The 57075-nt window shown below is 68.2% G+C and carries 58 protein-coding genes and 1 pseudogene (1 of these 59 only partly in view); 12 read left to right on the forward strand and 47 right to left on the reverse strand.

Annotation, left to right across the window (positions count from 1 at the left end):
* Nucleotides 1–83: 83 nt before the first annotated feature.
* Nucleotides 84–215, reverse strand: coding sequence for a hypothetical protein (locus EBN03_RS35550; RefSeq protein WP_267899295.1), 132 nt, complete (start codon nucleotides 213–215; stop codon nucleotides 84–86).
* Nucleotides 216–323: 108 nt separating this feature from the next.
* Nucleotides 324–857: an anthrone oxygenase family protein gene (locus tag EBN03_RS16855; RefSeq protein WP_233608430.1), complete on the reverse strand. Its 534-nt coding sequence runs from the start codon at nucleotides 855–857 to the stop codon at nucleotides 324–326.
* Between the two features lie 50 nt (nucleotides 858–907).
* Between EBN03_RS16855 and EBN03_RS16860 the strand changes: the two genes are divergently transcribed.
* Nucleotides 908–1909: a LysR family transcriptional regulator gene (locus EBN03_RS16860; protein WP_199742811.1), complete on the forward strand. Its 1002-nt coding sequence runs from the start codon at nucleotides 908–910 to the stop codon at nucleotides 1907–1909.
* A gap of 43 nt (nucleotides 1910–1952) precedes the next feature.
* Here the strand turns inward: EBN03_RS16860 and EBN03_RS16865 are convergent, their stop codons facing one another.
* From EBN03_RS16865 to infA, 9 genes are all read right to left on the reverse strand, one after another.
* Nucleotides 1953–2792, reverse strand: coding sequence for an LLM class F420-dependent oxidoreductase (locus EBN03_RS16865; protein WP_122189101.1), 840 nt, complete (start codon nucleotides 2790–2792; stop codon nucleotides 1953–1955).
* 644 nt (nucleotides 2793–3436) lie between these two features.
* A complete protein-coding gene (truA, locus tag EBN03_RS16870) occupies nucleotides 3437–4252 on the reverse strand; it encodes a tRNA pseudouridine(38-40) synthase TruA (protein WP_122188978.1) in 816 nt (271 codons plus the stop codon).
* 75 nt (nucleotides 4253–4327) lie between these two features.
* On the reverse strand, nucleotides 4328–4819 hold the full coding sequence (rplQ, locus tag EBN03_RS16875) for a 50S ribosomal protein L17 (RefSeq protein WP_122188979.1): 492 nt from the start codon (nucleotides 4817–4819) through the stop codon (nucleotides 4328–4330).
* 46 nt (nucleotides 4820–4865) lie between these two features.
* A complete protein-coding gene (locus EBN03_RS16880) occupies nucleotides 4866–5924 on the reverse strand; it encodes a DNA-directed RNA polymerase subunit alpha (RefSeq protein WP_122188980.1) in 1059 nt (352 codons plus the stop codon).
* 120 nt (nucleotides 5925–6044) lie between these two features.
* Nucleotides 6045–6650 (reverse strand): 30S ribosomal protein S4, encoded by a 606-nt coding sequence (rpsD, locus tag EBN03_RS16885; RefSeq protein WP_122188981.1) that lies wholly within the window; start codon nucleotides 6648–6650, stop codon nucleotides 6045–6047.
* Nucleotides 6651–6672: 22 nt separating this feature from the next.
* Nucleotides 6673–7086, reverse strand: coding sequence for a 30S ribosomal protein S11 (gene rpsK / locus EBN03_RS16890; protein ID WP_122188982.1), 414 nt, complete (start codon nucleotides 7084–7086; stop codon nucleotides 6673–6675).
* A 9-nt stretch (nucleotides 7087–7095) separates the two neighbouring features.
* Entirely contained in the window at nucleotides 7096–7467 is a 372-nt protein-coding gene (gene rpsM / locus EBN03_RS16895) for a 30S ribosomal protein S13 (RefSeq protein WP_122188983.1), read from the reverse strand.
* 189 nt (nucleotides 7468–7656) lie between these two features.
* Nucleotides 7657–7770, reverse strand: coding sequence for a 50S ribosomal protein L36 (rpmJ, locus tag EBN03_RS16900; protein ID WP_040818798.1), 114 nt, complete (start codon nucleotides 7768–7770; stop codon nucleotides 7657–7659).
* Between the two features lie 97 nt (nucleotides 7771–7867).
* The gene (infA, locus tag EBN03_RS16905; protein ID WP_040804562.1) at nucleotides 7868–8089 is read right to left on the reverse strand and encodes a translation initiation factor IF-1; all 222 of its coding nucleotides are present in this window, start codon (nucleotides 8087–8089) and stop codon (nucleotides 7868–7870) included.
* 2958 nt (nucleotides 8090–11047) lie between these two features.
* Between infA and EBN03_RS16915 the strand changes: the two are divergent.
* Nucleotides 11048–12124: pseudogene (locus tag EBN03_RS16915) on the forward strand (MinD/ParA family ATP-binding protein); the annotation flags it as partial.
* Nucleotides 12125–12462: 338 nt separating this feature from the next.
* Here the strand turns inward: EBN03_RS16915 and EBN03_RS16920 are convergent.
* From EBN03_RS16920 to EBN03_RS16930, 3 genes are all read right to left on the reverse strand, one after another.
* The gene (locus tag EBN03_RS16920) at nucleotides 12463–14994 is read right to left on the reverse strand and encodes a polynucleotide kinase-phosphatase (protein ID WP_122188984.1); all 2532 of its coding nucleotides are present in this window, start codon (nucleotides 14992–14994) and stop codon (nucleotides 12463–12465) included.
* A complete protein-coding gene (locus EBN03_RS16925) occupies nucleotides 14991–16490 on the reverse strand; it encodes a 3' terminal RNA ribose 2'-O-methyltransferase Hen1 (RefSeq protein WP_122188985.1) in 1500 nt (499 codons plus the stop codon). Before EBN03_RS16925 ends, EBN03_RS16920 begins: the two co-directional genes overlap by 4 nt.
* 75 nt (nucleotides 16491–16565) lie before the next feature.
* The gene (locus tag EBN03_RS16930; protein ID WP_122188986.1) at nucleotides 16566–17144 is read right to left on the reverse strand and encodes a DUF4254 domain-containing protein; all 579 of its coding nucleotides are present in this window, start codon (nucleotides 17142–17144) and stop codon (nucleotides 16566–16568) included.
* Between the two features lie 102 nt (nucleotides 17145–17246).
* Here EBN03_RS16930 and EBN03_RS16935 point away from each other — a divergent pair, with 102 nt between their 5' ends.
* The 5 genes from EBN03_RS16935 to EBN03_RS16955 all read left to right on the forward strand — a co-directional run bounded on the left by EBN03_RS16935 (nucleotide 17247) and on the right by EBN03_RS16955 (nucleotide 20827).
* Nucleotides 17247–18086 (forward strand): GntR family transcriptional regulator, encoded by an 840-nt coding sequence (locus EBN03_RS16935; protein WP_122188987.1) that lies wholly within the window; start codon nucleotides 17247–17249, stop codon nucleotides 18084–18086.
* Complete coding sequence (locus tag EBN03_RS16940) at nucleotides 18083–18667, forward strand: GNAT family N-acetyltransferase (RefSeq protein WP_122188988.1); 585 nt, start codon at nucleotides 18083–18085, stop codon at nucleotides 18665–18667. Before EBN03_RS16935 ends, EBN03_RS16940 begins: the two co-directional genes overlap by 4 nt.
* A 78-nt stretch (nucleotides 18668–18745) precedes the next feature.
* Nucleotides 18746–19210 carry a D-aminoacyl-tRNA deacylase gene (gene dtd / locus EBN03_RS16945; protein ID WP_122188989.1) on the forward strand — a complete coding sequence of 155 codons (465 nt, stop codon included), beginning with the start codon at nucleotides 18746–18748 and terminating at the stop codon, nucleotides 19208–19210.
* Nucleotides 19211–19498: 288 nt separating this feature from the next.
* The gene (locus EBN03_RS16950; RefSeq protein WP_147471615.1) at nucleotides 19499–20008 is read left to right on the forward strand and encodes a hypothetical protein; all 510 of its coding nucleotides are present in this window, start codon (nucleotides 19499–19501) and stop codon (nucleotides 20006–20008) included.
* A 54-nt stretch (nucleotides 20009–20062) separates the two neighbouring features.
* Entirely contained in the window at nucleotides 20063–20827 is a 765-nt protein-coding gene (locus tag EBN03_RS16955; RefSeq protein ID WP_122188991.1) for a PIG-L deacetylase family protein, read from the forward strand.
* Here EBN03_RS16955 and EBN03_RS16960 read toward each other — a convergent pair.
* The 12 genes from EBN03_RS16960 to dapA all read right to left on the reverse strand — a co-directional run bounded on the left by EBN03_RS16960 (nucleotide 20808) and on the right by dapA (nucleotide 35550).
* Nucleotides 20808–22322 carry a DHA2 family efflux MFS transporter permease subunit gene (locus tag EBN03_RS16960; RefSeq protein ID WP_122188992.1) on the reverse strand — a complete coding sequence of 505 codons (1515 nt, stop codon included), beginning with the start codon at nucleotides 22320–22322 and terminating at the stop codon, nucleotides 20808–20810. The genes EBN03_RS16955 and EBN03_RS16960 overlap by 20 nt on opposite strands.
* Complete coding sequence (solA, locus tag EBN03_RS16965) at nucleotides 22303–23496, reverse strand: N-methyl-L-tryptophan oxidase (protein ID WP_158675653.1); 1194 nt, start codon at nucleotides 23494–23496, stop codon at nucleotides 22303–22305. The genes EBN03_RS16960 and solA overlap by 20 nt, the downstream gene beginning before the upstream one ends.
* A 2-nt stretch (nucleotides 23497–23498) precedes the next feature.
* Complete coding sequence (locus EBN03_RS16970; RefSeq protein ID WP_147471616.1) at nucleotides 23499–24371, reverse strand: methyltransferase; 873 nt, start codon at nucleotides 24369–24371, stop codon at nucleotides 23499–23501.
* Nucleotides 24364–25236, reverse strand: a complete 873-nt coding sequence (locus EBN03_RS16975) for a pyrroline-5-carboxylate reductase family protein (RefSeq protein WP_122188995.1) — start codon at nucleotides 25234–25236, stop codon at nucleotides 24364–24366. The genes EBN03_RS16970 and EBN03_RS16975 overlap by 8 nt, the downstream gene beginning before the upstream one ends.
* The gene (locus EBN03_RS16980) at nucleotides 25223–26161 is read right to left on the reverse strand and encodes a TauD/TfdA dioxygenase family protein (protein ID WP_122188996.1); all 939 of its coding nucleotides are present in this window, start codon (nucleotides 26159–26161) and stop codon (nucleotides 25223–25225) included. Before EBN03_RS16980 ends, EBN03_RS16975 begins: the two co-directional genes overlap by 14 nt.
* Before the next feature lie 627 nt (nucleotides 26162–26788).
* Nucleotides 26789–27979, reverse strand: a complete 1191-nt coding sequence (locus EBN03_RS16985; protein WP_407671164.1) for an NAD(P)-dependent malic enzyme — start codon at nucleotides 27977–27979, stop codon at nucleotides 26789–26791.
* A 58-nt stretch (nucleotides 27980–28037) separates the two neighbouring features.
* On the reverse strand, nucleotides 28038–29276 hold the full coding sequence (locus EBN03_RS16990; protein ID WP_199742812.1) for an O-succinylhomoserine sulfhydrylase: 1239 nt from the start codon (nucleotides 29274–29276) through the stop codon (nucleotides 28038–28040).
* 34 nt (nucleotides 29277–29310) lie between these two features.
* Nucleotides 29311–30483, reverse strand: a complete 1173-nt coding sequence (locus EBN03_RS16995; RefSeq protein ID WP_122188998.1) for a pyridoxal phosphate-dependent aminotransferase — start codon at nucleotides 30481–30483, stop codon at nucleotides 29311–29313.
* A gap of 36 nt (nucleotides 30484–30519) precedes the next feature.
* A complete protein-coding gene (locus EBN03_RS17000; protein ID WP_122188999.1) occupies nucleotides 30520–32115 on the reverse strand; it encodes a thiamine pyrophosphate-dependent enzyme in 1596 nt (531 codons plus the stop codon).
* Nucleotides 32116–32170: 55 nt separating this feature from the next.
* On the reverse strand, nucleotides 32171–33220 hold the full coding sequence (locus EBN03_RS17005) for an SDR family oxidoreductase (RefSeq protein ID WP_122189000.1): 1050 nt from the start codon (nucleotides 33218–33220) through the stop codon (nucleotides 32171–32173).
* A 1-nt stretch (nucleotide 33221) separates the two neighbouring features.
* On the reverse strand, nucleotides 33222–34604 hold the full coding sequence (locus EBN03_RS17010; protein WP_147471617.1) for a phenylacetate--CoA ligase family protein: 1383 nt from the start codon (nucleotides 34602–34604) through the stop codon (nucleotides 33222–33224).
* A 37-nt stretch (nucleotides 34605–34641) separates the two neighbouring features.
* The gene (gene dapA / locus EBN03_RS17015) at nucleotides 34642–35550 is read right to left on the reverse strand and encodes a 4-hydroxy-tetrahydrodipicolinate synthase (RefSeq protein WP_122189002.1); all 909 of its coding nucleotides are present in this window, start codon (nucleotides 35548–35550) and stop codon (nucleotides 34642–34644) included.
* Nucleotides 35551–35623: 73 nt separating this feature from the next.
* Between dapA and EBN03_RS17020 the strand changes: the two genes are divergently transcribed.
* Nucleotides 35624–36571: a LysR family transcriptional regulator gene (locus EBN03_RS17020; protein ID WP_122189003.1), complete on the forward strand. Its 948-nt coding sequence runs from the start codon at nucleotides 35624–35626 to the stop codon at nucleotides 36569–36571.
* A gap of 36 nt (nucleotides 36572–36607) precedes the next feature.
* Here the strand turns inward: EBN03_RS17020 and EBN03_RS17025 are convergent, their stop codons facing one another.
* From EBN03_RS17025 to EBN03_RS17090, 14 genes are all read right to left on the reverse strand, one after another.
* Nucleotides 36608–37372, reverse strand: a complete 765-nt coding sequence (locus EBN03_RS17025; RefSeq protein ID WP_147471618.1) for a helix-turn-helix domain-containing protein — start codon at nucleotides 37370–37372, stop codon at nucleotides 36608–36610.
* Nucleotides 37373–37425: 53 nt separating this feature from the next.
* Entirely contained in the window at nucleotides 37426–38628 is a 1203-nt protein-coding gene (locus tag EBN03_RS17030; RefSeq protein ID WP_122189005.1) for a M20 family metallopeptidase, read from the reverse strand.
* On the reverse strand, nucleotides 38615–39298 hold the full coding sequence (locus tag EBN03_RS17035) for a cytidylyltransferase domain-containing protein (RefSeq protein ID WP_158675654.1): 684 nt from the start codon (nucleotides 39296–39298) through the stop codon (nucleotides 38615–38617). Before EBN03_RS17035 ends, EBN03_RS17030 begins: the two co-directional genes overlap by 14 nt.
* Before the next feature lie 130 nt (nucleotides 39299–39428).
* Complete coding sequence (locus tag EBN03_RS17040; protein WP_199742814.1) at nucleotides 39429–40250, reverse strand: alpha/beta hydrolase family protein; 822 nt, start codon at nucleotides 40248–40250, stop codon at nucleotides 39429–39431.
* 177 nt (nucleotides 40251–40427) lie between these two features.
* Entirely contained in the window at nucleotides 40428–41228 is an 801-nt protein-coding gene (gene map / locus EBN03_RS17045; RefSeq protein ID WP_122189008.1) for a type I methionyl aminopeptidase, read from the reverse strand.
* 3 nt (nucleotides 41229–41231) lie between these two features.
* Nucleotides 41232–41777: an adenylate kinase gene (locus EBN03_RS17050; protein WP_122189009.1), complete on the reverse strand. Its 546-nt coding sequence runs from the start codon at nucleotides 41775–41777 to the stop codon at nucleotides 41232–41234.
* Entirely contained in the window at nucleotides 41774–43096 is a 1323-nt protein-coding gene (secY, locus tag EBN03_RS17055) for a preprotein translocase subunit SecY (RefSeq protein ID WP_122189010.1), read from the reverse strand. Before secY ends, EBN03_RS17050 begins: the two co-directional genes overlap by 4 nt.
* Nucleotides 43097–43239: 143 nt before the next feature.
* Nucleotides 43240–43689, reverse strand: coding sequence for a 50S ribosomal protein L15 (rplO, locus tag EBN03_RS17060; RefSeq protein ID WP_122189011.1), 450 nt, complete (start codon nucleotides 43687–43689; stop codon nucleotides 43240–43242).
* Complete coding sequence (gene rpmD, locus EBN03_RS17065) at nucleotides 43686–43871, reverse strand: 50S ribosomal protein L30 (RefSeq protein ID WP_199742816.1); 186 nt, start codon at nucleotides 43869–43871, stop codon at nucleotides 43686–43688. Before rpmD ends, rplO begins: the two co-directional genes overlap by 4 nt.
* A 1-nt stretch (nucleotide 43872) precedes the next feature.
* Entirely contained in the window at nucleotides 43873–44520 is a 648-nt protein-coding gene (gene rpsE / locus EBN03_RS17070) for a 30S ribosomal protein S5 (protein WP_122189013.1), read from the reverse strand.
* 37 nt (nucleotides 44521–44557) lie between these two features.
* The gene (gene rplR / locus EBN03_RS17075) at nucleotides 44558–44974 is read right to left on the reverse strand and encodes a 50S ribosomal protein L18 (protein ID WP_122189014.1); all 417 of its coding nucleotides are present in this window, start codon (nucleotides 44972–44974) and stop codon (nucleotides 44558–44560) included.
* 3 nt (nucleotides 44975–44977) lie between these two features.
* Nucleotides 44978–45517, reverse strand: coding sequence for a 50S ribosomal protein L6 (gene rplF, locus EBN03_RS17080; RefSeq protein WP_122189015.1), 540 nt, complete (start codon nucleotides 45515–45517; stop codon nucleotides 44978–44980).
* Nucleotides 45518–45531: 14 nt separating this feature from the next.
* The gene (rpsH, locus tag EBN03_RS17085) at nucleotides 45532–45930 is read right to left on the reverse strand and encodes a 30S ribosomal protein S8 (RefSeq protein ID WP_122189016.1); all 399 of its coding nucleotides are present in this window, start codon (nucleotides 45928–45930) and stop codon (nucleotides 45532–45534) included.
* 165 nt (nucleotides 45931–46095) lie between these two features.
* Complete coding sequence (locus EBN03_RS17090) at nucleotides 46096–47151, reverse strand: LpqN/LpqT family lipoprotein (protein WP_122189017.1); 1056 nt, start codon at nucleotides 47149–47151, stop codon at nucleotides 46096–46098.
* Between the two features lie 472 nt (nucleotides 47152–47623).
* On the opposite strand from EBN03_RS17090, the gene EBN03_RS17095 reads away from it, so the two are divergent.
* Entirely contained in the window at nucleotides 47624–47983 is a 360-nt protein-coding gene (locus EBN03_RS17095) for a hypothetical protein (protein WP_122189018.1), read from the forward strand.
* 140 nt (nucleotides 47984–48123) lie between these two features.
* Here the strand turns inward: EBN03_RS17095 and EBN03_RS17100 are convergent, their stop codons facing one another.
* From EBN03_RS17100 to rplN, 5 genes are all read right to left on the reverse strand, one after another.
* Nucleotides 48124–48924, reverse strand: a complete 801-nt coding sequence (locus EBN03_RS17100) for a nuclear transport factor 2 family protein (RefSeq protein WP_122189019.1) — start codon at nucleotides 48922–48924, stop codon at nucleotides 48124–48126.
* Between the two features lie 199 nt (nucleotides 48925–49123).
* Complete coding sequence (locus EBN03_RS17105; protein ID WP_029923637.1) at nucleotides 49124–49309, reverse strand: type Z 30S ribosomal protein S14; 186 nt, start codon at nucleotides 49307–49309, stop codon at nucleotides 49124–49126.
* Nucleotides 49310–49313: 4 nt separating this feature from the next.
* Entirely contained in the window at nucleotides 49314–49877 is a 564-nt protein-coding gene (gene rplE / locus EBN03_RS17110; RefSeq protein ID WP_122189020.1) for a 50S ribosomal protein L5, read from the reverse strand.
* Nucleotides 49878–49879: 2 nt separating this feature from the next.
* The gene (gene rplX / locus EBN03_RS17115) at nucleotides 49880–50194 is read right to left on the reverse strand and encodes a 50S ribosomal protein L24 (RefSeq protein ID WP_122189021.1); all 315 of its coding nucleotides are present in this window, start codon (nucleotides 50192–50194) and stop codon (nucleotides 49880–49882) included.
* 2 nt (nucleotides 50195–50196) lie between these two features.
* Nucleotides 50197–50565 carry a 50S ribosomal protein L14 gene (rplN, locus tag EBN03_RS17120; RefSeq protein ID WP_122189022.1) on the reverse strand — a complete coding sequence of 123 codons (369 nt, stop codon included), beginning with the start codon at nucleotides 50563–50565 and terminating at the stop codon, nucleotides 50197–50199.
* A gap of 347 nt (nucleotides 50566–50912) precedes the next feature.
* On the opposite strand from rplN, the gene EBN03_RS17125 reads away from it, so the two are divergent.
* Entirely contained in the window at nucleotides 50913–52943 is a 2031-nt protein-coding gene (locus EBN03_RS17125) for a M13 family metallopeptidase (protein WP_122189023.1), read from the forward strand.
* 10 nt (nucleotides 52944–52953) lie between these two features.
* Here EBN03_RS17125 and EBN03_RS17130 read toward each other — a convergent pair whose 3' ends face one another.
* Nucleotides 52954–53697: a DUF4190 domain-containing protein gene (locus EBN03_RS17130; protein ID WP_122189024.1), complete on the reverse strand. Its 744-nt coding sequence runs from the start codon at nucleotides 53695–53697 to the stop codon at nucleotides 52954–52956.
* A 136-nt stretch (nucleotides 53698–53833) separates the two neighbouring features.
* On the opposite strand from EBN03_RS17130, the gene EBN03_RS17135 reads away from it, so the two are divergent.
* On the forward strand, nucleotides 53834–54781 hold the full coding sequence (locus EBN03_RS17135) for an RluA family pseudouridine synthase (RefSeq protein ID WP_122189025.1): 948 nt from the start codon (nucleotides 53834–53836) through the stop codon (nucleotides 54779–54781).
* 212 nt (nucleotides 54782–54993) lie between these two features.
* On the forward strand, nucleotides 54994–56979 hold the full coding sequence (locus EBN03_RS17140; RefSeq protein WP_147471619.1) for a hypothetical protein: 1986 nt from the start codon (nucleotides 54994–54996) through the stop codon (nucleotides 56977–56979).
* Between the two features lie 3 nt (nucleotides 56980–56982).
* Here the strand turns inward: EBN03_RS17140 and EBN03_RS17145 are convergent, their stop codons facing one another.
* Nucleotides 56983–57075, reverse strand: partial view of a DUF6585 family protein gene (locus EBN03_RS17145; protein ID WP_233608432.1) — the 3' end only. Its footprint extends 720 nt past the window's final position; the window shows 93 of its 813 coding nt (coding positions 721–813); the start codon falls outside the window, past its right edge — the gene reads right to left on this strand; its stop codon occupies nucleotides 56983–56985.

The raw sequence follows: 57075 nt of genomic DNA on the forward strand, positions 1-57075 counted from the left end.
CCGGGGGCCCCCCCTCCTACACCCCGGGGGGGCCGCCCCCCGGGCGGGGCCCCCCCCGCCGTATCCGCACTGGGGTGCCGTGATCAGGACTCCCAGGAACCGGTCGGGATGCCGGAACCGCCCGCCGCGAGAACGACGAGGCCGTTGGGAACGACCGACGCCAGAGCGAGCGGGAAGGGAAGGTTGGCCATGATCCCGGCAGACAGCGTGTCCATGCAGATTCCTTTGATTAGTGCTGATCGAGCTCGAGCAAGCGTACCGTCGAGGAACCGAAACACAATCCCTTCGGTTCGAAACCGAACCGAATTCTCAGCCTGCGCGGCTCACTTCGACGGGCGGGCGTACAACAGCGCCGCACCGAAAGCCACCAGCGAACCGGTCGCGACCACCGCGCGCGCGATATTCCAGGCCACCCACGAGTTCTCGAACGCGGCCCGCGCGGCGGCCGGGTCCTGGCCCGGATCAGCGGCGAGCTGGTCGTTGAGCGGCACATTGGCGGCGACCGTGATCATGAACATGACCAGGTAGGCGGCGAACCCCGCCAGCGCCCACCAGCGCGCGGCCGGATCCGGTGCCCGCCAGGTGGTGATCACCGCGGCCAGTCCCACACCCACGCCACCCATGAACAGCGTCATGAACAGCGGATTCACGATCACCACATTGATATTGCGCATCACCTCGACGTACACCGCGTCGTTGCTGCGGGCCAGCGCGGGCATTACCGCGTAGGCGAACGCGGCGAACAGACCTGCCATCAAGCCGGCGGTCAGTGTCGCGGCGAGCAGCGAGAACGTGCGCAGCGCCGGCAGGAATCCGGGACTCGCGGCGGCACCGATCTGCTCGGCATTGTGCATCATTGCCACACCTCTCTCCTATGGACATATGTCCGAATTCGAGCATCGATAGGGTGCGAGCGAAGAACAAGCACAATTCCGGCAACGATCCTGTTGCCGCGCTCAACGATCGGAGGCCGGTGGAACGCTACGAGATGGAGGCCTTCCTCGCGGTCGCCGACGAACTGCACTTCGGCCGGGCCGCCGCCACGCTGCACATGTCGGCCGGGCGGGTCAGCCAGACGATCAAGGCATTGGAGCGGCGCTTCGGCGCGGCACTGTTCGAACGGACGAGTCGCCAGGTGGCGCTGACCCCGATCGGCCGGCAGTTGGCGGCGGATCTGCAGCCGGCTTTGCGGCAGATCCGTGGCGCCACCGACCGCGCGATCGCCGCCGGCCGCGGTTTCGCGGGCACCTTGCGGATCGGGTTCGTGGGCGCGGCGTCCGGAGCGCTGATCACCGCTGCGGCAGAGGCCTTCTCCGACGAGCACCCGGAGACGGTGGTGACGATCCGGGAGGTGCAGATCGCCGACGGTGTGGACAGCTGGCGCAGCGAGGCGGTCGACATGGCCCTGGTCGGGCGGCCGGTGACGGAGCCGGACCTGGTGACCGGCCGCACCCTGATCAGCGAACCCCGCCTGCTCGCCGTGCCGTCCGGTCATCCACTGGCACAGCGGGACTCGTTGTCGGTGGAGGATCTGACCGATATCCCGCTGCTCCGCCTCCCCACGTCGGTACCCGAATCCATCCGCGCCGAACGGACTCCGTCGCGCACACCCGCGGGCCGGGTGGTGTCACACGGCCCGATCGCCCACACCTTCCAGGAGATCCTGACCCTGATCGCCGCGGGCGCCGGCGGTTTCGTGGTCGGCGGCCAAGCGGTCCGCTACTACCGCCGGCCCGACGTGCGCTTCGTGCCGTTCCACGACGCGCCACCGGTGGAATGGGGTTTCGTGTGGCGAGCCTCGCGCGAGACCGCCCGCGTCCGGGCCTTCGAAGAGGTCGCGCTGCGGATCGCGACTACTCGAGAACCGGCGCCCCAGCCGACCCGCCTGGACACCCCTCCGCTCGGATGACAATGGTTGCGCGGCAGGCCATCCCGATGCCGCTGCGCAGCTCTCAGGCGTGCGTCCGGGCCGCCAGCGCGGGCGCCAGGGCGCGCAGTGCGGCGATCGGATCAGCGTCGGCGACCTGGACGGCGACCTCGTTCGCGCCCGCTGCGAGGTGCTCGTACAGGGCGTCGGCGACCTGATCCGCATCACCGTGCCGGACCAGGCGGTCGATGGCGGCATCGGTGCCGGGGAACGCCAGTTCCTCGTCGGTGAACCCGAGCCGGCGCAGACTGGCCGTGTAATTGGTGAGCTGTAGATAGAACTCGACGCGCGGCCGGGCGGTCCGGCGGGCACGCACCGGATCGGTGTCCAGGACGATCTTCTGTTCCGGAATGAGCAGGGCGTCGGGGCCGAGGATCGCGCGGGCCTGCCGAGTGTGTTCCGGGGTGGTCAGATACGGCAGTGCGCCGGCCGTCCGCTCCCCCGCCAGCCGCAGTACGCGCGGTCCGAGCGCGGCCAGCGCGCGGCGTTCCCGCGGAACACCGGCCTCGTCGAGCTCGTCGAGGTATTCGACCAGGGCGTCGTAGGGTTTGCGATAGGTGCTGGTGTGTTCCCGGTGGCCCGCACCGACTCCCAGCAGGAACCGGCCCGGGAACCGGGCCTCGAGTGCGTGGTACGACTCGGCGACCCGCTTCGCGGGGGAGGCCCAGATATTGACCACACTGGTCCCCACCCGCAGCGTTTCGGTGGCCGCGAGCAGTTCCGCCACGGTCGGCAGTTCGGCGGGCGGCGAACCACCCAGCCACACCGAGCCGTATCCGAGCGTCTCCAGGTCGCGCGCTTGTGCCGGTCCGAAAGCGGCCCAGCCGGTCCACAATCCGAACTTACCGAGATCGGTATCTGTCATACCGGTACCGAACCACACCGTCCGACGGGCTATTCCGCCCGGCCGGATCGCCGTCAGCGAAACCGTTCGGTCACGAACGGTCCCGCTGCGACGGAATCAGTTTGCGACGGAATCAGTTGCTGCCGAGCGTCTGTCCGTCCGGCAGGGTGTTCTCGAGCCCGACGAGCCCGATACCGACGGCCGAACCGCCGGCCAGCAGCGCCGCGGCGGCCAGTCCGAGAATTACGTCCATGACAATCTCCTCACCTGGGCGGGCCGATACGCCCGCCGAACATCGGGCAAAGTACCAGAGTCAGGCAAATTTCTCGGTGTACGCGAATCCCCCCTTCGCCGGCCGACCGTGAGCGCGGGCGGCGATCCCGGCCGGGCGCGCTGGGCAAGCAGCGCACCCGGCCGGGCGGTCCGTCAGTGGTGGGGGTTGATGACCGCGGCGCTGAAGGAGATGACCGTCTGCATCAGAGCGAACGGCGCCTGGGCCAGCTGCAGGGCGGCGGTGGCGGACTGGGTAGAGGGCACGGGAAACTCCTGGTAGATCTTGGGTACAGAGGTCCCCACTGTAGCGTCAACGGCAGGTCCGCGAGCCCCAAAATGAAAACCAACGTTTCACATTTTGGCCGGTCCGGATTGCCGCCCGCACGCCCCCGTCAGCCGCCACAGCAACCGTCGGGCGACGGCACCGTGCGCATCTCCCGGGTCTGCGCGTTCCGCAGCGCCAGCTCCGCGTCCGGCGGATAGTCCACCGACATCAGCGACAGCCCGTGCGCCGGCGCCACGGTGATCTCACTGGACCGGCTGCGCTGATCCAGCAGCCCGCCCATCCAGTCCGGCGTCCGGCGCCCCTCACCCACCGCCAGCGCCGCCCCGACCAGACTGCGCACCATCGACCAGCAGAACGCGTCCGCGCTGACATGTGCGATCAGCAGCTCCCCGCGCCGCTCCCAGTCGTAGCGCTGCAACTCCCGAACCGTCGTCGCACCCTCGCGCCGCCGGCAGAACGCCGCGAAGTCGTGCAGCCCCAACAGCTTTCGCGACCCGGCCCGCATCGCCTCGATATCCACCGCCCGGCACGGCACCACGTGCCGCGCCTGCAACGGCTCCGCCCCGTACCGGGACGTGGTCAATGTGTACTCGTAGTGCCGCCGGATCGCCGAGAAGCGCGCGTCGAACTCGCTCGGGGCAACGCGAATCTCCTTGACCCGCACATCCTTCGGCAGGAACCGGGCCAGCCGGTGCACCAGCTTGTCGCAGTCGATCTCGGCCGCGGTATCGAAGTGCGCGACCTGTCCCCCAGCGTGCACCCCCGCGTCGGTACGCCCCGCCACGGTCAACTGCACAGGCTCGCGCAGCATCCGGCTCAGCGCGTCCTCCAGTTCCCCCTGCACGGTCCGCAGCCCGGGCTGGCGCGCCCACCCGATGAAATCGGTTCCGTCGTAAGCAATCTCGAGCCGCAGCCGCATCATCGATTCCTCTCGGGAGAACGACCGGAGGCCACCTTCGAAACGAAGGTGGCCTCCGGAGGCGATCACTGTGCCGAATTACTCGGCGGCGTCCTCGACGACCTCGTCGGCCGGCGCCTCGGCGGCGGTCTCCTCGGCAGCCTTGTCCGCCTCGGCGGCCTTGGCCTGAGCGGCGGCAACCCGGCGAGCGCGGTCGGCCTCGTTGGTCGCGGTCTTCTCGCGAACCAGCTCGATGACCGCCATCGGCGCGTTGTCACCCTTGCGGGGCAGGGTCTTGACGATGCGGGTGTACCCACCCTCACGGCCCTCGAACGAGGGACCGATCTCCGCGAACAGGGCGTGCACGACGTCCTTGTTGCGGATCACCTTCATCACCTCGCGACGGTCGGCCAGCGTGCCGGCCTTGCCCTTGGTGATGAGCTTCTCGGCGTAGGGACGCAGCGCCTTGGCCTTGGCCTCGGTGGTCGTGATCCGACCGTGCTCGAAGAGCGCCGTCGCCAGGTTGGCGTAGATCGCCTTCTGGTGCGACGCCGACCCGCCGAAGCGGGCACCCTTCTTGGGCTTGGGCATTGGTTTTCTCCTTTAAGGAAGGCTCCAGGGGCGGCGCCCCCGAGGCCTAAAGCTGTTCGGTCTCGGCGTAGTCCTGCTCGCCGTGTTCGGTGTCGCTGAAAGCGCCGCTGTCGCTCCAGGTGCCGGTGGCGGAGTCGTAACCGACCACGCTCGACGGATCGAAGGAGGCCGGCGAGTCCTTGAGCGAGAGGCCCAGCGAGTGCAGCTTGACCTTGACCTCGTCGATGGACTTCTGGCCGAAGTTCCGGATGTCCAGCAGATCCGACTCGGTGCGGGCGACCAGCTCGCCGACGGTGTGCACGCCTTCACGCTTGAGGCAGTTGTACGACCGCACGGTGAGGTCCAGGTCCTCGATCGGCAGCGCGAACGAGGCGATGTGGTCCGCCTCGGCCGGGCTGGGCCCGATCTCGATACCCTCAGCCTCCACGTTCAGCTCGCGCGCCAGGCCGAACAGCTCGACCAGGGTCTTACCGGCCGACGCCAGCGCATCCCGCGGGGAGATCGAGTTCTTGGTCTCGACGTCCAGGATGAGCCGGTCGAAGTCGGTGCGCTGCTCGACACGGGTGGCCTCGACCTTGTAGGTCACCTTCAGCACCGGGGAGTAGATGGAATCCACCGGGATCCGGCCGATCTCCGCACCCGAGGCCTTGTTCTGCACCGCCGGGACGTAACCACGACCGCGCTCGACCACGAGCTCGATCTCCAGCTTGCCCTTGTCGTTCAGGGTCGCGATGTGCATGTCCGGGTTGTGGACCGCGACACCGGCCGGAGGCACGATGTCGCCCGCGATCACGGCGCCGGGGCCGTTCTTGCGCATGTACATGGTGACCGGCTCGTCCTCTTCCGAGGACACGACCAGGCCCTTGAGGTTCAGGATGATGTCGGTGACATCTTCCTTCACGCCCGGGACCGTGGTGAACTCGTGCAGCACACCGTCGATGCGGATGCTGGTAACCGCGGCCCCCGGGATCGAGGACAGCAGGGTACGACGCAGCGAGTTACCCAGGGTGTAACCGAAACCCGGCTCGAGCGGCTCGATGGTGAACTTCGAGCGGTTCTCGGCCAGAACCTCTTCGGTCAGCGTGGGACGCTGGGAAATCAGCATTGAGGATCTCCTCCTTCAGGGGCACCCACTATTTGATGCCCGATTGGAATTCCCTTGTCGCACTGAGCGACTCGGGGACAGCGGCCCCGGGCGGGCAACACCCGCCCGGGATCGCAAGCATTACTTCGAGTAGTACTCGACGATCAGCTGCTCGTTCAGCGGCACATCGATCTGCGCACGCTCGGGGAGCTGGTGCACCAGGATGCGGAGCCGGTTCGGGACGACCTGCAGCCAGCCCACGTTCGGGCGGTCACCGATGGTCTCGCGCGCCACCTGGAACGGCAGCGTCGGCAGCGACTTCTCCTTGACATCGATGATGTCGTACTGGGAAACCTGGAAGCTGGGGACGTTCACCTTCTGGTTGTTCACCAGGAAGTGGCCGTGGGTGACCAGCTGGCGGGCCTGACGACGAGTCCGCGCGAGGCCCGCGCGGTACACGACGTTGTCCAGCCGCGACTCGAGCAGACGCAGCAGGTTGTCGCCGGTCTTGCCCTTCTGCCGGTGGGCTTCCTTGTAGTACTTCGCGAACTGACGCTCGAGAATGCCGTAGGTGAAGCGGGCCTTCTGCTTCTCCTGCAGCTGGAGCAGGTACTCGCTCTCCTTGACCCGCGCGCGGCCGTGCTGGCCCGGCGGGTAGGGGCGACGCTCGAACGCCTGGTCTCCGCCGACGAGGTCGACGCGCAGACGACGCGACTTGCGGGTGATGGGTCCGGTATAACGGGCCATTTTCTAAACCTTTCCTTCCCGCTTAGACGCGACGCCGCTTGGGCGGACGGCAACCGTTGTGCGGCTGCGGGGTGACGTCGGAGATCGTGCCAACCTCCAGGCCGGCGGCCTGGAGCGAACGGATCGCGGTCTCACGGCCCGAACCCGGGCCCTTCACGAACACGTCGACCTTCTTGACGCCGTGCTCCTGCGCCTTGCGGGCAGCGTTCTCGGCAGCGAGCTGCGCGGCGAACGGGGTGGACTTACGCGAGCCCTTGAAACCGACGTGGCCCGACGACGCCCAGGAGATGACGTTGCCCGACGGGTCGGTGATGGACACGATCGTGTTGTTGAACGTGCTCTTGATGTGCGCGTGGCCGTGCGGAACGTTCTTCTTGTCCCGGCGACGCGACTTCTGGGTCTTCTTCGGGCCAGACGCCCGAGTCTTCGGAGGCATTGGTTATCCCTACTTCTTCTTGCCGGCGACGGTCTTCTTCGGACCCTTGCGCGTACGCGCATTGGTCTTGGTCCGCTGGCCGCGCACCGGCAGGTGGCGACGGTGGCGGATACCCTGGTAGCAGCCGATCTCGATCTTGCGGCGGATGTCGGCCTGCACCTCGCGGCGCAGGTCACCCTCGACCTTCATGTCCGACTGTTCGATGTAGTCGCGCAACCGGGTGACGTCGTCGTCGGAGAGGTCCTTCGACCGCAGGTCCGGGCTGACGCCGGTCGCGGCGAGGATCTCGGCGGCGCGAGTGCGCCCGATCCCGAAGATGTAGGTCAATGCGATCTCCATGCGCTTTTCGCGCGGGAGGTCGACGCCCATCAGACGTGCCATGTGTGGCTTCCTTCATTGTGCGGAGGTCTGCTCCCTGTCCGTCCTCGCGAATGAGGCCCCGGCCTCCGTACCGGGGGTGAGCTGTACATCCGCCCCCTGAGGGGCTCGCCGGTGTACAGCTGGCGCTGGGAGGTCTTCTTTGTTCAGCCAGTCCGAACTGCGTTCGTGCTTGGCCGGTGCTGCTGGGAATTAACCCTGACGCTGCTTGTGACGCAGGTTGTCGCAGATCACCATGACCCGACCGTTGCGGCGGATCACCTTGCACTTCTCGCAGATCTTCTTGACGCTCGGGTTGACCTTCACGTCGATCCTTTGTGTCGTCAGTGCTCACAGGGCGTGAACACAACTTTTCCCCGGCCGGTGTCGACCGGGGAAGATCAGGGGGTGATCGCCGGAGCGATCACTTGTAGCGGTAGACGATCCGACCGCGGGTCAAGTCGTACGGAGAGAGCTCCACGACCACCCGGTCCTCGGGCAGGATACGGATGTAGTGCTGCCGCATCTTGCCGCTGATGTGCGCGAGCACCTTGTGACCGTTTTCCAGCTCGATTCGGAACATCGCGTTGGGCAACGGCTCGATGACCCGGCCCTCGACCTCGATGGCCCCTTCCTTCTTCGCCATATCCTCCGCGATCCCGTAAAGGCTGAAACCCGACTGGTTGCAGCTCGTCGTGCACGTTCGCCGACCCGGTGACACACTGCCTACGAGGACGCATGCGGACATGAACCGACCGCGGGTAGGTGCACCGCCGACCAAGTTTACCGGCCGCCCTCGGAATGGCCAAATACACCCCACCGAGCGGTCGGCGCGCGGGTCCGGCCGGTTGTCCACAGTCGTGCACAGGGGCGCGGGTCGCGCCCGGCCGGCACCGCACTGACAGGTCGACGGTGAGGGCGCTCACGTAAACTGCGGAAGGTCCGCGACATTGTTGTACAGAGGTGGGGATTGCTGTGAGGCTCGGCCGTGAGTAACGACGACGGTCTCCCGATGCTGCCACCCTGGCTGGCCGACGAAGAGGTTACCGGCGTGGGCTACGTGGCCAGCCCGGTACAGAACCTGCCGCACAAGGACCTCATTCCCGACAGCCCCAAGCGCGGCCTGTTCGGCCGTAAGAACAAGAAGGACCGGGCGCCCGCGGACAACAACGCCGCCGTCGCACCCCCGCGCTCGGCCCCCGAGCCGCCCGCCCGCTCCGAATGGGACCCGCAGCCGGAACCGCAGTGGGGTGCCGCACCCCAGCCGATGTCGGGCTACGCCGGACCGGCGGACATTTCGTCACCTGACAGTCAGCACGCCGCTCCGGCAACCGGCGGCTGGGCCTCCCCACCCACTCAGGCCCCAGGACCGCAGCCCGAGCAGCCAGCGCCGTTCCGAACTCCCGCACCGGCCGAGCAGCCTGCGCCGTTCCAGACCCCCGCACCGGCCGAGCAGCCAGCGCCATTCCAGACCCCCACACAGGCCGAGCAGCCAGCGCCATTCCAGACCCCCACACCGGCCGAGCAGCCAGCGCCATTCCAGACCCCCACACCGGCCGAGCAGCCAGCGCCATTCCAGACCCCCACACAGGCCGAGCAGCCGGCGCCGTTCCAAGCCCCCGCACAGGCGACCGGACAGCCCGCCCCTTGGCAGGCCGCTACACAAGCGACCGGACAGCCCGCCTCTTGGCAGGCCACCACCCAAGCGACCGGACAGCCCGCCTCTTGGCAGGCCACCACCCAAGCGACCGAACAGCCCGCCCCCTGGCAGTCGCCCGTGCAGCAGGCTGACCGCCCGACACCTTTCCAATCCTCCGCGCCGTCCGAGCGGCCCGATTCGTCCGCCCCGGGCCCGGACTTCGCACCGTCGCAGACCGCCCAACCGGCCGTCCCCGCACAACAGGCACCCGATCGGCTGCCGCCCAGCCCGGCCACGCAGACGCCGCGGCCACACACCGGCCCGCACGCCTCGGTTGCGGCCCCGACATCCACCGGATTCGACGCCCACCAAGGCCACCCGGCGCCGTTCGCGGCGCAACCGCTCGACCAAGCACCAGCCACCCAGACGCCGCCCCACCCGGCCGCACCGACGTCCACCGGAATCGATTCCGCTCCCGTCGCGCGACCCATCCCGACCGCACCCGACCGGCTGCCGCCGACCCCCACCGACCAGGCGCCCCCGGCCCAGCCGGCGCGCATCGCACCGGACCGGCTGCCACCGACGCCTGCTACCGGCCCCGCGACCGGCGACGTCCCGGCGGCCGAATTCGGCACCGCCGCACAAACACCCACGTCGCAGCCGCCGCAGGCCGTCCCCGACCGGCTGCCGCCGACCCCGGCGACCGGTCCGGCCCCACAGGTCCAGTCCGGTTCGCACCCGACCGGAGGGAACCAGGCGTCCGAAACCGACTCCACCGCAGCCGCTTTCACCGCCGGGCCAGCACAAGACGGCACACCCGACCGGTTGCCTCCGGTCGATCCGTTCGCGGGGCGGTCGCCGAGTACCGGCGGGCCGCTGACCAGCACCCCGGTCCCGCAGACACCTCCGGCTCAGACCGCCGCACCGAGCACGGCAACCGGACCCGATTCCACTGCAGCACCTTTGGCACAGCGGTCGCCGAGTACCGCCGGACCGCTGACCGGCACCCCGGTCGCGCAGACACCTCCGGCTCAGACCGCCGCACCGAGCACGGCAACCGGACCCGATTCCACTGCAGCACCTTTCGCGCCCTCATCTCCGCCCGATGGGCTGCTTCCGGCCAATCCTTTCGCGGGGCGGTCGCCGAGTACCGGCGGGCCGCTGACCGGCACCCCGGTCCCGCAGACACCCCCGGCACAGACCGCCGCACCGAGCACGGCAACCGGACCCGATTCCGCTGCAGCATCTTTCGCGTCCCCGCCGGGGTTCGCGCCCGATAGGCTGCCGCCGGTGGCTGATCCCGCCGCGGGACAGCAGCCGAGCGCCGGTGGAATCCCCGTGACCACGGGGGCGGCTACCCAGCCACCACCGGCGCACTCCGGCGCACACGCGGTGGTACCGAAACCGGTGACCGGATCCGATTCCGCTGCTTCGCGTTTCACATCTCCACCGCCGACCGAGGCATCCGGCGGGCGGGTGCACGGCGCCGGTTCGGGAGGTTCCAGCGGTGCGTCGGCGACCGGAATCGGTTCCGCCGCAGCAGCTTCCGGCGGCCTCGCCGCACGATCTCCGGTCGAGACCGCTGGGGACGATCTCGCGCAGACCACTCGGATCAGCTGGACACCGGAGCCCGTGCGGGCGCAGCACCCGGCGCCGCGGACCGGGTCGGGTCCGGTGGTCGGGCCGGCGCCGAGCCCGGCGGTTCGGATGTCGACCGATGCCGCTGGGCCGCAGGTGGCCGAGCACGACCGCGGGCTGATCGAAGGGCTGCCGGGCGGTGCGGGTATGCCGGGCGGGCCGGCTCCGCTGCGGCCCGCGGCCACGGGCGCGGACCGCGGTCGGTTCGCGGCGGGCGGCGTCCAGCCGGTCGGCGGCGTGCAGTACGGACCGGGTTTCGGGCCGGGATCGACTGCGCCGCAGTCTGATTCGCAGGCCGGTGACCGGTTCGGGGCGGGGCGTTCCGGAGGCGGTTACGCCCCAGACTCCGCGCCTGCGCCGAATTCACCTGCGCCGCAGTCGAATCCGCAAGCCCCGGCCGATCGGGGTGCACCGCGGGGCGGACAGTGGGTGCAGGGCCCGGACGGGCGGCAGGCGTTCGTGCCCGGGCCGCCGCAGCAGCCCTCGCTGGACGACATTCCGGTCCGGCGGGCCGCCAAGCCCGTCGGGTCGGGCTGGCGCAAGGCCGTGCACCACGCCTCCGGCGGCACCGTCAATCTCGGCATGTCCGCGGAGGAACGGCGCCTGCAGGAGCTGGTGGCGCGGATCCGGCAGCCGGTGCGCGGCGACTACCGGATCGCGGTGCTGTCGCTCAAGGGTGGCGTCGGCAAGACCACCACCACCATGGGCCTGGGTTCCACGTTCGCCTCCATCCGTGGCGACCGGGTGATCGCGGTCGACGCGAACCCCGACTTCGGCACCCTGTCCCAGCGGGTGCCGCTACAGACCCGGTCCACGGTGCGAGACCTGTTGCTGGACCAGCACATCAACGCATACTCCGATGTCCGCCGGCATACCTCGCAGGCCACGAGCCGGCTGGAAGTGCTGGCCAGTGAACGGGATCCGGCCGCCTCGGAGTCGTTCAGCGCCGACGAGTACCGCGAGGTGGCCCGGACGCTGCAGAAGTTCTACAACATCATCCTCACCGATTGCGGTACCGGACTGATGCATTCGGCGATGTCGGGTGTGCTGGACCTGTCCCATTCGCTGGTCGCGATCTCGTCCTCGGCCATCGACGGCGCCCGCAGCGCCGCCGCGACTCTGGACTGGCTCTCACTGCACGGCCACGACCACCTGGTGCGCAACGCGGTCGTGGTGATCAATCTGCCGCGCCCCGGCTCCCCGAATGTGGCCCTGCAGAGCCTGCGTGAGTACTTCCTGTCCCGCTGCCGCGCGGTCCATGTCATCCCCTACGACGCCCACCTTTCCGAGGGCGCCGAGATCGATCTGGCGCGCTTGGCCAAACCCACCAAGCGCGCCTTCGTGGAGCTGGCCGCCACGGTGGCCGACGACTTCGGCCGCGACATCCACTACGGCATGCGCTGATTCGGTCGGCCCGCTGCGCCCCAGCCCACCGACCGGCGCAGCGGGGCCCCGGCTGACGGCCTTATCCGGCTGACGTCCCGATCGCGCAGCCGCAGGTCTCTCCGGCGTCGAGACGGAGCGCGAACGGCGCGCCGGGCAGATCACCGAATTCGACTACACCCTCACGCTGCAGCCGGAGCTGCCGGAAAAGCTGACCGCACTGGCGAATTGGGCGAAGGGTCAGGGCTCGATCGACAAGGAGGACACCGCACTGCCCGACTACCGCGCCTCGATCGACGAAACCTTCCTGCCGCGCAGCTGACGAGCACGAGCTGCGGCAGGTCGGTCGGCGATCGTTCTCACAGGCGAGGGTCGGTGGGTTCGGACTCCAGGGCGAGGACCGCGAACACGAGTTCGTGGATGCGCCACAGGGGTTCGCCCGCCGCCACCGCGTCGAGGGCGGCCAGACCCAGGCCGTGCTCACGCAACGCGAGGGTACGTTTGCGGTGCAGGCCGCGGTCGCGCAGGCGCTCCAGGTGTTCGGGCGCGGTGTAGTCCGGGCCGTAGATGATCCGGAGGTATTCGCGCCCACGGCATTTGATGCCGGGCTGGACGAGTTTGCCTGCGGCACGGTGCGACAGGCCCGCGTACGGCTTGATCACCATGCCCTCGCCACCGGCCGCGGTCAACTCGGCCCACCAGTCGGTGGCCGCGGCTTCCGCCGCCGGATCGGCGAGATCGACGATCCGGCGGCCGGTGTGGCGGAACGTGACCGGGTCGGCATCCACCAGCCGATCACAGGCCGCGAGGTGCCAGCCGTGGTCGCGGGCGGCGTGGGTGGCGCCCTCGGAGGCCAGGACCATGAAAGGCGCGAGCTGCAGCCCGTCGAGACCTGTTGTCGGCCAGCAGTACCGGCGGTAGGCGGTGACGAAGTCGGCGGCCTGCGCGGTCCGCGCCGCGGTCCGCGAGCGAAGCTCACCCACCACGTCGGTGTCCAGACCACGCGCGAGCGCGGCGTCGAGTGCCGCGACCGCCGCGGGCAGCGCGGCACCCGCGGCCGCACCCACCGCCGCGTACTGCGACCGGATCAGCCCGGCCGCCTTCGCCGACCAGGGCAGCAACTCACAGTCGAGCAGCAGCCAATCGCCCGACAGCTCGTCGAACAGCGGCGCGGCCGCGACCCGGACCCGCGCGAGCAGCGCCTCGGTCAGCGCCGGGTCGGTGAAGAAGGACCGCCCGGTGCGGGTGTAGATCGCACCGGACACACCGGGTACGCCGAAGCGTGCCGCGGCGGCCGCCTCGTCCCGGCAGACCAGCACCACCGCACGCGAACCCATGTGCTTCTCCTCGCACACCACCGTGTCGACACCCGCCGCGCGGTAGTCGGCGAACGCCTCGGTGGGGTATTCGAGGTAGCCGTCGCGGGCCGACGTGGACGGCGGCGACATCGTCGGCGGCAGCCACAACAGCAGCCGCGGGTCGATCGCGAATCGGCTCATCACTTCCAGTGCGGCAGCGGCGTTCTCGGCTTCGACGAGTACCGTGCCGTAGCCGGTGCGCAGGTGCCGGCGGCCGGTGACCTCCCCGAGGTCGAGTGTCTCGTCGTCACGCACGGGTTCCGGCTCGGCGAGTGGTTTCACCGGCTGGTAGTGCATCCGTTCGGCCGGCACCGAGACGCAGGTCTTCTCCGGGTAGCGCAGTGCGGTCAGCTCACCACCGAAGACCGCGCCGGTGTCGAGGCAGACGGTGTTGTTGACCCACTCGACCTTGGCGGTGGGCACGTGCCCGTACACGACCATCGCGTCCCCGCGGTAGTCGCGCGCCCACGGGTAGCGCACCGGCAGCCCGAATTCATCTGTCTCCCCGGTCGATTCGCCGTACAGACAGAAGTCGCGAACCCGGCCGGAGGCGCGCCCGTGGTACTGCTCCTTCAGTCCGGCGTGTGCGACGACCAGACGGCCGCCGTCCAAGCGCAGGTGGCTGACCAGCTTGTCGATCCATTCTGCGGCGGCCGCGACGAACTCGGGGGTCTCGTGCTCCAGCTGCGCCAGGGTCTCGGCGAGCCCGTGCGACACGGTGACCTTGCGGCCCCGCAGCTTTCGCAGCAGCTTCTGTTCGTGATTGCCGGGCACACACAGCGCGTTACCGCTCGCCGTCATCCCCATCACCAGGCGCAGCACGCCCGGCGAGTCGGGTCCGCGGTCGACGAGGTCGCCCACGAAGACCGCCTGCCGCCCCTCCGGGTGCGTGGCGTCGACGGGCCGGCCCGCGTCGTCGCGGACCAGCCGCCAGCCGAGTTCGGTGAGCAGCGTCTCCAATTCGGCGCGGCAGCCGTGCACGTCGCCGACGATGTCGAACGGCCCGGTGAGTTCACGCCGGTCGTTCCAGGCTCGTTCGTAGCTGATGGTGACGTCCGCGGTATCGGTGAGGATGTGCACCTTCCGGAAGCCCTCGCGGCCCAGGTCGCGCAGCGACCGGCGCAGGTCCTGACTCTGCCGCTGCAGCACCCGGCGCGGGTAGTCGCGGTCGGGGCGGGCCTGAGTCCGTTCCCAGGCAACCGATTCCGGTGTATCGATGACGATGGCGACCGGCAGCACGTCGTGAGCGCGCGCCAGCTTCACCAACTCGGCGCGGGCGTGCTTCTGCACGTTGGTGGCATCCACCACGACCCGGCGCCCGGCGCGCAGCCGCAGTCCGGCGACGTGGTGCAGGGCGTCGAAGGCATCCGCGGTTGCGGACTGGTCGTTCTCGTCGTCGGATACCAAGCCGCGGAAGAAGTCCGAGGACAGCACCTCGGTGGGCCGGAAGTGCTCGCGCGCGAACGTGGACTTGCCGGAGCCGGAGATGCCCACCAGCGCAACGAGAGACAGCTCAGGGATGTCGAGGTTCATTCTGCGCCTTCATAGTCGGGCCCCGAGGCGGTAGCGGAGCGTCGGACCGGCGCAGGCGCCGAGTTCACGGCGTCTTCGCGTTCGGGCCCGGGGGCGGCGTGGGCCTTGCGGAAGAAGGCGAGTTGGGTGGGTGCGCCGAGCTCGGGGTCAAGGTCGCCGACCGGGCGGAGTTCCACGGTGTAGCCGAACTTTTCGCCGACTCGCGCGGCCCACGCGGCGAATTCCGCTCGGGTCCACTCGAATCGGTGGTCGTCGTGCCGGTGTCCGTCGAGAGTTCCGTAGCGCACGTTGTATTCGACGTTCGGGGTGGTCACGATTACCGCGCCGGGTGCGGCGTGACCGAACACGGCTCGTTCCAGGGCCGGTAGCCGCGGCTCGTCGAGATGTTCGATCACCTCCATGAGTACCGCCGCGTCGTAGCCGCGCAGGCGGTCGTCGTGGTAGGTCAGCGCGGACTGGACGAGTGAGACGCGGGCGCGCTGCCGGTCGGGTAGGCGCCCGAACTTCAAGCGCCGCTCCGCGATCGCCAGGCTCACGCTCGACACGTCCGCGCCCACGATGGCGGTGTAGCGCTGGTCGGCCATCAGCTCCTTCAGCAGCGCACCGGAACCGCAACCCAGGTCGAGTACCCGGGCGGCGCCCGACTCGGCCAATGCGGCCAGGACCGCTTCCTTACGGTGCTTGACCAGCGGCTTGCGCTTCTCGGCCGCCTCGATCCGTTCGGCGGCATCGCCCGGCACCTCGTCGGCGTCGGGCTCCGGTTCGTCCACGGCGCGCAGGCGTTCGAGTGCGGTCTGGGCCAGCGAACGGCGCCCGGCCAGATACCGGTGGGTGATCAGCTCCCGGTCCGGGTGCGCGCCGAGCCAGCCCGCGCCGGAACGCAACAACTTGTCGACCTCGTCGGCGGACACCCAGTAGTGCTTGGCGTCGTCGAGCACCGGCAACAGCACGTAGAGGTGATTGAGGGCGTCGGCCAATCGCAGTGTGCCGGTGAGCCGCAACCCCACGTACGGGGAATCGCCCCAGTCGGGGAACTGCGGATCCAGGGGCACCGCGGTGGCTTCGACGGCCCAGCCCAGCGGCGTGAACAGCCGTTCGGCGATGCTCGCCCCGCCTCGGCACGGTACGGCGGGCAGTTCGATCTCCAGCGGGATCGCGGTCTGCGCCAGGTCGGTCCGGTCCCGGCTGCTGCCGTTGAGCGCCGACCGGAACACCTTGCCCAACGCCACCGCCAGCAGGCTGGACGCGACATAGGGCCGGTCGTTGACGTAGCGCCCGAGCGCGAAGCCGAACTGCCCCTTGGCCGGTCGCGCCAGCTCGACCGGGTCCACCTCCAACAGCAGTGCGGCCGTGCATCGTTCGGCGGTGGCCTGCGGATAGAAGACGTGCGCCGTGCCACCGGTGGTCGAGAACGATTGCACCCGGTCGGGATGCTTCACCAGCAGGAATCCCAGATCGGTCGCCGGTGCACGAGTGGTGGTGATGGTCAACAGCACCCGCTGATCATCCCAACCGAGTCCAGCGATTTTCCCGTCGCGCCGCCGGGGAGTCGAGCTACGGCAGGGCCGGAATCACCAGGCGGGGAGGCGGCGGCGTCCGGCCAGCACGTCGCGGACGAGATCGTCGTAGCCGTCGGCCAATTCGGCCAGATGGTGCCAAGCACCGTGCAGGACATCGTCGTTCGCGTCCATGGTCATCAGCGAGTGGTGGGCGCACACGGCGGCGCCGGCCAGCCGGTCGATCACCGAGCCGATGGTCTCGGTGTGCAGGGTGGCGCCGAGGCGGTGCTGTGGGACCGTGCGGATGATCCAGTCGTCGACCGCCATCACCAATTCGGTACGGCGGCGCTCGATCTCGACGATGACAGCCGGGTTCTGCTCCGGCAGGCCGCCGCCGCGGCCGATCAGCCGGCGCTCGTGCAGCACCGCGAGATCACGGGCGAACCACAGCAGCGGGCCTCCGATGACCCGGTGCCCCCGGCACGCGCGCAACAGTAGGTCGGAACTCGGAAGCAACCCCGCGGTCAGGGATTGCACCGTCGTCGCGACCGGGGGCGCGCTGGGTAACGACACCACCACTGTCTGATAAGTCTCCGAACCCGCCACGTTGCCTCGCCGTTCATAGCTACAACCCTCGGTCAGGACGTTCATTACAATAAACCTCTGAACGCGTGTGTCAAGCGTCACATGACCACCAAACCAACAGGTAACATCAAGTTCCTTGGTTCCTTGAAGACACAACCGAGGAGCGAGATGCCCGACGGTCCCAGGTACCAGCGGATCGCAGACCTCCTCCGCGAGGAGATCCGTAGTGGCCGGTGGAAACCCGGCGACAAGCTACCCAGCCACAACGAGCTGGCGGCACAGAGACAGGTCTCCATCACCACCGCACGCAATGCGATCCAGGTGCTGGTGGCCGAAAACCTGCTGTACACAGCCACGTCCCGCGGGACCATCGTGCGAAGCCAGGAGGTGCTGGAATCCGTGGTCACCAACCACATCCGGCCCGACCGGCCGAAGTCGGCGCACGACATCTTCTCCGAGATCGCCCGCGCCGCGGGCCGCGAACCCGACAAGCAGTTCTCCGCCCGCATGGAACCCGCCAGCGCCGAGGTCGCGCACTGGCTGGGCATCGAGAAGGACGCCTGGGTGGTGTCGCGCACCGTTGTGCAGTACCTCGATCACGAACCGTGGTCGTGGGAGGTCAGCTTCTATCCCCGGGATCTGGCCGAGGCCACCGGAATCGACTCGCCACACGACATTCCGGAGGGCACCACCCGGCGACTCGCCGAGCGTGGCCATACCGAGACAGCCCATCGCGACACCGTGGTCTCCCGCCCCGCCCTGTCCGACGAGGCGGAGGTCCTCGGCGTCGCCGCCGGCACCATGCTGCTGGACCATCTGCGGATCGGCGCCAACAGCGAACGCATCACCCGAGTCACCCGGCATCGCTCGGTCGCCGCGCGCAACCGGCTCGCCTACGAATTGGGCGACAGCGCCGGCACCGAGGTCATCCGCCGCACCCTGGGCACCGCACCCCCGCCCGGCAATTCGCATTCGTTCGGGCACTCGCTGGTACCCGGGTCGGCGTGAGCACGACGATTCGCGCGGCCTATGCGAGCGACGTCGGCTTCATCTGCCGGCTGCGCCTGCAACGTACGAATTGGCTGGCGGCCCGTGGTTCCGACCAGTGGACCCGAGAGGGGCGCGGACTGCCCATCGAATCGTTCGCCCGCGCGGTCGGACGATCCATCGACGACGGCGAGACCTGGATCGCCGAGCTGAAGGGCGAACCGGCCGGCACCATCACGGTGAATCACCGTGCCGACGAGGGACTCTGGTCGCCGGGCGAGATCGCCGACGCGGTGGTGGTGCACTTCATGATCGTCGATCTGCGGTTCGCCGGGAACCGGGTCGGCGCGGCACTGCTCGCGCACGCCGCCGCCATCGCCCGGGCCCGGCACCGGACCTGGGTGCGGCTCGACGCGTGGACCACCAACAGTGGCCTGCACGACTACTATCGCCGCGCCGGGTTCCGTCTCGCCCGCTTCGCCGGGCCGGAGGTCTCCGGGCCGTCCGGCGCCATGTTCGAACGCCGCTCCGACGCATGGCTTTTCGATCAGGGTCCGCAGCTGCCCAGGTGGCGCCGGTCGGAACTACGGCTGCCGCGCTGAGCCGCGGCGCACGGTTCGGCACCGTCGGCGCACCCCGGTGGGCTCCGTCCGCACGCGGCGGCCTGCGATGATGGGCCGATGCGAATCCTGGTGCAGCGCGTCACGACCGCACAGGTGACCGTCGACGGGGAGGTGGTCGGGCGGATCGACCCGGCTGCCACCGGGGCGCCGCACGGGCTGCTGGCGCTCGTCGGCGTCACGCACAGCGATACCGAGGCGACCGCGAAGTTGTTGGCGGACAAGCTGTTCCATCTGCGGATCCTCGACGGCGAACGATCCGCCGATGAGCTGTCCGCACCGATTCTGGTGGTCAGCCAGTTCACGCTGTACGCCGACACCCGGAAGGGCCGGCGCCCCTCTTGGAACGCGGCCGCGCCGGGCGCGGCCGCCGAACCGCTCGTCGCCGTGGTCACCGCCCGGCTGCGGGAGCTGGGCGCCGAAGTCGCCACCGGGCGGTTCGGGGCGCACATGCAGATCGGGCTGGTGAACGACGGGCCGGTCACCGTCCTGCTGGAATCACCGGAGGCCGAGCCGCGCTCGTGAGGCGTGCGGACCTCGGTGCCGAGTAAGGGCTTGCGGCGCCCGATAGGGTGGGACCGAGACCTGGGGGTGCTTGTGACGGAACAACAGCCCGGCGGGACGCCGCCGGTGGACGACTGGTGGAACCAGCAGTCGTTCGGGGTGTCGGATCAGACGCCGAGTGCACCGGCCTATCAGCACACCGGGGCACCGACCTATCGAGGTGGATTCGCCGGACCCGGCTATTCCCCTGCGGGAACGGTGATTCCACCGCTCCCGCCATCGCCTCCGACCACGCGCCGGAAGCTCCCCGTGGTGGCGGTCCTCGCGATACTCGCTGTGGTCCTGTTGGTTCCGGCTACCGGCGCCGCAGCGCTCTGGTGGTTCTCGTCGAAACCTGTTGACACAGGAGCTATCTCGACCACTACATCTTCGGCGCCTTCCACCACCTCGGCGCGTCCCTCGACCTCGGTCGGTGCGGTCGCCCTGTCCGGCAAGTGGACCGGGTCCTACACCTGCAGCCAGGGCCGGACCGCCCTGGAGCTGGACATCACCTCGGACGCCGCCGCGGATATCGAGGCCGTCTTCACCTTCGGCCCCACCGCCGACAATTCAGCTGTGCCGGCCGGCTCGTTCGCCATGCGAGGCACGCTGTCCGGGCAGACACTCTCCCTGACCGGAGATCACTGGATCCAGCGGCCGCCAGGATGGGTGATGGTCGGACTGTCCGCGGCAGTGAACGGAACTCGGCCGCAGAGCATCTCCGGCAGCGTGGTGGCCGATGGATGCACCACCTTCTCGATCACCCGGGATCCGGTGTAGTACAACGGAGTTCCGACGACTCCGGAAAGAGTTCCGGCCGTGTATGTTTCGCCCATGACGTCTGAATCCCGGGCCACACATCCGTTTCCCCGCCGGTTCGGCAGGGTGCTGGTGGTCGCGGCGCATCCCGACGATGCGGAGTTCGGCTTCGGGGCCACCGTCGCCCGATTCGTGGACGAGGGCACCGACGTCACCTACCTCGTGGTGAGTGACGGATCGCAGGGCGGAGAGGACCCGGCGGAACCGGCCGCGGATCTGACCGCCACCCGCTACGCCGAACAGCGAGACGCGGCAAAGGTTCTCGGCGTCACCGAGGTGTCCTTCCTCGGCTTCCCGGACGGCGCACTGACCGACGGTCCGGACCTGCGCAAGGCGCTGGCCCGCGAGATCCGCCGCTACCGCCCCGATCTCGTCCTCACCCACAATCCGCTGCGGTCACTGCAGTTCCCGATCGGGGCGTCGCACCCGGATCATCTCGCCGTCGGCGAAGCCACCCTCAACGCGGTGTTCCCGTTCGCCCGCAACCCGCGGGCCTTCCCGGAGCTGCTGACCGAGGGTTTCGCCACCCACCGGGTCGCCGAGGTGTGGGTGCCCGGCTACGAGCACACCGACCTGCTGATCGATGTCGACCACACGGCCGAACGCAAGGTGGAGGCGGTCCTGGCACACCGCAGCCAGTTCCGCGAGTCCGCCGATCCGCGCGCGGACGTGGCCTGGGTCACCGAACGCATGCGCGGCTACGGGCGCACCCTGGGCTGCGAGTTCGCGGAGGGATTCAAGCGGATCGTGATCGAGCCGGTCAGCGACGACCCGGCCTGACCAGGAACTGCACCACCACGAAGCCGGCCACCAGGGCGGCGGCGGGCAGGAACAGGCTGCTGCCCATGGCCTCGGCGAACGGGCCGCGCAGGAATTCCGGCAGCGGCCCGGCCGACTGTCCGGTTCCCGCACCGGATCCGGCCGGGAGCTGCGCGGCGAAGCGCTGGAACTGGTGCTCGACCTGGTGCTGCATGAACACCCCGACCGCGGCGCTACCCAGCACGCCGCCCACCTGCCGGGTCGCGTTGTAGACCCCGGAGCCGCCTCCGGCGAGGCCCAGCGGCAGATCCCGGTTGGCGGTGGCCGTCAGCGGGCCCCAGATGAAGGCGTTACCCGCGCCGACGAGGGCGATGGGCAGCAAGAGCACCAGCACCGAATCCCGGTGCGAGGCGGCGCTACCGAGCCAGAACAGTGCCGCGGCGTTGACCGCGAACCCGAATCCGGTGACATAGCGCGGATGCATCTTGTCGATCAGGCTTCCGGCCACCGGCGCCAGCCCAGCCGCGCACAGGGCCAGCGGGATCAGCAGCATGGCCGAACGAATCGGGCTCAGCCCCAATGATTTCTGCGCGAACAGCATGAGCGGGACGGCCATCCCGGTGAGGGAGAAACCCATACCCGCGACGGCCAGGCAGGACAGCGCGAAGTTGCGGTCGCCGAACAGTCCCAGGGGCATCAACGGATCCGCCATCCGCGACTCCCACCAGACGAACAGCGCCAGCACGACCAGTCCGCCGATAATCAACCCCCACACCGAGATCGGGAGTATCCCGAGTTCACCGATCCGGCCCCAGTCGTAGCGCTGTCCCTCCTGCAGACCGAAAACCACTGCGAGCAACCCGATCCCGCTCAACACGATGCCGGGCCAGTCGATCCGGTGCCGATGCGTGGGCAGGTCCGGCACCAGCAGCACGGCGGCGACCAGGGCCGCCAGCCCGAACGGCACGTTCACGAAGAACACCCACTGCCAGCCCAGGCTGTCCACCAGGAGACCTCCCGCCAGCGGCCCGACCAGAATCGCGACGCCGCCGACCGCACCCCACAGCGCCATGGCCTTGCCGCGCTTGTCCGCCGGGAAGGTCCGCGTGATCACCGCCATCGTCTGCGGCGCCATCAGCGCCGCGCCCAGCCCCTGGACCACCCGAGCGGCGATCAGCATCTGCGCGGTGCCGGACAGACCGCACCAGGCCGACGCGGCCGTGAACACCACCAGACCCGCCACATACAGCCGTTTCGGCCCGAACATGTCCCCGAGCCGCCCGGACAGCAGCAGCGGCACGACATAGGCCAGCAGATAACCGCTGGTGACCCAGACGACGGAGTTCAGGTCGGTCTTCAGATCCACCCAGATGGTGTCGGCGGCCACCGAGACGATGGTGGAATCGACCAGGATCATGAAGATCCCGGCCACCAGCGCCCACAGCGCCGGCCAGGGCCGGTAGTCCGCCGACAGACCGGGCAGGGTTTCGGGCTCGTCAATTCCGTTGGACTGCATCGGCGGACGCCATCCTCTCCGGTCCGAACGCGGAAATGTCCACGGTGGAACGACCTTCGGTCGCCAGCTGGGCCAATACCTCTCCGATGCCGGGCGCGAACTTGAACCCGTGACCCGAACAGGCACTCGCGTAGACGACCCCGGGCAGTTCCCGGGACCGGCCGATGAGGAAACTCTCGTCCCGCGACATGGTGTAGACGCAGGACGTGCCGCGGCCGGTACTGCGCACGCCCGGCAGCAGCGGCCGGATCGTCTGCCACAGTTCGAGCCGTTCCGCGTCGGCGGGCGGGCGACGGCCGCTGTCGATGTCCATCGGCGACAGCTGGCGATTGTGGAAGCCGAGTTTCAGACCGCCGTCCACCATCTGCCACTTCGGCAGACCGTAGACGAGCGCGCCGTCGGTGTGCTCGTAGAGGAATACCGGGAACCGCCCGGGAAGATGGTCCCGCTCGACCGATTCCGCCACGTCGAATTCGTAGACCGGGATCCGCATCGGCGTGACCAGTGGCGCGATCTCGCCGGGCAGGAAGCGGCCGATCCAGCCGCCCACAGCCAGAACGACAGTGCCGCAACCGACTTCCCAGCCGGCCCCGCGAACCGTCAGCGCGCCACCCGACGCCGGTTCCAGCGCACGGACCGTGCGCCCGTAGACGATCTCGGCACCGGCGGCACCGGCCCGGGACAGATAGTTCAATCGCGCGTGGTCCGCGAACAGCATCAACGCGTCCGGCTCGTAGATCGCGACCGCGTCGTCGGCGACCCGGAACGCCGGAAACCGGGCCGTGATCTCACCGGCGTCGAGGTATTCGTGGTCGATTCCGCCGCGCACCGCGGTGTCGCGCGAACCCTGCACCAGTTTCGAGTCGGGGGAACCGACGAACAGGCCACCGGTCCGCACCGCGATGGTGTCGTGGGTCGCGCCGTCCAGCTCCATCCAGCCGGCGTAGGACCGCTCGAGCAGCGGAAGGTACTGTTCGCCTTCCCAATAGGCGCGCCGGAAGATCCGGGACTGGCCGTGCGAGGAGCCCAGCACGTTCAGCGGGCCGTGTGCCTCGACGCCGAGCACCTTCAGCCCGGTGCGGGCGAGGTGGTAGAGCGCCGAGGCGCCCATGATGCCCAGTCCGACGACCACGACGTCGTAGGTGGGCCCGACATCCGGATCCGTCGTTCCCATGGTCAGCCGGCGGTCCGTTCGTGCGCCGCCACCCCGGCCAGGGGCGGCAGGCCGCCGGGCACCGGCAACGGGGTGACGCTCATCTCGGTGATCTCGTAGAACCAGTGGATGGTGTCGTCCCGGGTGACGTAGTGGGCCGCGTATTCCTCTCGGCCCCGCTCGAATTCGCGGACCAGCGAGGCCCGCGCCTCCTGCCATTCGTCGGTGTAGAACATCAGCGGGAACTCGAAGCGGTCCAGCAGCTGGGAGTGCAGCGCGGGCCCGTTGTTCGACCGATGTGCCGCCCGGGCCCGCCGGATGATGTCGGCGATCCCGACCAGCGAGTTGAGACCGACGATCGCGCGCCCGTTCTCGGCCAGGTGCTCGGGCAGGAGCTGCAGGAAGCGCAGCAGTACGCGGTCGCCGTAGAACATCGCGTCCAGGTTGAGGGAGCGGAACTTCTCCCCCAATTCGGTCTCGAGCAATCCGGGTGGCGCCCGCCATCCCGGCGGGTTGAACACGATGAGATCGTAAGGAGCGGAATCGGTTTCCTCTCCCGGAAACAGATCGCAATGCGTGAAGTCGACGATCGAATCACCGAAGTTCTCCGATTCGTTCTGCCGCGCCGTGGCTACCGCCGCCGCACAGATATCGGTGGCCGCGATCGAGGTCGCTCCCATCGACCGGAGCAGGAGTGCGATCACACCACTTCCGGTGCCGGCATCCAGAATGCGGCCGCCTAGTTCGTGTTCCCGCAGATGGCCGACCAGATGGTCACCGAGGGCGAGCCCGGCCCGGCTCACCCGGAAAGTTCCGGGCCGATCGTAGAGACGAAACTTGTGCCCGCCGCTGAATTCGACGTCGTAAGAATCTCCGGCGCAGACGTTTTCACTCATCCGCCGCTCCCGCGCCGGCACCGGAGCTCATGGCGGAAGCGAGCTCCCGTGACCGCTGCGCGGACGCGGCGAGCGCGGTCATGACGGAGTTCTTGAGTTCGGCCGCGTCGAATGCCGCGATTCCGCGTTCGGTCGTCCCGTTCGGAGTCATCACCTCACGACACAGCTGCATCGGCGGCTTGTCGCTGTGCGCGATCAGGGTGGCGGTGCCGCCGAAGACCTGGACGGCCATTTCCCGGCCGGCTTCCGCGGTGAATCCCCGGTCGGCGGCGAACTGACAGAAGGCGTCCACGATATAGCTGACGAAGGCCGGGCCGCCACCGCAGAACGCGGTGGCATCGTCGATCAATTCCTCGGAGTCGACGCGCAGCGCCTTGCCGATCGCCTTCAGCAACAGATCGGACTGCGCGACAGTGTTTTCCGCGACCGCCGGACCCGCGTAATACACCGACATACCCTGGAATACCTCGGACGGGGTATTGGGAATCGAGCGAACCACCTGCGTGGTGCCCAGAGCCTCGGCGATGGTGCCGGCGTTCAGTCCGGCCATCACAGAGAGCACCGGCGTCTCCGGCGCGAACTTGTGGCGCTGTGCCGCCGCGAAATCACCGAATACCTGTGGCGGCACGGCGATCACGACGAAATCGCCAGGAGCGATCTCCAATTCATCGGTCACGGCGATGCCGCCGAATTCGGTCAGCATTTCCCGGCGTTGCGGACTGGTCTCGACGGCGACGATCGCGCAGTCCGGCGCGCTGCCCAGCAGTCCCCGGACGATCGCGAAACCCATGTGGCCGCAGCCGACCATGACGATGCGCGCGGGTAGTTCGGGGTCGGTGGTGCGGGTGGTGTCAGTGTGCGGCACGGGTCTCGCCCTCCAGTACGTCCGGGCGCGCTACCGACGCCTTCTGTTCCGCGGTTGCCCGCTCCTCGAATGCCGTGACCACGTCGGACACGGTGGTGCGGTGCAGGACCCGGCGCTGGGTCAGGTCGTAGGGCCGGCCGCGGTGCATGGTGCAGCGGTTGTCCCAGATCACCAGGTCACCGACGGTCCAGTCGTGGTGGTAGACGAACCGGTCCTGGGTCGCGAACTCGATGAGTTCCTCGAGCAGCGCCCTTCCTTCGGCGAGCGGCATGCCGATGATGTGCGAGGCGTGCGAGGCGAGGTAGAGGCTCGTGCGCCCGGAGTCGGGATAGAAGTCGACCATCCGCTGCGGCACCGACGGCAGGGCGCCGGGAATATCGCTGTTGAATCCGTCGAACCCGATCTTGCTACGCGAGTGGGCGATACTGTGCTCCGCGACCAGCTCGGCGACCTGAGCCTTCTTTTCCGCCGGCAATGCGTCGTAGGCAGCGCGCATATCCGCGTACTCGGTCGCACCGCCGGTCGTCGGGATCTCCCGGGCCGAGAGCAGCGAACACTTCGCCCGGCGTGCCTTGAACGAACTGTCCGTGTGCCACAACTGGTTTCCCGCGTTGTAACCGACCAAGCGGTCCTTGGGATCGAGCAGGTTTCCCTGGTAGTCGAGGTTGGAGATATCGGTGAACTCGTTGCTCAGGCGTAGCGCGGCGCCGGCATAGTTCGGGGCCGTCTCGACCGGACCGAAGTTCTTGGTGAAGGCGAGCTGCTGCTCGTCCGTCAGCGGCTGACCCCGGAACACCAGAACGGCGTAGCGATCGAATGCCGCGTGGATTTCGGCGAAGACGTCGGCGGGCACCGGGTCGGTCAGGTCGACCCCCGCAACCTCGGCGACAAACAGCGGATGAATTGGTTCGATACTTATGGTCACGTGATTCCCTCCTCAGCGCATGGCATTAGAAGCTGTCATGGTGCATTGATTCCGCAAACGTGGTCGAGCCGAAGAACACTCGCCGTTGATGGCAGAAAGAATCGAGTCAGGAACATGGCCGACCACCGGAAGTTTCCTTACCGGCGCTCAGCGAGACGCCCGATACCCGCGTGTCACCCTACGGGGCCGAACTCCCCTTATAGGTAGGATGATTCATCGAAAATCCCCGATAGGTGGGATGATTTTCCGCGATGCGACTCCGCGCAACGCGCCCGCATCAGCAGGGCCGAATCGGCCCTTGTATTTTTCCGATCCTCAGTCGCACGCACCTATTTCTGCGGCAGCACACCCCACGTCGACACGCAACCCCCGGATCGCAAATGTCAACGCCATGTAACACTGCAACAAGCTGTTCGATCATTCGGTCAGCGAGTTGTATTGGGTTTCAAACAAACTCGTGGCCTCAAAAAGACACTAGCCCATATTTCGCTGTATCACAACGGAACTCGGTCTTCTCTCGAGACACCGTCACAGTTGGGAAGCCCTCGATACACCGTCACAGTTGGGAAGCCCTCGATACACCGCGGCGCCCGGGCCCGTACGGGAACCGGGCGCCGAGTACGCCGATCAGGCCACGCCCTCCGCGCGGGCAGCCGCGGCCACCGCGGCGGCGACGGCCGGCGCCACCCGCGGGTCCAGCGGGCTGGGCACGATCTTGTCGGTCGCGAGCTCGTCGGCCACCACCGAGAAGATCGCGTCCGCGGCGGCGATCTTCATGCCCTCGGTGATCCGGCGGGCACCGCAATCCAGCGCGCCCTTGAACACACCGGGGAAGGCCAGCACGTTGTTGATCTGGTTCGGGAAGTCGCTGCGGCCCGTCGCCACGACGGCGGCGTACTTGGCGGCCACCTCGGGGTGGATCTCCGGGTCCGGGTTCGACATGGCGAACACGAAGCACTCCGGCGCCATCGACGCGATGAGCTCCTCGGCGATCAGGCCTGCCGACAACCCCAAGAACACGTCCGCACCGGCCAGGGCCTCGGCGGGACCACCGGTGATCCCGCGCGGGTTGGTACGGCCGGCCAGCTCGGCCTTCACGTCGTTCAGGTCGGCGCGGTCCGCGCTGACGATGCCCTTCGAGTCGAGCACGACGATGTCGGTGACGCCGGCCGCGAGCAGGATGTTCGCGCAGGCCACACCCGCGGCACCCGCACCGGACACGACCACCTTGAGGTCCGCGAGGTTACGGCCCTGCACCGCGACCGCACCCTTCAGGCCCGCGAGCACCACGATGGCGGTGCCGTGTTGGTCGTCGTGCATGACCGGGCAGTCCAGGGCCTCGACCAGCCGCTGCTCGATCTCGAAACAGCGCGGCGCGGCAATGTCTTCCAGGTTGATCGCGCCGTAGCTCGGGCGCAGCTTGACCAGCATGTTCACGATCTCGTCGACATCGGTGGTGTCGAACACCAGCGGAATCGAGTTCAGGCCCGCGAACTTCTTGAACAGCGCGGCCTTGCCCTCCATCACCGGCAGCGAGGCCAGGGCGCCGATGTCGCCCAGACCCAGCACCGAGGTGCCGTCGCTGGCGACCACGACCAGCCGCTCGGCCCAGGTGTGGGTCTTCGACAGCGACGCGTCCTTGGCGATGGCCCGGCTGACCTGGGCGACACCGGGCGAGTACGCGATCGACAGGTCACGCTGTGTCTCGACCCGGGTGGACAGCTCGACCGTCAGCTTGCCGCCGACGTGGCTGTCCATGATCTCCTCGTCGGTGATGGCGGCGACAGTACCCTCGGGGGTCTCGGTCACGGAAGTCACGTAATTCGCTCCTTGATCTGATCAGCGGTCGGGGAAACCGCGGAGGTTTGGTGAAATATCAAGCGCCACAAGAACTCAGGGCTTGATCCAGGTCACTGAGGAGGTCTTCGACGTCCTCCAGCCCGACCGAGATGCGCACCACGCCGTCGGTGATCCCGGCGGCGGCACGTCCCTCGGGACCCATGGACCGGTGAGTTGTGGTGGCGGGGTGAGTGATCAGGGACTTCGTGTCACCGAGATTGTTCGAGATGTCGATCACCCGCAGCGCGTCCAGCAGCGCGAACGCCCGCTTCTTCGCCATCGCCTCGTCGTCGGCGACGAGTTCGAAAGTGACCACCGTGCCGCCCGCACTCATCTGCCGCTTGGCCAGCTCGTACTGCGGGTGCGAGGGCAGATACGGGTAGCGCACCCAGCGCACCGCCGGATGCTGTTCCAGGAACTCCGCGATCCGCAATGCCGAAGCGCTGCAATGCCGTACCCGCATCGGCATGGTCTCGAGGCCCTTCACCATCACCCAGGCGTTGAACGGACTCAGCCCGGGACCGGTGTTGCGCATCAGCTTCTGCACCGGGCCCTCGATGTACTCCTGCGAACCCAGGATCACCCCGCCCAGCACCCGGCCCTGTCCGTCGATGTGCTTGGTGCCTGAGTAGACCACCACATCCGCGCCCAGGTCCAGGCTGCGCTGCAACACCGGCGAGGCGAGCACGTTGTCCAGAACCACGGTCGCGCCGGCGGCGTGGGCCAGCTCCGAGACCCGAGCCACATCCACGATCGACTGCATCGGATTCGCCGGGGTCTCGAAGAACACGGCCGTGGTCGGCTCGCTCAACGCGGCCTCCCACTGGTCGAGGTCCTCACCGTCGACGAATACCGTCTCCACGCCCCAGCGCGGCAGGATCTCGTTGCACACCACGAAACACGAACCGAACAGCCCACGCGCGGCGACCAGGCGGTCACCGGCACCGAGCAGCGCGCCGAGCGCGGTGAACACCGCACTCATTCCGCTCGACGTGGCGAAACAGGCCTCGGCCCCTTCGATCAGCCGGATCCGTTCCTCGAACATCGACACCGTCGGATTGCGGAACCGGGAGTAGACGAAGTGGTCGAGGTCGCCGGCCAGGGCCGCCTCCGCCGACGCCGCGTCGGCGAACACGAAACTCGAGGTCAGGTACAGCGCCTCGGACGTCTCCTCGAAACCGGACCGCATCAGCCCGCCCCGGACCCCGAGCGTGGACAGGCCCACGCCCTCGGGCAGCGGCTTGTCAAACGCGCCACCGCGCGGCATGCTGCTCACGAAATCCTCCTCTGCGAAGCGTGTTTCACGACGGTCAGACGGCGGCGATCAGCCGGTCGAGGGCGGCCTGCAGGCGGCCGGGTTCCTGGGCGAAGCAGATCCGGAACCAGCCGTCGTTGCCCGGGCCGAAGGCCGAGCCGGGCGCGATCCCGACGCCACCGCGGGTGACCAGGTCCTCGGCGAAGGCCAGCGAGTTGTCGACGCCGTCGATCCGGAAGTAGGCGAAGAACGACGCCGGGACCTGCGGCGCCAGGATGCGGTCGTGACCCGCGAAGGCCTCCGCCACGATGCGCCGGCCACGCGCGGAGTGGTCCTGCATCTGCTTGACGAACGGCTCGCCGTCGCGGATCGCGGTGACGCCGGCATGCTGCACGAAGGTGGCCGAGCCGGTGCTGTTGATGGCGCTGAGGTTGCCGACCTGGATGGCCAGGGCGGTCGGGTGCACCACCCAGCCCAGACGCCAGCCGGTCATCGACCAGGCCTTGGAGAAACTCTGGATCACGAACAGCGGGTCCTCGTCGGTGGCGACCTCCAGGAACGAGGCCGCCGCGGTCGCGCCGTCGTAGACGATCCGGCTGTAGACCTCGTCCGCGATCACCCAGGTGCCGAGGCGGCGGGCCAGGTCGAGCACCTCGCGCTGCTGCTGCGACGGCATCACCCAGCCGGTCGGGTTGCTCGGTGAGGTCACGAAGATGGCGCGGGTCCGGTCGTCGCTCGCGGCCTCGACGGCGGCCAGGTCCAGCTCCCAGGCGCCGTCGCGCTGCTCCAGGTTCACGAACCGGACCTCGGCGCCCATCGCCTCGATGGCGATCACGATGTTCGGCCACACCGGCGCCACCACGACGACATTGTCACCGGGCTCGACCAGGCACTGCAGCGAGATCATGATCCCGCTCATGCCCGAGGACACCGCGGAGATCCGCTCCATGTCCAGGTCCACGCCGTTGATCTTCTGGTGGTACTCGTGGATCGCCCGGCGCAGCGGCTCGACGCCGCGACGGTAGGCGTAGGTCGTCTTACCCTCCGCGATGGCCCGTTCGAGCGCGTCGACGATGAACGGCGGTGTGGGCAGGTCGGATTGGCCGAAGCAGAGATCGAGGGTGTCCGGGTTCGCCTGGCAGATGCGCGCGATGTAGGCGATCTCCTGGGTCCGCGTGTGCAGCAGCGCCGGCCGGAAGGACAGCACGTTCTTGGATTCCGATGTCATTGCGGTTGTCTCCTAGCTGGTTCGGAACTTCGACCCTCACCGGACCCGCGGCAGGCGGATCAGCGGCCATGGAGTCGGCATCTCCCCCACCGGAACCACGATCACCGTGGGTGTTCCGGTTCGGGCGAACGCCTTGTCGATCTCGGTCCGCAGTTCCTCGGGGTCGTGTGCGCGGACACCGACGGCGCCGAACGCCTCGGCGAAGGCGACGAAGTCGGGGTTGCGCAGCGCGGTGCCGAGTGCGGAGGGCATGGAATTACGTTGGGAGCGTTCGACGTTGGCATAGGAGCCGTCGTCGAACACGACGGCGACCACCCCGATCCCGTGTTGCACCGCCGTCGCCAATTCGACTGCGGTGTAGAGGAATCCGCCGTCACCCGAGATGGACAGCACCGGCCGGTCCGGGTGGGCCACCTTGACACCGAGGGCGGTCGCGAAACCGAAGCCCAGGGCACCGACATTGGTGGACGAGATGTAGGTCGAGGGCGCCGACACCGGAAACTGCACCCAGGCGACGTAGCCGACCTGGGTCAGTTCGTCGACGAAGTAGCCGTCGGCCGGCAGGGCCGCACGCAGGGCGCGCAGGAAGTCGACCTGCGGTGTGAGCCGGTCGATCTCGGCGTCGACCGCGCGCCGGGCCGCGGCCACGGTGGCCACCCATTCCGTGTGATCGGCGGTCGGCGGCGGGCCGTCGAGCAGTGCCCGGACCGCGTCCGCGGCGTCACCGACGACCGCGACCTCGACCGGCGCCTTGCGGATCTCGGCGTCGTCGAGGTCGATCCGGATGATCCGCAGACCCTCGACGCCCCACTCCGAGAGCGGCCTCCGGAACCGGGTGCCGATCGCCAGGACCACATCGACCTCGGTCCAGACCCTGTGGGCGACCGGGAAATTGATCGCCAGCTCGTGATCGGCCGCGAGGATCCCGCGGCCGCCGACCTCGGTGGCCACCGGTACCGCGAGCAGTTCGGCCAGGGCCCGGATCTCCGGCGCCGCCGCGCGGGCACCGCTGCCCACGTAGATCATCGGGGCCCGAGCCTGGGCCAGGACCGAACGCGCCGCCTCGATCGCGGCCGGATCCAGTGCCCGGTCCACCGACGGGGCCACCCATGCCTCGGGTGCGGTGACCTGCATGTTCAACACGTCTACCGGGATCTCGATCGACACCGGCCGGGGCCTGTACTCGGTGAGGCGGTGGAACGCCTCACCCACCACCGCAGTCACCTGGTCGGGCTGCTCGACCCGCGCCGCCCATCCGGACAGGCTTTCCAGCACACCGAGCTGCTCGGGAATCTCGTGCGGAACACCCAGGCCGCGACCGAGATACGGCATCGAGATCTGGGTCGCGATACACAGCACCGGGACATTGGCCGCCCACGCAGTCGCCAGTGCCGCAGTCGAATACAGCACACCAGGCCCGGAAATCACCAGGAACACACCGATTCGGCCGCTGGACCGCGCGTACCCGTAGGCCATGAACGCCGCGGCCTGCTCGTGCCGGGTCTGCACCACCTGGATCCCGGTCCCGGACAGTGCCCGGAAGATCGCGTCGTGCTGCTCACCCGGAACGGTGAAGACGACCTCGACGCCTTCGTCGACGAGTGTGGCGACGAGATGCTCTGCGACGTTCACAACTACCTATCGGTCCAGCGGAAACGATTGTCGGTCATGGCTTTCCGGGTCCGATTCAGAGCGCGTTCTCCGCATCGATGTACTTGGTGAGCTCGTTGAGGAGCACCGATCGCTCCGGCGGCACGGTCCGGACGAACCGCTTCTCCTTGCGCAAATAGTCGGAGAAGAACTCGATCCGCTTGTCGAAGAACCGCTCCAGCGTGGACGGGTCGTCGAAGGACTCGTCGATAATGTAGAGCCGGTCCTGCATCCCGAGCAGCTTCAGCATGTAGTCGGTGAACTCCCCGACCGCGGACTCCGATCGTCCCGTCACGTGATAGATGCTCCGCTGCGGTTCCGCCAGTTCGGCATTCACGATCGACAGCGAGTCGGTGACGATGTGGTCCACCGGGATGAACGAGATGCGACAGCTCCGGTCGGCCGTGAACCGCACGGAATCATCGGAATCGCCCAGCATCTCCTTGAATTTCCGCAGCTCGCTGAGGAATCCGTAGAGCCCGGTGTAGCTACCGCTCGGCTTGTAGTCGACCGACGAGCCCACGATCACCGACGGGCGCAGGATCAGTGTCCGCGGGCCCTCGAAGCCGGCCACCAGATGCTCGGCGGCGCACTTGCTTTCCTCGTAGACGTTGCTCCAGGCCGCTGGCTGGTGCAGTTCCTCGGGAATGTCACCGTGCAGCGCGCCACAGGTATACGCGGTAGACATGTACACGAACAGGTCCGCACCCATGCTGCGGGCCAGTTCCAGCGCGTGCCGGGTGCCGTCGACGTTGGTGGCGAACACCTGGTCGCGGCGGCCCTTTCGCCACTGCAGCGAGGCGGCCAGATGCCAGAAGATCAGCGGGCCGTCACCGCGCTCGACGGTGGCGGGGTCGACCCCGCACAGTTCCTCGGCGAGCTCGGACTCCACCACCGTCAAGCGGCTACGGTCGCGGTCGCCGAATCCGGCCACCTGCAAGGCCTTGTCGACCCGGTCGGCGGCGGGCAGCTCGGAATTGCTGCGGGCCAGCGCGTAGACCGGGTCGGACGGGTCGCCGGCCAGCAGCTCGGCCAGCAGATGGCTGCCGACGAAACCGGTCGCGCCGGTCAGAACGTGTTGCGTCATGTCAGATCGCTTTCTCGACTGCGCGAGCCAGATCGTCGGCGGAACGCACCTCGATGTCGTCCGTCACCTGCGCTCGAAGATCCTTGATACGGGCCGTCTTCCAGCTCACCCAGCCCCCGGTGGTGCTCTTCAGATCGAGCAGCGGGTGGATCCGGACCTCGGCGGCCACACCGAACGCGGCGGTCAGCCGGTCGGCGACCAACGCCTTGATCCGGTCGTGGTCGACGCCCTCCTTGGCCTTGATCCGCACCACGAGCCGGTCCACACCGTCGGTGGCGTGAATGTCGATCTCGTAGCCGTACACCAGTTTCGGGTCGGCCAGAATGGCGTTGTCGATCTCGGCGGCACCGCGCTTGATACCACCGATCTCGGTCATGTCCTTCACCCGGCCGAGCACCTTGATCACCCGGTGGCCCACGGCGTCGGTTCGGATGTCGACCAGATCACCGGTCCGATACCGGATCAGCGGCTTGAGGCCCGGCACCAGATTGGTCAGGCACAACTCGCCGTACCCCTCGAAGCCGAGCGTCTGCTCGGTCTCCAGGTCGAGCACCTCCAGCAGATAGGTGGGCTCGAGGACCACCTGCGACCCGTCGGGCCACGCCAGTGCGGGCGTACCCGCCTCCTGGGAGCCGTAATTGAAGTTGTAGGCCGCGCACTGCCAGGTCTCGGCGAGGAGGTCACGCATGTTGTCGGTACACATCTCACCGGTGGTGAGCAGCACCTTCACGTGCAGGTCGTCGGGCACCTCGATGCCGTACGCCGCACTCATCTCGGCCAGCGCCATCAACAGTCCGGGCGAGCAGTAGAGGATATTGACCTTCAATTCGGCCAGCACCTCGAAGAACCGGGCGAAACCGAGCGTCGGCGAGACCGGGAACAGGTCCAGCTTGGTGATCCCCGCACGCTGCGCCGCGAACGACAGGCTCAGACAGGCCGAGTGCACGTCGTTCGGCGCGATCACCGCCAGCACCGGCCGCTCACCGCCGGGCGGGAAGTGCTTCTCGACGACCCGCTCGAGGGCGTGCGCGAACGGCAGCCAGTTGAGCTCGAAGTCGATCGGCGCCCGCGGGCATGGGGTGGGCCGGCCGGTGGTGCCGGTGGTCTCGAAGTAGAACGCGGCCTCGCCGATACTGCCCGACAACACATCGTGCAGTTCCGTGCGCAGATCGTCCTTGGTCGTGAACGGAATCCGCGCGAGATCCGACAGCTGCTCGATGTCGAGGTCGACACCGGACAGCCGCCGGCCGTAGAACGGCGACTTCTCGTAGACGTGCCCGAGCACAGTCCGCAGCGCGGACGTCTGCCACTCGACGAGCTCCTCCGGCGTCACCTGCCCGTCGTTCCAGCGCGTCATGAAGTCGACCCATGGGGCAATAGCCACTTACCAGGACTCTCTCTAGCAGGGAATACGGAAGTTTTCAGCTGGGCACGGCGACAGTCGCGAGCGCGTCCACCAGCGGCCGGAGTTCCTCCGGCGTCAGCTCGACCAGCGGCATCCGGACCGTCGCGTTCGGGATGACCCTGAGTTCCGCGAGCGCGGCCTTCGCCATGATCGCGCCGCCCGCGGCTCGCATCATGGCGTCGGTCAGCGGGAGCAGCGACCGCTGGACGGCCCGGGCCACCCCGAGCTCGCCGTTGCGGACGGCCGCGATCAGTTCGGCGTTGCGGGCGGCCGCGACATTGCCGACCACGCTCAGCAGGCCGGTGGCACCGGCCGCCAGGTACGGCAGGTTCAGCTCGTCGATACCGCAGTAGTAGGCGAGAGCGGTGCGGTCCATGACCGACTGCGCCTCGAACAGATCGCCCTTGGCGTCCTTGACCGCGACGATCCTCGGGTGCGCGGCGAGCTCGACGATCGTGGCTTCCGACATGGCCATGCCGGTGCGGGCCGGCACGTCGTAGAGCATCACGGGCAGTGCGGTGGCGTCGGCCACGGCCAGGCAGTGCGCGATCACCCCGGCCTGAGTCGGCTTGGAGTAGTAAGGGCATACCAACAGCAACGCATCCGCGCCGGCGGCCTCGGCATCGCGGGCCCGGCCGATGGTGGCCTTCGTGTCGTAGGTGCCGACCCCGGCGACCACTTTGGCGCGGCCGGCGGCGCGGCTCGCCACGGCCCGCACCAGCCCGGCCGACTCGGCGTCGCTCAGGGTGGGCGACTCACCGGTCGTGCCGTTGACCACGAGACCGTCGCAGCCGGTGGCCAGCAGGTGGTCAACCAGACTGTCCATCCCCGGCTCGCTGAGCGAACCGTCGGGATTCATCGGCGACACCATTGCGACGAGGTTGGAACCGAAGAGGAGGTCAGCGGATTGCTGTGGCTCGGTCATGGCCTCGATCCTGCCGCCGGCCTCCTGCGCGGTCCAGCAACCGTTTCTTGCCGGTATCACGTAGCCTGCCTTCATGATTGATGTGGGGGCCTTGCGAGCACTGCGTTCCGTGGCGGCGCTGGGCACGGTGGCACAGGCCGCCGAAGAGCTCGGGTACACGGCTTCCGCTGTCTCGCAACAGATCAAGCGACTGGAGAAGCAGCTCGGGCTGGCGGTGCTCGCGCCCGCCGGACGCAAGGTGGTGCTGACCCCGGCCGGCCAGGTGATCGTCGACGCGGCGCCGGAGGTCTTCCAGGCGCTCGAACGGTGTGTCGCGGCAGCCCAATCGGTATCCCACGGAACCCCACGCGGCACGCTGCGGGTCGTGGCGTTCTCCACCGCCATCCGGGGACTGCTGGCACCGGCCGTCGCCGGGCTCATGACGCGCCACCCGGACGTGCACGTACGGATCGTCGAACAGGACCCGGACCAGGCGCTGCACAGTGTCGACGCGGGAACCGCCGATCTCGCGGTGGTCCACGACGCGGACGAACTGCCCACGCCGCTGCCGTCGTCGCTCACCCAGCGGCTGCTGCACACCGACGTGGGCGATGTGGTCATGCACCGCACCCACCCGCTCGCGGCCGGCGACAGCCCGCTGACCGGGCCCGACCTGGCCGGGCACGCCTGGGTGACGAGTCCACACGGCACGGTGTGCCACCAGTGGTTCCGCCGGCTGGTCGCCGACGTCCCCGAGGAGCCCGACGTCCGGCACCTGATCGACGACTTCTCCACTCAGCTCTCGCTGGTCGCCTCCGGCGAGGTCATCGCCCTGATTCCCCGCCTGGCCCGGCCGCCGCTGGGTGAGGGCCTGATCTGCCGGCAGCTGCGCCGGCAGCCCAAGCGCGAGGTGCACGCCGCGTGGCGGCGCAGTGCGGACGCGAGCCCGGCGCTGCAGGCACTGCTGTCGGAACTGAGTGGGCGGACCGAGACAGCGGCGGCCAGATGCGAAGGCGGTACGGAGGCGCCGTCCGGCGCGTGAATGTCGCCGACGCGTCAGCCGGCTCGGGGTAGCCGGTCAGTCCTCGACCGCGCAGACGATCTCGATCGCGGTGCCGAAACGTTCCAATTCCTCGACGCTCAGCCCGGCGAAATAGGGCTCGATGATCGCGCCGGTCAGCCGTTCGGCCTCGACCCGTTGTTCCCGCACCTCCGCCGGGTCCCGGAACGGACCCTTCCAGCCCATGCGCTCGGCATAGCCGGGTCCGGTGCGCGGCGGCGCGTGCGTCGCGGCCAGGACCGCGTCCAACGGGGTGAGCCCACAGGCGGTGATGGCGGCGATGTGCGCGGCGCCGCGGAGTTCGCGCAGCAGGTGCACGGTCAGGGCGGCCCGGGCGGGCAGCGACTCGGGAACGTCGAGTTGCCGCCAGCCCGCGAAGATGAGGCCGATCGCACCGGGTGCGGCGTCGACGATCCGGCGGCCCAGCACGTCGACCGTTTCCAGCAGGCCGGGGTCCCGGCCGGCGAGGACCCGATCGCCCCAGGCGGTGAGGACGTCCCGGTAGCGCAGCGCGACGTCGTAGTGCGTCAGCCCGTCCGGCACCCCGAGCCACGCCTCGCGCACCTTGTACAGCGGCTCGAATGCGATTGCGGCAGTGGCGACTTCGACCGGGCAGCTACCGAGCACGCCGGCCCGGCCGACCACCCAGAACTGAGCCCCGGAGCCGAAGCCCAGGTCCACGCCGTAGCCGTCGGTCGATTTCGCCAGCATCCAGCTGCGTGTGTACAGCTGGATCGGTTCGACGATGCGCTCGACGATGTCCGCGGCGGTGGTGGTTGCCATGGCGGCCTCTCTGTTCGTGCCGGCGCCCGGTGGATCGGCGGACGCCCTGTCGTTCATTCGGGTGCCAGCCAGGCTTGCAGCACTTCGGCCAGCTGCACCAGGTCCGAGATCGCGATCCGCTCGGTGGCCAGATGCGCCTGCTCGATCGAGCCGGGTCCGAAGACGACGATCTCCTCGGCCGCGCCCGAATACCGCAGCGCGTTGGTGCCGAACGGCGCCACCGTCGGTTCGGTGCCGCAGGCCCGGGCCAGGAACTGGACGAATTCGCTGTCCGGGGATTGGTAGAAGGCGGTCGGCCCGGGCTTGCCGTCCGGCGCCTTCAGCAACGGGACGACCTCGCAGGGCACCGGGCAGGCCGCCCGGGCGATCTCCGTCAGCTGGGCCACGATCTCGGCGGGTTCCTCACCGGGAACGAGACGGCGACCCACCGTGATGGTGCACCGGTCCGGGATCACGTTGGAGCCGGAACCACCGGATATCTCCGTGACCGACACCGTTCCGTTCCCGAGTTCCGTTGTGGCGACCAGGGTTCGGAGCCGCTCCTGCTCCGCCGTGAAAGCCGCGATCACGGGCGCCATCGCCTCGATCGCGTTCACTCCCAGATCGGGGCGCGCCGAATGCGACGATACACCCCGTGCGGTCACTTCGACCAGCACCAAACCCTTGAGCCCGTGCACCGGACGGAACTCCGTGGGCTCGGCGACCAGCATCTGGTCGATCCACAATTCCTGCTCCGCGATCCACTCCCGGAACCGGGTGGCACCGAGCAGGCCGCCGGCCTCCTCGCTCACCGTCCCGGCCACGAGCAGGGTGGGCTCCGGCCGCAGGCCGTCGCGGTGCCACACGCCGAGCAGAGCGAGCAACACCCCCATCGTGGCCTTGGTGTCCAGAGCGCCACGGCCCCAGACGAATCCGTCCTCGACGCGGCCGTCGAACGGCGGATCGGTCATGTTCTCGACAGTGACGGTGTCGGTATGTACGTCGATCACGACCAGACGGTCGGTGCGCCCCGGGAACCGGGCGTAGACGTTGGGCCGGCCCGGACGCACCTCGTCCAGCACGACCGAATCGGCGCCGCAGGCCCGAAACCGATCGGCCAGCACGGTCGCGATCGCCTGCTCACCGGCCGGGCCGTGCGCGTCGCCGCGAGGCCCGGCCTGCAGCGTATTCACGCTGGGGATGCGGACCAGCGCGGCGACTGCTTCGGCGAGCGTGCGGCCGTCGAGCCAGACTCGGGTGGAACTAGGCTCCGGCATTGCTTTCCCGCTCGGCCATCGTCAGTTCGTAGAGCTTGCCGGCGAAATCGAACTCCGCCTGGGTGTCGATGTCGACGGTCATGTTGGTGGCCTCGTGCCACATCGGGCGCGCACCCACCAGACCGATCGTCGTGGCCACCTCCCGGGTCATGATCGAGCAGGTGAAGCCGAGCATGTAGTAGGTCGGCAGCTGCTGCGACGGCTTGTGCCAGCGCCCGAATCCGAAGCCCATCGGATTGAAGTTCGGGTCGAGCAGGTAGTCGCGGATCGGGTAGACGGTCACGATCGAGTCCGCCCCCGCCGCCGGATCCCGGGACTCCCAGGCCTTCACGACGGCGGCGTGGTCGTCGAACAGCGGATCCGTTGCGTGACACCACATCACGTCGTCGTCGCCGGGCAGCTGGGCGCACACCTGGTTGACCACCGACTGGAACGGGTAGGTGTTCTCGGTGAGGTGGCGCTCGCGCGACAGGAACGACGCACCGTACTTGTCGGCCACCTCCCGGGTCGACTCCTCCTCCGAGGACAGGTACACGTCGCTGGGGTCGTCGGCGATCGCGGTCAGCTTGGTGACCAGGATGTCGAGCAGCGAGAGGCCGTTCGCGAAGGGGCGGAAGTTCTTGTCGGGCACCCGATTCGACGAGCGCTTGGCGGGGACGACGTACTTCATGTGATCCTCTTTTCCCGAGGGGCCAGGGGCTCGGCGCACCGTCCGGCCCGTGACGGTCGATGGCGCCGCGACCGGTAGCCGCGGCCCGACATTGAGCCGCAACCGCTTGCGGCGCTGCATGATTCGGAACTCAGACCGTGGCGGCCCAGTCCAGGACGATCTTCGTGACCGGCTCGGCCGCCTTGGCCCACCGGAGATGGTCGAGCGGTGCGCCGGCGGCCTCCGTGGTGAGGTGCTCGCGCCGGATAGAAGCCGAAGTGAGTGTGCTGGTGAGCTTCTCGACGACGGCGGGTGGAGTGAAGGTATCACCGTCCACGGTGAGGACGAGGGTCGGCAGCGTGATGTCGGCCAATCTTCCGGTGACCTCGAGGGCGGGCGGGAACTCGCCGGTCCAGCTGGTGTGCGCCCAGTCGCGCATCACACCGGCGGACTGCCGCCCGCCGAAACCCCAACCGGGCCAATAACCCAGGATCCCGCTGCCGGCCTGAACCATCGTGCGCAGCAGATGCGCCTGCCAGCCCTGCGACCCGTAGGCCCGCCAGTGCGGCATCCCGGAGGCGACGAGCACCAGCCCGTCGACATCGTCGCGGCCCGACCGAGCCAGGTGCATCAGGCAGATCTGACCGCCGAGCGAATGGCCGAGCAGGAAGGTCCGGCGGCCGGTCCGGTGTTCCGCCACCGTCTCCAGGACCGCGCCGAGATCATCGGCCAGATCGGCGTAGCCGTAACCGGATTCGCGCCCCGCGGGCGGCGTGCTCGCGCCGGTGCCCCGCAGGTCGGCCACCGCGACGGCCCGTCCCGCGTCGCACAGCGCCTCCGCGAATCGCCCGTAGTACCGGGCCGGCACCCCCATCGCGGGCACGATCACCAGCAGGTCGCCGGCTTCCGGGCGGTCGTAGTACTGGACCGACAAACGGTCGGTGCCGCGATCGACGAGTAGTTGCACGGTCACGAAATCTACTCGGTCACAAGGATTTGCACCGGATAGCACGCGAAAACGCGCAGGTCATCCCACGAATCTCGCTGCGACACGGGCAATCCGGCCGGTCGTATGCGCTCGCCGACAACGCAAATCGCCCCCGGCACCGGGACGGCGCAGGGGGCGAAAAGCGAAACTGTTGCGGCGGAGCTACTCCGGTCTCTGAGTGAGGATCCGCGGACCGTCCTGGGTGACGGCCACGGTGTGCTCCCAGTGCGCGGCCCGGCTGCCGTCGGTGGTCACGACCGTCCAATCATCGGACAGGGTCTTGGAATCCGTCGTCCCCAGCGTCAGCATCGGCTCGATCGCCAGCACCGAACCGACCACGAGCTGCGGGCCCTTCCCGGGCGCGCCCTCGTTGGGCAGGAACGGGTCCATGTGCATCTCGCGGCCGATGCAGTGACCGCCGTAGCCGTCGACGATGCCGTAGGCCCGACCGTGCAGCTTCTCGGCGGCGCGGGTGCCCAGCTCGATGGCATGCGACACGTCGCTCAACCGGTTACCGGGCACCATCGCCTCGATACCGGACTCCATCGACAGCCGGGTGGCCTCGCTGAGCTGCTCGTCCGCCTCACTGATCGTCCCGATCCCGAAGGTCCAGGCCGAATCGCCGTGCCACCCGTCCAGGATCGCACCACAGTCGATCGACACCAGGTCGCCTTCGGCCAGCACCTCGGCCGCCGTCGGGATCCCGTGCACGATCCGGTCGTTCACCGACGAACAGATCGAGGCCGGGAACCCGTGGTAACCCAGGAACGACGGGATCGCGCCCGCCTCCCGGATCACCTGTTCGGCAACCTCGTTCAACTCCAGAGTCGAAACGCCCGGCTTGGCCGCCGCACGCACGGCGACCAGGGCCCGGCCTACCACCGCACCCGCGGCGGCCATCGCGTCGAGCTCACCGGAGGTGCGGAACGGCACCACCTTCTTCTGCTTACGGCCGAAGACCATCCGTCAGTGGCCCAGCGCCGCGACGATCCGGTTGTTGACCGACTCGACCTCGCCGACACCGTCGACGGTGACGATCAGGCCGTCGTAGTGCACCAGCAGCGGCTCGGTCTCGGCCCGGTACACCCGCATCCGGTTGCGGATAACGTCCTCGGTGTCGTCCTCCCGGCCGCGGGCGAGCATGCGCTCGACCACCAGGTCCTCGGGGACCTCCAGGCTCACCACCGCGTTCAGCGGCTGCTCGTGCTCGTCGAGCATCTTCTCCAGCGCCTCGGCCTGGTCGACCGTGCGCGGGAAACCGTCGAGGATGAAGCCCTTCGCGGCGTCCGGCTCCGCGATCCGCGACTCCACCATCCGGTTGGTCACATCGCTGGGTACCAGGTTGCCCGCGTCCATGTACTGCTTCGCCTCGAGCCCGAGGGGGGTCTCCGCGGCGATGTTCGCGCGGAACAGATCACCGGTGGAGATCTTCGGGATACCCAGACGGTCGGCGAGCAGGTCACCCTGCGTGCCCTTGCCGGCACCCGGTGGTCCTAGCAGTACAAGTCTCACTTGAGGAACCCTTCGTAATTTCTGTTCATAAGCTGGCTCTCGATCTGCTTGACCGTATCCAGACCGACACTCACGATGATCAGCACCGAGGTGCCACCGAACGGCAAGTTCGTGGCCCCGCCGCCCGCTGCGCCGATGTGCAGCAGCAGGTTCGGCAATACGGCCACGGCACCGAGGTAGATCGAGCCGGGCAGGGTGATGCGGCTCAGCACGTAGTTCAGATAGTCGGCGGTCGGCTTACCGGGCCGGCGGCCCTCGAGATGACCACCGAACATCTTCATCTCCTCGGCGCGTTCCTCCGGGTTGAAGGTGATGGCGACGTAGAAGTACGTGAAGAAGACGATGAGCGCGAAGTAGATCGCGACATACACCGGGTTACCCGGGTTCACCAGGTATTTCTGAACTTGTTCCTGCCACCAGGCCGGCTTCCCCGAGGTCTTCTGGGTCAGCTGGGCCACCAGGTTGGGCAGGTAGAGCAAAGAGGAGGCGAAGATGACCGGGATGACACCGGCCTGGTTCACCTTCAACGGTAGGTAGGTGGAGGGGCTGCCGTACATCCGCCGGCCGACCACCCGCTTGGCGTAGATGATCGGGATGCGCCGCTGGCCCTGCTCCACGAAGATCACGGCGACCAGCAGCACGAACACCGCGAACATCACCAGACCGAAGATCAGGCCACCGCGGCTGTCGAGGATCTGCTTGCCCTGGCTCGGCAGCCGGGACGCGATACCCGCGAAGATCAACAGCGACATGCCGTTACCGACACCACGCTCGGTGATCTGCTCACCGAACCACATGACCAGGGCCGCACCCGAAGTCATGACCAGCACGATGATGATCATCCCGAAGATGCTGGAGTCGGCCAGGATCGGTGTCGGACAGCCGCGCAGCAGCTGGCCGCGCGAGGCCATCGCCACCAGACCGGTGGCCTGCAGGACCGCGAGCGCGATCGACAGGTACCGGGTGTACTGGGTCATCTTGTTCTGGCCGGACTGGCCTTCTTTCCGCAGCTCCTCGAAGCGCGGAATGACCACGGTCAGCAGCTGGATGATGATGCTCGCCGTGATGTAGGGCATGATGCCGATCGCGAAGACCGACAGCTGCAGCAGTGCACCACCGGAGAACATGTTGATCAGCTGGTAGATACCGGCCGAGTCACCGCCGTTGACGATGTCGATACATTTCCGGATAGCACCGTAGTTGACGCCGGGCGAAGGCAGCGAAGCACCGACTCGATACAGCGCGATCAGGCCCAGCGTGAAGAGAATCTTCCGCCGTAAGTCCGGGGTCCGGAAAGCCGACACGAAGGCGGAAAGCAAGGATCCTCCTGGCTAACGACATGGGGGCGGGCGACGTCGGTCACCCCGTCGCGGAATGACCTGGCAGACATCACTGTGCACTGTAACAGCGACGCCGGACGGGCCGTCGACCCGTCCGGCGCTCACTGCGATGGTGAAAGGTATCAGCCCAGCTCAGTGGCGGTGCCACCGGCAGCGGCGATCTTCTCCTTGGCGGAACCGGTGAACTTGTCGGCGGAGACCGTAACGGCCACACCGATTTCGCCGTCACCGAGGACCTTCACCAGCTCGTTCTTGCGAACGAGGCCGGCAGCGACCAGCTCGGCCTTGCCGATGGTGCCACCCTCCGGGAAGACCCGCGCGATGTCGGCCACGTTCACGACCTGGTACTCCGTGCGGAACGGGTTCTTGAACCCCTTCAGCTTCGGCAGGCGCATGTGGATCGGCATCTGGCCACCCTCGAAGCGCACGGGCACGTTCTTACGCGCCTTCGTACCCTTCGTACCGCGACCAGCGGTCTTACCCTTGGAACCCTCACCACGACCGACCCGGATCTTGTCCTTCTTGGACCCCGGAGCGGGCTTCAGGTGGTGGAGCTTGATGACGCCGCTCATGCGTCTACCTCCTCAACGGAAACGAGGTGGCGCACAACGTTGATCAGCCCGCGGTTCTGAGCGTTGTCCGGGCGGACGACACTCTTGCGGATGCCCCGCAGACCCAGGGTCCGCAGCGAGTCCCGCTGATTCTTCTTGGCGCCGATCGAAGACTTGACCTGCGTAACCTTCAGTTCTGCCATGTCAGACTCCCTGTCCCGCGCGCGCACGCAGCATGCCCGCAGGAGCGACGTCCTCGATCGGCAGACCGCGGCGAGCGGCAACCTCTTCGGGACGCTGCAGCTGCTTGAGCGCGGCCACGGTCGCGTGCACGACGTTGATGGCGTTGTCGCTACCGAGCGACTTGGCCAGGATGTCGTGGATACCGGCGCACTCCAGCACGGCACGCGCCGCACCACCGGCGATCACACCGGTACCGGGCGAAGCCGGACGCAGCATGACCACACCGGCAGCCGCCTCACCCTGCACCGGGTGGGTGATGGTGGAGCCGATCATCGGGACGCGGAAGAAGCTCTTGCGAGCCTCCTCGACACCCTTCTGGATGGCCGCGGGAACTTCCTTGGCCTTGCCGTAGCCGACGCCGACCAGACCGTTGCCGTCACCGACGATCACGAGGGCGGTGAAGCTGAAGCGACGACCACCCTTCACGACCTTGGAGACACGGTTGATCGCGACTACGCGCTCGAGCTGGTTCTTCTCGGCCTGCGACTGCTGGTCGCGACGGTCGTCGCGACGACCGCGACGCTCGCCCCGGCCGCCTTCGGCACCGGTGGCGTTTCCATTCTGTCCGGCGGGTCCGTTTCCGCCGTCACGCCGCTGACGTCCCGGCATCAGACGTTCCCTTCGTTCATACGCATGTTGTTGGTCATCAGAACTTCAACCCACCTTCGCGAGCAGCATCCGCCATGGCGGCGATCCGGCCGTGGTAGGTGTGGCCACCGCGGTCGAACACCACGGCCTCCACACCGGCGGCCTTCGCGCGGGCGGCGATCAGCTCGCCGACCTTGACGCCCTTGGCGGTCTTGTCGCCCTCGACGGCCCGCACGTCGGCCTCGATGGTCGAGGCGGAGGCGAGGGTCTTGCCGACCGAGTCGTCCACGAGCTGAACGTGGATGTGCCGCGCGGAGCGGAACACGATCAGACGCGGGGTCTCGGTGGTGCCGACGACCTTCTTGCGCAGACGGAAGTGGCGGTTCGCCTTGGCGATCCGGCGACGGGTCGACGCGTCCTTGCCGATCGGCTTACGCGCGGCCTTCTGAGCTTCGGTACGAATGTCTTTCGCCATGGCTTACTTACCCGTCTTTCCGACCTTGCGGCGAACGACCTCGCCGGCGTAGCGGATGCCCTTGCCCTTGTACGGGTCGGGCTTACGCAGGCCGTGGATCACCGCGGCGATCTGGCCGACCTTCTGCTTGTCGATGCCCGAGACAGAGAACTTGGTCGGGGCCTCCACCGCGAAGGTGATGCCTTCGGGGGCGGCAACGGGGACCGGGTGGCTGTAGCCGAGGGCGAACTCGAGGTCCGAGCCCTTCTGCTGCACACGGTAACCGACGCCGAAGATCTCCATCTTCTTCTCGTAGCCCTTGGTGACACCCTCGATCATGTTGGCGATCAGGGTGCGGCTCAGGCCGTGCAGGCTGCGGTTCTGGCGCTCGTCGTTGGGACGCTGCACCTCGAGTTCGCCGTTCTCGGCCTTGACGACGGTGATCGGCTCGGCGACAACGTGGGTCAGGGTGCCCTTGGAACCCTTGACCGTCACGTTCTGGCCGTCGATGGTCACCTCGACGCCGGCGGGAACGGTGATCGGCTTCTTACCGATACGCGACATGTTCCTACCTCCGGTTACCAGATGTAGGCGAGGACTTCCCCACCTACACCTTGCATCTTGGCCTGACGGTCGGTGAGCAGGCCCTGGGACGTGGAGATGATCGCCACGCCGAGGCCACCCAGCACCTTGGGCAGGTTGGTGGACTTCGCGTACACACGCAGACCGGGCTTGGAGACACGGCGGATACCGGCGAGCGAACGCTCCCGGCTGGGGCCGTACTTCAGGTCGACGACCAGGGTCTTGCCGACGGTCGCATCTTCGGTGCGGAAGTCGGCGATGTAGCCCTCGCGCTTGAGGATCTCGGCGATGTTCGCCTTGATCTTCGAGTGGGGCGACTTGACCTGGTCGTGGTACGCCGAGTTGGCGTTACGCAGACGTGTCAGAAAGTCTGCGATCGGATCAGTCATGGTCATGGATTGACCGTTACCTTCCTCGTCGCGGTTCCCATGCAGCGCCGCCTCAGGGCAGCCGTGGGCCTACGACAACGGGGGTCGGTCCGGCCGGAGTGTTCTCGGCCGGAGGAAACGCTGCTGCTCGCGCGACACGCATGCGGACATGGCGCTGCCCGAGCAACCGGTTCAGTGTAGGCGAGCCCGCAGGTCAGGGCCAAATCGGGTTCCCGTGGGGACGGCCACACCGTCGCGGCGCTCACCGCGAGCGCCGCCCCACGCCCCGCCGACCGCCTCGGCGGGCCGGTTTGCCGTGGCTGCGGCCCGGCAGGCCTCGACGATCGCGGCGGCCAGGGCGGCCGGACCGCGGGCGTACGCGTGGTCGTCGATGACCAGGGACCGCAGCACTCCATTGTCGTCCAGCTCGACCTGGATCGGGCCGGCGCAGCCGGGCTCGGCAGACGCCAGGTACGCGTCCGGACGGCGGACCGGCGCGAGCATCTCGGGTCGGCGGACCGGGCGGCGTTGAAGGGACGGCATGGTGTCCGGGCGCAGCACGGGCAGGAATGCGGTGGGGTGTTCGATCAGGATGCCGACCTGCTCGCCGGCTGCGGGGTCGGAGGCGTCGGCGGAACCCAGTACCGCGGAGACGGAGTCGGACACTGCGGCCGGGGCCGGCGTGGGCAGTTCCGGTGCGGCCGTGGCCTCGATGGTCAGGCCCGCGGCGATGGCGGCAGCCTGAACGCTGGTGGGCGCGTTGCCGATTCGCACGGTGACGGTCAACTGGACCAGGTACTGGTGGCCGCCGTTGTCCACCACCACGTAGCGGGTGTGCGCGAGCAGTCGCCGGCCATCGGCCACATAGGTGCCGGCGATATCGGCGGACGGAAATCCACAGCAGCTCCAGGTGCCGGTCCAGGTTTCGTGCCATTCCGGCATATTGCGCGAATCAGCATAGGCGTATTTGAGTAGTTCCGTGGGAACGACCGGCCGCGACAACCGTCCGACCACGACGACCGCATTGTCGGCCCACTTCACCCCGTGCGGCTCCGGATCGGCCGCCCACACCTCGTAGGCGGCCGGGAACACGACCTCGGAAACTTCTCGCCATTCCCGCGGCACCGGCACGGTGACCACCGGAACGTCGTCGACCTCCGGCCGGACCGGGCTGCTGGACACCCCCTCGCCCGCGAGAAAGTCGGCGATCGTCCGAGTTTCCGGAGCTACCCATTGCGTAATTGTCACAACAGTCCCGTTCCTCTCGTTGAATCAGCACAAACACCCGATGTCCCGAAAATCGGACAATTGCAGAGAATTACGTGGCCCCCGCACTGAGATACCCGCGGAACAGCATGTCGAAAAGCTGTTCAGCAAATATCTCGCACATTTCTCCGGCACTACTTTTCCACAGCCCGCGCCGGCCGGGACCGGAACCGATCAGCTTGCTCGAGTGCGAACGATCCGCCACCGGTGGACGGCCCGGTCGGCGCCACGGGAGGCGAACAACGCACCGTCCGGGCCCGGGCCCAACCGAGGGCTCGGGAGCGGGCAAATGCCGCGGCACGGCCTGGGGCACAGACGAATACGGTGAGGGCACACACGCGGACAGCGACCCCGACTCCCGCCCGGAAACGACAGCGGCGGGTGGCGATGCGGCTACCGGCGCAACGGTGACGAATCCGGCGCGATCGGCGAAGGCTGTGGCTACAGTCGGGCGATGATCTTCGCCCTCGCCTTCGCCGGCCTGCCGATGGCCTTCTGGGCCCTCGGGGCCCGGACCGCGTGGGGGCGGTTCATCGGGGTGCTGGCGTTCGCGGGACTGGCTGCGGCCGAATGGGAGTCGATCACCGGGCGGTGGGGGCAAGTGGGCCAGGGCGCCGGGGCATTGCTGTTCGCACTGCTCGCTCTCGCCCTCGCCATCAGTGCACCGTTCCTCGAGGTGCGCTACCTGCGGGTCCGCTCCGAGCCGTCCCGCAGCGCCGACACCCGCATCTTTCTCGGGCAGTCACTGGGCTTCGCCTACTCCGCGTTGATCATCCTCGGGTTCGTCGCGATGATCCTGATCGTCACGCTCTGAGTACCGGATAACGACCGGGTGGAACGGGATCCGCGCAAAAGCCCGCCCGGGCCCGGCGCTCACTGCGGTCCGGGCGGTGATCTTTGTTCTCGTGTTCGCGGGTGCCGCTGGTGCCGTGGCCGGCGGACACGAAGTCTCGCTCAGGACTGGACGAAGACCTGGATCGAGGTGATTTGGGTTGTGCCGGTAGCGAATTCGATGAAAGCTACGCCGGGTCGGCCATCGAGTTCGATGCTGGCCGAGACGACATGGCCAGCGGCGATCAGCTTGTTCCACTGGAGGGTTCGGGCACGGTTCGTGAATTCTTCTGCAGTGACGCGGGTTCCGGCGAGTTCGAGGGCGGCGCCGCGGGTGGCGAGGCGGATCACGCGGTCCAGGTCAGCGGCGGCGACCGCAGTGAAAAGCTCTTCCACTGCGGCTTTTCCGCGCTTGCCTACACCGGAGAGACCGCGCATCATGCCTGCTGTGCCGCTGAGGCCCTGGTTCTTTATCAGCAGGCCACCGAGTTTGGTCCCGGCGCCCAGACCACGGACGCCGGTTCCCATGAGCTTCAGGATCATCGGGCCGAGTTCCCAGTGCGCGGCGAGCCGCTCGATCCGGTGCGTCCCGTCCACCTCGACCAGGTCGTAGCGCAGGTGCATGGGTACCACCACTGCGGCGCCGGTCGACATCGTTGTCCGAATCGTCAAGTCCCGCACCACAACCGGGGCGCTGACGATGTCGTGTTCGACGGTGAACTCGATGGTGTTCGGCGCGATGAACGTGTCGTAGAACCGTTCGATCGCATCGCGCCCGATATGGGCCCGCGCCCCCACGGGGTCCGATACCTCCGCACCGTCGTGGAACAGCCCGACCCACGCGGCACGATCATGCGCGGCCACCGCACGAGGTGAGGCCTGGACAGCTTCCAGAAGCGCGGCAGCGGTGGAGTCCAGCGGCATGGCGTGGCCCTTCGAGTCGGATACAGCTACCCGACAATAATAGAACCGGTTTCAGTTTCCCGTGACCGGCACGACCCCATTCGATCAGCGCCCGCCGATAGCCGGGTTGCCGCGCCGGCATCGGCCGACTCCAACGCCGAAAGCCCTGGGCACAGCGAATGCTGTGACCAGGGCTTCTCAGGCTGAAAGACCTACCGGATTACCAGGAGGACTTGTGCACGCCGGGCAGCTCGCCCCGGTGCGCCATCTCGCGCAGGCACACGCGGCACAGGCCGAACTTGCGGTAGACCGCGTGCGGCCGGCCGCAGCGCTGGCAGCGGGTGTAGGCGCGAACCGCGAACTTCGGCTTCGCGTTGGCCTTGTTGATCAGAGCCTTCTTAGCCATGTGCTCAGTTCTCCTTGAACGGGAAGCCGAGGTGACGCAGCAGGGCGCGGCCCTCTTCGTCGTTGGTCGCCGTGGTCACGACGGTGATGTCCATACCGCGCGGACGGTCGATCTTGTCCACGTCGATCTCGTGGAACATCGACTGCTCCGAGAGACCGAAGGTGTAGTTGCCGTGGCCGTCGAACTGCTTCGGCGACAGACCACGGAAGTCACGGATACGCGGCAGGGCGATGGAAACCAGGCGGTCCACGAACTCCCACATACGGTCGCCACGCAGGGTGACCTTGGCACCGATCGGCATGCCCTCACGCAGCTTGAACTGCGCGATGGACTTGGTCGCCTTCCGGATCTCCGGCTTCTGGCCGGTGATCAGGGTGAGGTCGGCGACGGCGCCGTTGATCAGCTTGGCGTCACGGGCGGCGTCACCGACACCCATGTTCACGACGACCTTCACGATGCCGGGGATCTGCATCACGTTGGCGTAGTTGAATTCGCTGTTCAGCGCGTCCTTGATCTCGGCGCGGTAGCGCGCCTTCAGGCGGGGCTGAACCTTCTCGGAAGTAGTCATGCTCAGATGTCCTTCCCGTTGCGACGGGAGATGCGGACCCGCTTGCCGTTCTCGTCGGTGCGGTAGCCCACGCGGGTCGGCTTGCCGTCGGAGTCGACAACCATGACGTTGGACGCGTCGATGGGCGCCTCCTGCGTGACGATGCCGCCGGAGCTGGCGCCACGCTGGTTCGCGGAGTTCGCGACGTGCTTCTTGATGCGGTTCACGCCCTCGACCAGAACCCGGCCGTCCTTCGGGAAGGCCTGGATGACCTTGCCCTTGGCGCCCTTGTCCGGACCCGAGATGACGATGACCGTGTCGCCCTTGTGCACCTTCATGGTTACAGCACCTCCGGGGCCAGCGAGACGATCTTCATGAAGCGCTTGTCACGCAGCTCACGGCCGACCGGGCCGAAGATGCGGGTACCACGCGGGTCGTTGTCCGCCTTGATGATGACGGCGGCGTTCTCGTCGAACTTGATGTACGAACCGTCGGCGCGGCGGCGCTCCTTGACGGTGCGCACGACGACCGCCTTGACGACGTCACCCTTCTTGACGTTGCCGCCGGGGATGGCGTCCTTCACGGTGGCGACGATGATGTCACCGATGCCGGCATAGCGACGCGACGAACCACCGAGCACGCGGATGCAAAGGATTTCCTTGGCACCCGTGTTGTCGGCGACGCGCAGCCGCGACTCCTGCTGAATCACTTCAGCTCCTCCTAGACCTGGACGTGATGCGCGCCGGATTGCCGACCCGACGAGCATGGTCAGTTGCCCTCCGAAGGCACCCAGAAAGGGCACGACACGCGCGCCTGCCAGCGGTTTTGTGTGATCGAGACGATCACCGCTGGGGGTTCGCGGCCGGAGCGCGGGCACAGATGTCCCGCAGGCAACCGGCTCAGTCTAGCGAAACCCCAGGTGGCGACCAAATCAGGGCCGAGCGGGCGGGCCGGCCACCACGACCGTGGGGGCGCGGACGCCAGGATCCAGCGCGGCACAACAGGTTCGGCTAGCCTCGGTCGGACGAAACCCCGCCCTTGGGAGAGGATCCGCCTGTGCGACCGTCCGATCGTCCGGCCCAGCCGAACCGCCGCGCCTTCCTGACCGCGCTCGGTGTCGTGCCGGTGTCGCTGGCGCTGGCCTCCTGCAGCACCGGTTCCAGCAGCAAGGCGCCGACCGGACCCGACCTCTCCCAGGTCGACGACGCGGTCCGCCTGCAGGACGACCTGTACCGGCACATCAACGGCAAGTGGCTCGACTCGTTCCAGCTGCCGCCGGACAAGACCTCGGTCAGCACCTTCAGCGATATCGACGACCATGTCCAGGACCAGCTGCGGGCGGTCCTCGACAAGATCCACGATCCCAAGGACGGCACCGACGAGCAGCGGATGCGTGACATCTACGACGCGCGGATGGACACCGCGGCGTTCGACACTCTCGGCATGACCCCGCTGCAGCCCTGGTTCGACAAGGCCGACCAGGCCGTCACCCGGGCCGACCTGGCGAAGCTCATGGGTCAGATGCCGATCGCCGGCGTCGTCGGCATCGGGGTGAGCATCGACGCCAAGGACTCCACCAAGTACGTCCCGGAGATCTCCCAGTCGGGGCCAGGTATCACGGCGAAGTACTACAGCGACCCGGCCTTCGCCAAGTATCTGGCCGCGTACCGCACCCTGTTGCAGGCGCTGGCGACCGGCGCGGGCTTCCCGGATCCGGCGGGTACCACGAACCGCCTCATCGACCTGGAGACCAAGATCGCGGCCGCGTTCTGGGATCCGACCAAGACGCGCGACGCCGACCTCACCTATAACCCCATGAGCTGGGATCAGCTGGTCGCGTTGGGGCCCGGATTCGACTGGGACCCGTGGCTGGCGGGCACCTCGAACCGGCCCAAGGAACTGTTCGCCCGGGTCGTCGTGGGTGAACCCTCGTTCATCACGGCGATCGCCCGGATCTGGACCGAGACCGACGAGGCGACCTGGCGCGAATATCTGAAGATGGCGATGCTGCGCAAGTACGCGAAGTATCTGAAGAAGGACCTGTCCGACGCCAACTTCGAATATCTGAAGGCCACGACCGGTGTCGCCGAACGCCCGGAGCTGTGGAAGTCCGCGGTCGGCGCGGTCGACAACTATCTGGGTGAACCGCTGGGCAAGCTGTATGTGGACGCCTATTTCCCGGCCGATGCCAAGAACCGGGCCAAGGATCTGGTGAACAACCTGCTCGCGGCCTATCACGAGAATTTCGCCAACTCCAGCTGGATGTCGCCGGCGACCCGGGACGCGGCCATCGCGAAACTGAACAAGATCACCGTCAAGATCGGGTACCCCGACAAGTGGCGGGACTATTCCGGGCTGAAGATCACCCGGGGCAAGCTGATCGAGTCCGTGATCGCGGTCGAGCTGTTCGAATCGCAATACTCGATGAACAAGCTCGGCAACCCGGTCGACAAGTCCGAATGGGGAATGACGCCGCAGACCGTCAACGCGTACTACGAGGCCAGCTCGAACTCGATCAATTTCCCGGCCGGCATCCTGCAGGCCCCCGCCTTCGACAAGGACGCCGCGGCCGCTGTGAACTACGGCGCGATCGGCGCCATCATCGGCCACGAGATCGGGCACGGATTCGACGATCAGGGCTCGAAGTACGACGGCGACGGTAATCGGGTCGACTGGTGGACCCAGCACGATAAGGACCTGTTCCAGGCGAAGGTGAACCAGCTGATCGCCCAGTACAACGGCCTGGTCCCGGCCGGGCTCGGCCCCGACCAGCACGTCAACGGGCAACTCACCGTCGGTGAGAATCTCGCCGACCTGCGGGGTCTGATGATCTCGCTGGCCGCCTACCGGATCGCGGAGAAGAAGGACGACCCCGACTACACCGCCATGTTCCAGTCGTGGGCGCGGTACTGGCGGGAGAAGCAGACGCCCGAGGCCTTGGAGCAGCAGCTCGCCAACGACCCGCACTCGCCCGGCGAGTTCCGCTGCAACCAGGTGGTGCGCAACCTGCCCGAGTTCTACCGCACATTCGGGGTGACGCCCTCGGACAAGTTGTTCCTGGCCGAGGACCAGCGGGTCTCGCTCTAGCAGCCGCCGGTCAGCGCGGCACCTTGGCGGTGAGCTTGCTGCCGTTGTCGTTCTTGACCAGGCAGGACACACTGGAGTCCAGGTCGAACTGCTTCTTGTTGGCCGGGTAGTAGTAGAAGATCCGCAGGTCGTCGAGGGCGGGGCTGTTGGCCAGCGCCTTCTCGATGTTGTCGGTGCACTTGGTGTCAGCCTGGGTCTCGGCGTCGGTGCTGCTGACCCAGGTCCCCGGCAGGTTGAAGGTCGAGATGACCTCGCCGTCATGGGGTTCCGTGCAGGGCAGCACCTTCACGTCGGTGACCCGGACCGCTTCCTGGATGCCGTCGACACAGTCGCCGACGTGCAGGTCGGTGACCTGCTGGGTGCCGCCGGTGGTCACCGAACCGGACGCGTCGCGGCTCGGCTCGTGGGCGCGGATGTAGAAGACGCCGATCGCGCCGACGGCCACCCAGACCAGGGTCAGCAGCATGCCGGCGATGGCCAGGCCACGGCCGCGCTGCCCGCGCGACCGGATCTGGCCGAGCGCGACCAGCCCGAAGATGAGCGACAGGCCACAGCCGCCGATCAAGCCGAAGATGAAGGAGGCAACGGCGAACCCGTTCATTTTCCCCTGCTGGCCCGGCGGATATCCGGGTGCCGGATAGCCGGGAGCCTGGCCGTAGGCAGGCTGCCCCCAGGGCTGCTGCGGCTGGCCGGCCGGCGGGTACGGGCCGCCCTGTTGCGGATAGCCCTGCGGCGGTTGCTGGTTCGGATACACCTGATTCCCTCCCGAAACACACTGCGGGCCATCCGGCACCACGGCGCCGATGACTGTACCGCCGGCGCCGCGGCAACGCAGTCGGCCGTTGCCCCGGCTGGGGACCCGCGCCGCCCCGGCCGATAGCCTGGCGGGGATGAGACGCAGGCAGACGCCGCCGCTGCCGAAACGGCACGGACTGGACCCGGCCCGGCTCAGGATGCCGGAGGACGGGCACTGGGCGACTGTCCGCGACCATCTGGTGGACCGGCTCCCCCGTGTCGCGCCGCAGCGGATCGATCAACTGCTGGCCGCGGGCGACATCGTCGATCTCGCTGGTCCGATCGCCCCCGACGCGCCCTATGTCCCCGGTGGCGCGATCTGGTTCCACCGCGATCTGCCGGCCGAGACGCCCGTCCCGTTCGACCTAGACATCGTGTACCGCGACGACGACATCGTCGTCGTGGACAAGCCGCACTTCCTGTCCACCATTCCGCGCGGGCAGCACATTCTGGAGACCGCCCTTGTGCGGCTGCGCGGCAGTTTGGATCTGCCCGAGCTGATTCCCGCCCATCGGCTGGACCGCGCCACAGCCGGGCTGGTGCTGTTCGTGGCGAACCCGGCACTGCGCGGGGCGTACCAGACGCTGTTCCAGCAGCGCCGGGTGCGCAAACAGTACGAGGCCGTCGCCCGGCACGATCCGGACCTGGACCTGCCGCGCACCATTCGTAGCCGAATCATCAAGGAGCGTCAGGTAATTCGCGCTTTCGAGGTAGACGGTGAGCCGAACGCGGAGACGTTGGTGGAACTACTGGAACACCGCGGCGGAATGGGCCGCTACCGGCTGTCCCCGCATACCGGGCGCACTCATCAGCTACGAGTTCATATGAACGGCTTGGGAATTCCGATTCTGGGTGACGACTTCTATCCCGAACTCACCGAGAAACCGGTCGACGATTTCACGCGTCCACTGCAATTGCTTGCTGCCACACTGGAATTCGATGATCCGGTATCGAAGCAGCCGCGGCGTTTCGAGACCGGCCGCACCCTTGCCGCCTGGCACGATCCGGCGTCGTGGGCCGCTGCGCCACGCACTGCCGGCTGACCGCTCACCCGGCACACCTGCGACACGACCCGAACGAATGTTCGCCTCGCCATTGACCCTGCCCGCCGCTGCCCATTAATCTCTGAACGATCACACATGTGTTCGATCGAGCAACCGCAGCAAGGACACAGACCCGCGGGAAGTAACTGACGCAACCGGTTTCGATGGGATACCCACCGGGCGTGTCGGAGCCCGCCGAGTGGAGCGAGGCCATGGAACACACCAGTGCGATACCTACTCCCCCGCCCGGTGACGGCCCGGGTGACGCCGATATCCACGCGCTCGCCCAGCGAGTAGCGGTGGCCCGCGGCAAGATTCCGCTGCAGAGCGACCCGGCCCTGTTCGAGGAGCTGTCCGAGTCCGAGATCGTGGCCGAACGCAAACTCGCCGAATGGGCTCGCGCCCAGCGCCGGGAGCAGCGCAAACGGGCCCTCGCGGCGGAGCTCGCGAGCGAGCGGCGCGACCGCAAGGTCGCCATGGAACTGGACCGTGCCGACGACGCCGACGCCCGCTGGCATCGGCGGGCGCTCGCCGCGCGGCGGCGGGTCGACAGTGCCGATGCCCGGCTGGCTCAGCTGTACCGCCGCGCGGAGTGGTCCTCGCGCGCGCTGATCGGGGTCGTGGTGCTCGGCATGGTCTGGGCCGGAGTCAACGTCCAGCACAATCTGGTGCCCAGCGGCGATATGCACGACCCGCTGTACTGGCTGAGTTACGGCTTCGAGGCGATGATCTCGATCCCGATCATCACGATCATGGTGGTGGCCACCACCGCCGCCCGTTGGGGCCGCGAAATCGACCGTGGCAAGGTCGTTTTCCTCGAAGCCGCACTGCTCGGCGTGACCATCGCGCTGAACGCGGGCCCGCACCTGGCGCGCGGCGCCACCGCGCATGCCGCCGAGGCCGGGGTCGCCCCGGTCATGGTGGGGGTGGTGATCTGGTTGCACGCCTGGGTATCCGCCCGGTACGCGCAGCTGATCGAGGGCCTGCCGGTCACCGAGCCGAGCGAGGACGTGCGGCGACGCGAGTCGTCACGGGTCGCGCCGGCCGACTATCGGGCCGAGGCGCCCGCCTTGCCCGCCGCCTCGCCCGAGATACCGGTGTACGCCGGTCGGCCGGTGTACGGCCCCGAGCGGCTCGGCGCGGCCGCGCCGACTGCCCTCGCGACCGCCGTCCCGTTCACCCGCCTGGATGCCGCCACGCCGCGGCACTCCGAACCCGCCCGGCCACCGGTCAACGGCCATGCGGTCACGCACCGGCACAACGGGTTCCACGGCACGGACGGTGCCGAGTCCGAGGGTCACATAGTGGCCTCGGCGACGACTTCTGAACCTGCTGCCGCACCTGCCGGCAGTGACGTGGCCGCACCGGCCACCGAATCGGGCATCGCCGGGCCCGTCGTGTCCGCACCGGCCCCATCCACCGACACCGCCACGACCTCGGTGACATCGATCCGGTCCGACGACGCTGCCGCATCCGTGACACCGATCGATGCCGCCGCAGCGGCTGCCACGGCCCCCGTCGAGCCCGCCGCGTCGGTGGCGCCGCTCGATTCCCGCCGCGCGGACCCGACCACCGCGGCCCCCACCGCGCTGGACGACACGATGATCGCCGAGCTGATCCGGATGGTCACCACCCGGACCGACGACGCCGCGGAACCCGCACATGAAAAGGCCCGGCCCGAGCCGGAACTCGACCCGGAGGCAACCGAGCCGAGCGATCCCGCCGAGCCGATCCGCCGTCCGGCCCGGCGCGCGACGGTAGACACCGCGCAGTACGTGCTGGACACCGTCGCGGCTCCGGTCGCTCCCGCACCGCGCCGGACACCCGTCCGCCCGCTGACCGTGGTGCCCGCTCAGGACACCCCACACGCCCGGCCCGCGGCTCGCGCACCGGAAGCACAACAGCCGCGGGAGCCGCAGCGCGCCCCCGCGCCGCAACCGCTGCCCATCCCCGCCGACACCCTCGTGCACAACGGTGACGCCGAGATCGAAGGTGTGGAGGTGTGGGCCGTCGCCCGCGAGATCTCCGAACGGGGCCTGTCCGGCCTGCCCGTCGATCAGCTGGCCGAGATCCTCACCCTGGCCGACCAGTCCTGGACTCCCGCCGGTATCGGCGCCGAAGTCGGTATGTCGGGGTCGGCCGTCCTGCGGATCCTCGAGGCCGCCCGCCGGCTCCGGCCGCACGCCATCAGCGGATAGGCATCAGGCCGCGGCGGCCAGGCGGAGGCGTTCGGCCACCTCGTTGAAGATGTAGAAGTTGGGGATGGTCGCGACCGGGGCCAGGGACTTCCACTG

The organism is Nocardia stercoris (genome assembly GCF_003696265.1).
In the GTDB taxonomy this organism is placed as follows: domain Bacteria; phylum Actinomycetota; class Actinomycetes; order Mycobacteriales; family Mycobacteriaceae; genus Nocardia; species Nocardia stercoris.

Coding starts and splice junctions, on each gene's coding strand:
- EBN03_RS35550 (WP_267899295.1), bottom strand. CDS start 215: ATGGACACGCTGTCTGCCGGGATCATGGCCAACCTTCCCTTCCCGCTC.
- EBN03_RS16855 (WP_233608430.1), bottom strand. CDS start 857: ATGATGCACAATGCCGAGCAGATCGGTGCCGCCGCGAGTCCCGGATTC.
- EBN03_RS16865 (WP_122189101.1), bottom strand. CDS start 2,792: ATGACAGATACCGATCTCGGTAAGTTCGGATTGTGGACCGGCTGGGCC.
- truA (WP_122188978.1), bottom strand. CDS start 4,252: ATGATGCGGCTGCGGCTCGAGATTGCTTACGACGGAACCGATTTCATC.
- rplQ (WP_122188979.1), bottom strand. CDS start 4,819: ATGCCCAAGCCCAAGAAGGGTGCCCGCTTCGGCGGGTCGGCGTCGCAC.
- EBN03_RS16880 (WP_122188980.1), bottom strand. CDS start 5,924: ATGCTGATTTCCCAGCGTCCCACGCTGACCGAAGAGGTTCTGGCCGAG.
- rpsD (WP_122188981.1), bottom strand. CDS start 6,650: ATGGCCCGTTATACCGGACCCATCACCCGCAAGTCGCGTCGTCTGCGC.
- rpsK (WP_122188982.1), bottom strand. CDS start 7,086: ATGCCTCCGAAGACTCGGGCGTCTGGCCCGAAGAAGACCCAGAAGTCG.
- rpsM (WP_122188983.1), bottom strand. CDS start 7,467: ATGGCACGTCTGATGGGCGTCGACCTCCCGCGCGAAAAGCGCATGGAG.
- infA (WP_040804562.1), bottom strand. CDS start 8,089: ATGGCGAAGAAGGAAGGGGCCATCGAGGTCGAGGGCCGGGTCATCGAG.
- EBN03_RS16920 (WP_122188984.1), bottom strand. CDS start 14,994: ATGAACCTCGACATCCCTGAGCTGTCTCTCGTTGCGCTGGTGGGCATC.
- EBN03_RS16930 (WP_122188986.1), bottom strand. CDS start 17,144: ATGAACGTCCTGACCGAGGGTTGTAGCTATGAACGGCGAGGCAACGTG.
- EBN03_RS16935 (WP_122188987.1), top strand. CDS start 17,247: ATGCCCGACGGTCCCAGGTACCAGCGGATCGCAGACCTCCTCCGCGAG.
- dtd (WP_122188989.1), top strand. CDS start 18,746: ATGCGAATCCTGGTGCAGCGCGTCACGACCGCACAGGTGACCGTCGAC.
- EBN03_RS16955 (WP_122188991.1), top strand. CDS start 20,063: ATGACGTCTGAATCCCGGGCCACACATCCGTTTCCCCGCCGGTTCGGC.
- EBN03_RS16960 (WP_122188992.1), bottom strand. CDS start 22,322: ATGCAGTCCAACGGAATTGACGAGCCCGAAACCCTGCCCGGTCTGTCG.
- solA (WP_158675653.1), bottom strand. CDS start 23,496: ATGGGAACGACGGATCCGGATGTCGGGCCCACCTACGACGTCGTGGTC.
- EBN03_RS16970 (WP_147471616.1), bottom strand. CDS start 24,371: ATGAGTGAAAACGTCTGCGCCGGAGATTCTTACGACGTCGAATTCAGC.
- EBN03_RS16995 (WP_122188998.1), bottom strand. CDS start 30,483: ATGACATCGGAATCCAAGAACGTGCTGTCCTTCCGGCCGGCGCTGCTG.
- EBN03_RS17005 (WP_122189000.1), bottom strand. CDS start 33,220: ATGACGCAACACGTTCTGACCGGCGCGACCGGTTTCGTCGGCAGCCAT.
- dapA (WP_122189002.1), bottom strand. CDS start 35,550: ATGACCGAGCCACAGCAATCCGCTGACCTCCTCTTCGGTTCCAACCTC.
- EBN03_RS17020 (WP_122189003.1), top strand. CDS start 35,624: ATGATTGATGTGGGGGCCTTGCGAGCACTGCGTTCCGTGGCGGCGCTG.
- EBN03_RS17025 (WP_147471618.1), bottom strand. CDS start 37,372: ATGGCAACCACCACCGCCGCGGACATCGTCGAGCGCATCGTCGAACCG.
- EBN03_RS17030 (WP_122189005.1), bottom strand. CDS start 38,628: ATGCCGGAGCCTAGTTCCACCCGAGTCTGGCTCGACGGCCGCACGCTC.
- EBN03_RS17035 (WP_158675654.1), bottom strand. CDS start 39,298: ATGAAGTACGTCGTCCCCGCCAAGCGCTCGTCGAATCGGGTGCCCGAC.
- map (WP_122189008.1), bottom strand. CDS start 41,228: ATGGTCTTCGGCCGTAAGCAGAAGAAGGTGGTGCCGTTCCGCACCTCC.
- rplO (WP_122189011.1), bottom strand. CDS start 43,689: ATGAGCGGCGTCATCAAGCTCCACCACCTGAAGCCCGCTCCGGGGTCC.
- rpmD (WP_199742816.1), bottom strand. CDS start 43,871: ATGGCAGAACTGAAGGTTACGCAGGTCAAGTCTTCGATCGGCGCCAAG.
- rpsE (WP_122189013.1), bottom strand. CDS start 44,520: ATGCCGGGACGTCAGCGGCGTGACGGCGGAAACGGACCCGCCGGACAG.
- rplR (WP_122189014.1), bottom strand. CDS start 44,974: ATGGCGAAAGACATTCGTACCGAAGCTCAGAAGGCCGCGCGTAAGCCG.
- rplF (WP_122189015.1), bottom strand. CDS start 45,517: ATGTCGCGTATCGGTAAGAAGCCGATCACCGTTCCCGCCGGCGTCGAG.
- rpsH (WP_122189016.1), bottom strand. CDS start 45,930: ATGACCATGACTGATCCGATCGCAGACTTTCTGACACGTCTGCGTAAC.
- EBN03_RS17095 (WP_122189018.1), top strand. CDS start 47,624: ATGATCTTCGCCCTCGCCTTCGCCGGCCTGCCGATGGCCTTCTGGGCC.
- EBN03_RS17100 (WP_122189019.1), bottom strand. CDS start 48,924: ATGCCGCTGGACTCCACCGCTGCCGCGCTTCTGGAAGCTGTCCAGGCC.
- EBN03_RS17105 (WP_029923637.1), bottom strand. CDS start 49,309: ATGGCTAAGAAGGCTCTGATCAACAAGGCCAACGCGAAGCCGAAGTTC.
- rplE (WP_122189020.1), bottom strand. CDS start 49,877: ATGACTACTTCCGAGAAGGTTCAGCCCCGCCTGAAGGCGCGCTACCGC.
- rplX (WP_122189021.1), bottom strand. CDS start 50,194: ATGAAGGTGCACAAGGGCGACACGGTCATCGTCATCTCGGGTCCGGAC.
- EBN03_RS17135 (WP_122189025.1), top strand. CDS start 53,834: ATGAGACGCAGGCAGACGCCGCCGCTGCCGAAACGGCACGGACTGGAC.
- EBN03_RS17140 (WP_147471619.1), top strand. CDS start 54,994: ATGGAACACACCAGTGCGATACCTACTCCCCCGCCCGGTGACGGCCCG.